The following is a 54896-nucleotide window of genomic DNA, read 5'->3' on the forward strand; positions in this document are numbered from 1 at the left end:
CTGGTGATCCTGCCCTTCTGGACCTCATTCCTGATCCGCGTCTATGCCTGGATGGGTATCCTGTCGAACGAAGGCTATCTGAACCAGTTCCTGCTGTGGACGGGGATTATCTCAACCCCGCTGACCATTCTGAACACACCCACGGCGGTTTATATCGGGATCATCTATACCTATCTGCCATTTATGATCCTGCCGATCTATTCGGCGCTGGAACGCATGGACGAGTCGCTGATCGAAGCGGCCGAAGACCTTGGTTGTTCGCGCCTGCAGGCGTTCTGGCTGGTGACAATCCCGCTGTCGCGCCCCGGCATCATCGCGGGATGCTTCCTTGTGATGATCCCGGTGATTGGTGAGTTCGTGATCCCCTCGCTGCTGGGTGGCTCAGGCACGCTGATGATCGGTAAAGTGCTATGGGAGGAGTTCTTCTCGAACCGCGACTGGCCGGTGGCCAGCGCCGTGGCTGTGGTGCTGCTGCTGATCCTCGTGATCCCGATCGTGCTGTTCCAGCGCAACCAGCAGAAACAAACGGAGGCCGAGCGATGAACAGGCTAAGCTGGTTCAACACGGTGTCGCTGACGCTGGGGTTCGCGTTTCTCTACATCCCGATGGTCATCCTGATCCTGTATTCGTTTAACGAAAGCAAACTCGTCACCGTCTGGGCCGGGTTCTCGACCAAATGGTACGGCGAGTTGATGCAGAACGAAGGGTTTCTGGATGCGGCCTGGGTGACAATCCGTGTGGCCGTATTCTCATCGACATTGGCGACGATTCTGGGGACCGCTGCGGCCTATGTTCTGGTGCGGGGCGGGCGGTTCTTTGGCCGCACCCTGTTTTCCGGGATGATCTATGCGCCGCTGGTGATGCCCGAGGTGATCACCGGCCTGTCGCTGCTATTGCTGTTCATCGGAATCGGGCTGGACCGAGGCATTCTGACCATCGTTCTGGCCCATACGACCTTTTCGATGTGCTTTGTTTCGGTCGTCGTCTCGTCGCGTCTTGTGACTTTCGACAAGTCGCTGGAAGAGGCCGCGCTCGACCTTGGCTGCTCACCCGCGCAGGCGTTCCGGCTGGTGACCCTACCGATTATCGCGCCCGCCGTGATTTCGGGCTGGTTGCTGGCTTTTACCCTGTCTCTGGATGATCTGGTGATCGCGTCCTTTACCTCGGGGCCGTCGGCGACAACCTTGCCGATCAAGATTTTCTCGGCGGTCAGGTTGGGTGTCAGCCCTGAGATCAACGCCTTGTCCACCCTGATGATTGCGGTTGTGACGGTGGGCGTCATCACCGCATCCCTGGTGACCAAACGCGCAATGATGCGGCAAAAACAGGACGAAATGGCCGCCGCGCGCGCCGAATGAGACGGATTTTCCCTGACTATACCTATGGGGACGGGCCGCGCTCGGGTTGCTGGTGGGATGACACGGCAGACAGCCCGGACTGGCCTGTCCTGCATGGCGATCTGACCACAGATGTGGTGATTGTTGGGGGTGGGTTCACGGGGCTGGCCGCCGCTTTGCATCTGGTTGAATCCGGCGCGTCGGTTGCTGTGCTTGAGGCCGAGACACCGGGCTGGGGTGCATCTGGGCGCAATGGCGGGTTTTGCTGTCTGGGCGGTTCGAAACTAAGCCCCGCTGCGATGACCCGTCGGTTCGGGGACGAGGCAACCCGCCACTATGAACAGGCCGAGGAAGAGGCCGTGCACCTTGTCGCGGACTTGCTCTCGGCCCACGGGATCAAGGCGGATACGCATTCGAAGGGTGAGACGCAGCTGGCCCATACCCCACGCGCGATGGAGCGGCTGCGGCGTCAGGCCGGACCTGCGGGCACGCTTCACGAAGCGGGTGATTTGCCCGGTCTGGGCTTTGGGGCCGGGTTTTATGGCGGGTACACAAATCCGGTTGGCTTTGCTCTGAACCCCCGAAAATACCTGTTTGGTCTGGCCCATGCAGTGCAATCGCGCGGTGACGGCCTGTTTCAGAAGACACCGGCGCAGTCTATCACCAAAAACCGCTCTGGGTTCGAGATTCAGACAGGATCGGGCGCGATCCGGGCGACCAATGTGCTGATCTGCACCAACGGATACTCCAGCGAGGATGTCCCTGATTGGATGTCCGGGCGCTACATGCCCACGCAATCCACGGTTCTTGTGACGCGCCCGATGTCACAAGATGAGTTGCAGGCGCAGGGCTGGACCACGGGACAGATGTCCTACGATACCCGCAACCTGCTGCATTATTTCCGCCTGATGCCCGACGGCAGATTTCTGTTTGGCACGCGTGGTGGTTTGCTATCCTCAGCCCGGGCCGAGGCCGCCATTCGGCGCAAAGCCCTAAAGGATTTCAGGCGCATGTTCCCGCATTGGGCAGGCGTTGAGGTCACGCATATGTGGTCAGGCATGGTGTGCCTGTCGCGCGCGCTGACGCCGTATGCCGGGCCCGTGCCCGATCAGCCGGGCCTGTTCGCGGGGTTTGCCTATCACGGGAACGGGGTGGCGATGGGCACCTATTGCGGGCGGGCGCTGGCCCGGATGGTCCTGGGTCAGGACGCGAACCTGCCCGAGCCGATCGCACAGCCGCCGGGGCGATTCCCGCTTGGCCGCTGGCGGCGCGCTTTGAAGCCGCCTGCCTATGCCGCGATGACATTTACGGATTTCTAGCGGTCAGAGCGTCGCAAGCTCCAACTCTAACCCCGCCGCGTAATCTGCAGCCCCGTTTTCGACGCGCCACAGGCAATAGGCGGCCATTCGCCACGCATACCATTGGCGCAAGGCGACGTACCGGGTCACGATCTGCGCATCGCCATAAGCGGACAGGAAGTGTTTCTCTTCCGTCTGGGTCAGGGCCTTGCCGCGATACACATGCTGCATTGCGGGTGACAGGAACAACGCAATATCCTCGCAGGGATCACCCTGCGCCGGGCATTGCCAGTCGATCAGGGTCAGTCCCGACGGGGCCGACAGGATGTTGCCGGGGACCGGATCGCCGTGGATCAAACAGGTGCGGTCGGTGGGCGGCACATCATCCTTCGGCCTAAGCTGTTCCAACCGTCCGCGTGTGTGCGTTGCGCATCGGTCAAGAATGCTATGCCCATGCGCAGCAAGATCCGCGCTGCCGTTGCACCCCGATGGGGCCTTCACGGAAACCGACAGGCCATGCAGCTTGCGCAGCAATTCCCCCACCGGCGCAGTCCCTTCACGCCAGGTCGATCCCGGAGCGTGATCGTAAAACACCCATTGGCCGGTTTCATGCTGCCCTGCTGCGCGCAAACGCGGCACGAATCCCGTGTGCTCCAGCGCCGTCAGGCATTGCGCCTCTAGCGCGGCGTCATTGCGAAACAGTGGATTGCGCAGGCCGGATCGGTACAGTTTCAAAACCTTGCCGCCGTTTTCCCCAACCACTTTCCATACCTGATTGGTGCGCCCGCCATACAGGGTCTGAAACTGCGTTTCCTGCGCAATCAATCTTCGGTCGCGCAGGTCTTCAACTAGGTCCACAGGAGGCGTCGGGTCAGGCAGAGGGATCACCGGTACAATAAGCGAGTCGCAGGTTGCACAGGTGTGGCCCGTCCTGCCGGGCAGATCAAGCTCCGGTTCGGACCGCTGTTACCAATGCCACGGGTACAACCTCGCCGCTTTCCAGGGTCAGCATCACCGTGTCATCGCCAACCTGCGCCTCAACCACCTGATTATAGCTTGAGACCGGTTGGCTCGATAGCAGCTCCTCTCCGTCATAGCTTTCGAGGCTGGCCGAATATGTGCCTGCGGGCAAAGGGCTGCCATCACCTGCGGTCCCGGCCCAGACAAATTCCGTTTGATCGATTGGGACGGAAATGCGTTCGATTTCGGTGCCTTTGCTGTCGCGGATCACCATGACAGCACCGTCAGCCGTCGGCGCAGCCTGGGCAAACAGATTCACAGGCTCACCGTCAAACCGAAACGGCGCAGTTGTTCGCACATCCATGCCAACCCAGTTGGCTAATTCTTCGAGTTTTATGCCGCCCAGTGACGCCACCAGCTCGACCAGCGATTCGTTGGTCTGAACTTGCTGCTCGACCATCGAGAACTGCGCCAATTGCGAGGCATATTCGCTGGAATCCATCGGCTCCAACGGGTCCTGATTCTGGGCCTGGGTCGTCATCAACAGCAGAAACGTGTCGAAATCTGAGGCTACAGTCGCAGCCTGTGATCGCGACGCTGTCTGCGCTGTTGTGCTGGCCTGCGTGGCTGATTGAGTGGGGTTAATCATGGTCAAAGCCTCATATCGATGCGCCCATCCGGGCCGATGCGTGGGTATGTGGGGGCCGTGTCGGTAAGCGGTTCGGCTTGCACGGCTGTGAATTCAGCCTCTTCACCGCTGTCCGATGCGTCTTGTTGTGTATCCGCCGAGGTGCCGAGGTCAAAGGACAGATCACCCAGCCCGAAATTCTTGAATTCGGCCTCGAGCACCGACAGATGGCGGCGCATCATGTCCAGAGTTTCTGGGCGTTCGGCGCTGATCGTCAGGTGCAAGCCGTCGTCCCGACCATTCAGAACGATTGAGACCCGCCCGAGCTCCTCAGGGTTCAGCGCAACTTCGATCGCGCCGGGCTGGGATCGCACGTTGACCGCGGTGGCCATCTGATTCGCAATGGCCCGCGCCGTTTCCGCGCGCGCGGTAGCTGTCATCGCCTGAATGCCGGGGGCCGTGTCGCGGGTTGCCGCAAGCGTCGGGGCCTCGCGCGCGGGCTGGATGTCATCAACCTCGGCCCCCTGTGTGGTATCTGCCTGAACGGTGACCGGGTCCGAGGCCAAAAGCTGTATCTGCGCAAAACTTGTTGCGCGTTCCGGCCCTTTTGGTGCTTGCGCCTTGGGGGCGATCGGTGTCTGGACCGGCGCCTCTGGTAGCGCCGCAGTAAACGAAGTGCGCGTCATGTCTTGTGGTCCGCCGCCCATCGGTTGCGGAGTCACAGGGTGCATCTTGGGCGGGATGGCCGTCTCTGGTTTTCGAGACTGGCGCTCAGCGCCCAGCATAAGTGCCGTAAACGCTGAGGAGACAAGCTGTTGTGCCGGATGCTCGGTTTGGGGCGCTGTCTCGGGGTTTGGGGCATCGGGCTGGGGTTGCTTTATCGCGGTCTCAGCCACTTGGGGAGACGAAGAAGCAGCCTCGGGCGGGGTAACTGAATCTGATTCCGGCGGCAGAACATCGACGGCAGGGCGGGCTTTATCGGGCTGTTGACCTTCAACCGGCACGGGCAGTTCGGTACCTTCGACCTCGGTTGTGGACCCCTCTAGCTCGGCAGCTTCATCAGGCGTTTGCACCAACAGGTCCGTCAATTCTGCTTCGCCCGAATCCGGGTTGGTTTCCTGATCCATGACCGATTGAAACGATGCAGCCTCGCCGGTTTTTGGGGGGGCAGCATCGGGTTTGGCGGTCGCGGTTGGTGAGGAGATCACCGCTGTAAGAGGGTTGGGCATTTTGCTCCGACTCCGGTTGTGTCGCCATAAATCTGCCCGCAGGAAGTTACGTTTATTTTAACTGCTTTCGCCTTTGATCAAGAAAGTTCGATGCAAATTTCGGAGAACCCGATGAAGATTTCCGCTCCCCTTCCCACCGCCCAACCCCCAACGACAAACCAAAAACTAAAGGCCGCTGCCGTCGAGTTGGAGGCTGCATTTCTGGCCGAAATGCTCAAGTCTTCGGGTCTGGGTAAAACCAGCCAGTCCTTTGGCGGCGGCGCGGGTGAGGATCAGTTCGCCTCGTTCCTTGTGCAGCATCAGGCGCGGGCGCTGGCCGAGTCCGGCGGCGTCGGGCTGTCCGAAATTCTGTTTCAGTCCATGATGGAGAAAACCAATGCCGACGAAACCTGAAACCGATCTGATCACGTCTTTGGAAGAGGTGCTGGACCTTGAGAGGGCCGCGCTTGTCGATGGCGATCTGGATCGGTTGAATCACATGGCGCCGGAAAAGGAAAAGCTGATCGGTGCGATCAATGAGCTGCAGGTGCTGGACAGTGCCGAATTGATTCGCCTGCAACAAAAGGTCGAGCGGAATCAGGCGCTGTTGAACAGTGCGGCCGAAGGGATTCGCGCCGTGGCCAGCCGCATGGCCGAATTGCGTCGTGTACGGCAGGAATTCAGTACCTATGGGGCGAATGGTCAGCGCAACGGATACACCATGCGCCACCATGCCAAGCTGGAGAAACGGGCTTAGCGTCGGGTTTGATTCAAATCCTAAGTTTCTGATTGGGGCGCTTTAGCACTCCGTTAGGGGATCAGGGTCAAAGGTGGTCGGGCACCTGAAACAGCAGGTGGCGCGAACAGCCGGACGGCGGATCGCAGTGATCAGAAAGACGTTAAAGCCCGCAGATGGTGCGGGGTTAGCACGGGCGCAAAGGGCCCATACGTAAAAAGGAAGAAGCTATGTCCAGCATTCTGACCAACAATGGCGCAATGGTTGCGCTGCAGACCCTGAAATCGGTCAACAAGAACCTGGCAATGACCCAGAACGCGATCTCGACCGGTAAGGACGTCGCGACTGCCAAAGACAACTCGGCCGTCTGGGCGATCTCGAAAGTGATGGAATCCGACGTCAAAGGCTTCAATGCGATCAAGGACAGCCTGGCGCTGGGTGAATCGACCGTTGCGGTGGCGCGGAACGCGTCGGAGACCGTGACCGATCTGCTGAACCAGATGAAAGGCAAGATCGTCGCGGCGCAAGAAGACAACGTGGACCGCGGCAAGATCAACGCAGACGTGAGCGCGCTGAAGGATCAGATCGAATCCGTCGTTGGTGCGGCGCAGTTCAACGGTCTGAATCTGGTCAACGGGTCCTCGGGTCCGGCATCGATTCTGTCGTCGCTGGATCGTGATGCCGGCGGTAATGTCTCGGCTTCATCGATCAGCGTTGCCGCGCAGGATCTGTCGGTGGGTGGCTACACGGCCAAGGGTGTTCTGGCGGGGTCGGATAACGTGACCACCGACAATGACACTGCCGGTTTCACCATGGATAAGACCGGTGGTACTGGTGACATCGTGATCGACAGCTCGACCGACAACTTCGAGGCGGGTGACAAGGTCTCGATTGCGGTGGGTGATCAGGTTGCGACCTACACCATCCAAGCCTCCGATCTGGATCCGTCGGGCACCTATGATGCGGCCTATACCGATGCCGTTGTTGCCGTGGGTCTGAAAAACAAGATCGACTCTCTGGGTGTCACCGGTGTCGCGATTGACTACGACTCGGGCGACCCTGGGCGTTTGACATTCGTGACCGGTACCGCAACTGCGGGCGCTGATGCGGATCGTGATGTGACCGTTGCGGCACAGTTCACCAACGCCGGTGCTGGTGGTCTTGGTGCCCTGGATTCGATCGACGTTTCCACGGATGCGGGTGCATTGGCTGCTTTGGGTACCATCGAAACGCTGATCGACACGGCCATTGATGCCTCAGCCGCCTTCGGCTCGGCGCAGGGTCGGATCGAGACGCAGAAAGAGTTCATCTCGAACCTGTCGGACTCGTTCAAATCCGGCATCGGCTCTTTGGTTGACGCCGACATGGAAGAGACCTCGGCCCGTCTGCAGGCCCTGCAGGTGCAGCAGCAGCTGGCGACACAGTCGCTGTCGATTGCCAACCAGGCACCGCAGTCGATCCTGTCTCTGTTCCGTTAATCTTTGGAACCTGGTCGGGGCGTGGAAACGCGCCCCGACACTGACCGGCAAAAGACGGCTTATTGGAAGGATTTCAAGTGACACCGCACTCTCTTGCACAGCGAGCCTATGCGCAGACCGCCGCGCCCACCCGCACCCCGCGCGACACCGAATACGAGGCAATCTCAAAGATCACGCATCGGCTCAAGGCCGCTGCCGCCCGACAAAAGACAGATTTTGGCGGATTCGTTCAGGCCCTGCACGAAAATCGCCGCCTTTGGAGTGTGCTGGCCAGTGGCGTCACCGATTCCGACAATGGATTGCCCAATGAGCTGCGGGCGCGGATTTTCTATCTGGCCGAGTTTACCGAACAGCACAGCAGTCAGGTTTTGGGCAATAAGGCCACTGTTGAACCATTGTTGGAGATCAACATGGCCGTTCTGCGGGGTCTTCGGCAGATGAGGGCCACCTGATGGGCGGGTTGGTTCTGAAACTGGCACCGAAAGAAAGGGTGCTGATCAACGGTGTTGTTGTCGAAAACGGGGACCGGCGCAGCCGGTTCTCTATCATGACGCCAGAGGCGAATGTTCTGCGTCTGCGGGATGCCATTCACCCTGATGAGGTGAACACCCCGGTCCGGCGCGTATGTTATGCGACGCAGCTTGTTCTGTCGGGCGATATGGCCCCCGAACAGGCCCGCCAGCAATTGCTGCGGCGGGTCGAAGAACTGAGCCAGGTCTTCACCGATGCGGACAGCCGCCGTGTTCTGTCCGAGGCGACCGAGGCACTGTTGGCCGAGCAGTATTACAAGTGTCTGAAATCCTTGCGCGCCCTGTTGCCGCGCGAAGAGCGTTTGATGGCGTATCAGCAATGACCTTTCAACCTGTCATCCCCACAGGCGGTATCGTCGGCTGGCGGTTTCTGCAGCGCACCTATGACGCGCAGCTGGACAGCTTTTCGTCCTCCTCCGTCAATGAGAGGGAGACGCAGTATTTTCTGGACAATATCGGTAAGGTTGAAACGGCCGAGGATCTGGTCTCGGACCGGCGACTGTTGCAGGTGGCACTGGGGGCTTTTGGGTTGGAGGAGGATATCAACAACCGCTATTTCATCCAGAAAATCCTGTCCGATGGCACCAGCGCCGAAGACGCCCTTTCGAACCGCTTGTCCGATGGGCGGTATCGGGAATTTGCCGAGGCTTTCGGTCTGGGCCCTGGTGAGATACGGAGGACAGGTCTTGTGACCTTCATGGAGGACATTGTCCGTAACAATGTCGTCTCGCGTTTTGAAGTGGCGGTGGGCCAATCTGATGAAACCATGCGGATTGCCCTTTACGCGCAGCATGCGCTTGCTGATCTGGCGTCAGAGAGCAGCAGCAAGGATACCAAGTGGTTTGATTTGATGGGCCTGCCACCGCTGCGCAACATGATGGAAACGGCGCTTGGGCTGCCATCGAGTTTTGCCCAGCTGGACCTCGACCGTCAGCTTGAGGTTTTCAAAGGCCGGCTTTCGGGGCTGACGGGATCGGATGATCTGGCGCAATTCACGGATGAAGACGCCGTGGCGCAGCTCACCGACCGCTTTCTGGCCCGCAGCCAGATCGCGCAGTTGCAAAGCACGATGTCACCTGCGCAAACGGCCCTGATCTTGCTGGGCGGCTAGGACCGGGCTGCACAATACAGTCCCAGAGGGTCAGGAGACCGTCACGCGTCCAGAACTGCGTCCGCGGCTGTACGTAGCGCAAAGGATGTCACCGGCTGGGACACGTTGTGCAGTTTGACCTCGCCCAGCGGAACCGCATTTGCGCAGGCGGGCTGAATATCGGCTGACACAACGATCCGGTGGCCGAGCTTTTTGCCATATTCGCCAAGCCGCGCTGCCACGTTCGCCGCCTGCCCGATAACGGTGAAATCCAGCCGCTCTCGCGACCCTATATTGCCATAGGTCACACGCCCATAGGCGACGCCGATCGAGCAATCGCAATGGGTGTCAGACCCGGATTGGCGCAGCTCACCCAGTTTTTCGACGATTTCGGTTGCGGATTTCTGGGCGTTGCCACGCGCCGCATCCGGGTCGTCGCCTGCGGGGAACACGGCCAATACCGCGTCTCCGATGAACTTCAGCACTTCGCCGCCATTGTCATGCACAATACCCGACACGGTTTCGAAGAAATCGTTCAGCAGGTTGATATAGGCGGCGCGGCAAAGGCGTTCTTCCAGACTGGTTGAGTTGCGCAGGTCGCAGAACATGATGGCGGCGTCGATCTCATCGCCATCGCCACGCCGTATCTCACCCCCCAACACCCGCGCGCCCGAGCGTTTGCCGACATAGGTCTCTAGCAGCACCTGCGCATTCTCGCGCTGCATGAAGACCTCATAGTACCGGGCAATCACGGCAGAACATTCAAACACCAGCCCAAGATTTTCGGTGGTAAAGCCATCGGGGTGGTCGCAGGTCAGGGTCAGAACATTGGTTCGCCCGTCCGAGAACGGCAGCGGCATGGCAACATAGTCGGTGGCCCCTTTGGCGCGCAAATCCTCCATGATCGGAAAGCTGTTATGCGGGTTTTCGTCGTTCAGCCGCTGACGCACGCCGCCCAACCCGTTCGACACATGGCGCAGGGGACTGTTGATATAGGCTGGGTGGTCATGGATTTCATAGGTGGGCACGTTGGTCGAAATCTCTGCCTCACCCTTTTCCCAGATGTAGTGTTTGCCCGCGATCAGGGGATGCAGCGACCATGCCAGAATACTGAGGCGCTGAATCGCGAGACCATGGTCCAGCATCTTTTCGGCCAGCGCCTTGGTGAATGCCTCGGGCGTCTGGTTTTCAGATGCGCCGCGCATCAGCCAGTCGATCAGAGGGCCGCTGATATTGCCGTCTTCGGGCTCGTGCAGTTGATTTTCACCCAGATCGATCCGCGTATAAGCATCGGGCATGAAACCGATATGGCCCTGAATGCTGGTGCTTTCGGGCAGGGCGTCCTCATAGGCCCAAACGGAATTCGCAAGACGCTGCCCCGCGACGACGATGTCGTGATAGGTCGCTGTGCCTTTGAACGGGCAAAAGGTCTGAAGCTCGGTCTCTTCGCCCAGGTCGATGCACACATCCTGGCGCGGAATATAGACCGTGGCGGGCAGCCGGGTCTCATACATGACTTTGGCGTTGTGGCTTTCGGCCAGCAGGATGTCATCCCGGTAGATCGCAATCCGGCCGCTCAGGTCCTGAACCGAGATGCCATAGCCTTTGGTCTTTGGGGTGGTGTGGATGTTCATCATCAGACTCCCTGACGCGAGTCCTTATAGGATGGGCCTTTCCGCACCGCTTTCCAAGGGGGTCGGGCTGGTTTTGCCACACAGGCCCTGTGCGCGGTGGCAGGTTCAGACCATCTGGATCACATCTTTTTCGATGGACAGCATATAGCCCTTTTTGGCGATATTCTTGACCAACAGCTCACTGACCATCTGATTGCCCAAGGCATCCCGCAGTCGCTTGATGCGGGTGGCACCGGCGGCCTCATCGCAATCGGCAGCGTCCCGGCCCGAGATTACGGATTCAATCTGGGCACCGGACAGGACCTCATCATCCAAACGCGATTCAGCCAGTACCGACAGGGTTTCCATCGCGGCGGGGGTCAGTTTGAAATCCATGTTGTTGAGGTAGACGGTGTTTTCCTCGCGGCTGATCAGCAGGGATGTGACCTGAATGCCATTGCGTTCGATCTGCGCCATGCGACGGTTCAGGAAGACCAGCATCACCAGAAACACCAGGGCCGAGATCAGCATCGCGCTGGCAAAGACCAGCAGCACAAAGATCACCATGCGATAGCTGGACAGCGTGTCGGCAAAGGCGGTGCCGGACTGGGCCAGAATCTCCAACAATCGGATTTCGGTTTGCGAGGTCAGGTCGCTTTCGATGAACAGCCGTTCAACCCGAGCGTTAAAGGCGTTGGCGTCGGGCAGGGTCCAGAACAGGAACACCGCCGCCGTTACCAGAATCAAAACGATCGCCGCGATGCCCGCGCCGACCAGCCTGACACCGGACCGGCGGGCCTCAGTAACGGAGATAGAATTGTCCGGCATTGGCCTTCCTCTTATCCAACCCTTCCGGTCCGAAAACGGACATGACGTTCAGCAGGGTCCAGCCCGACCTTTGCAGGCGCTGGGCGACTTCGCGTTTTGCCTGGCCTTTGTCGCAGGCAGACACCTGCATGACACCGTAATGCAGGCGCAGCGGGTTGTCCTGTTTGGCCTTGTAATCGGCATAGCAATCGGCCGCCGCAGCGGCAGAGCCAAGCGATAGCAGGGCAATCAGGACCAGAGAAGAGAGGATCTGTTTCATAGGCCGCATCCTGCGCATGGGTTGGCGGGATATTCAATAACCTAAGGGGGTTCGGGGACCTGATATCGAATAACATCCCCGCGTTATTGCTTGTCTGAAGGGCGCAGGCCCAGTGTCGGGTCATCGAGCACACGGCCCGTCACCCGGGCTTTCCAAGACGACTGAAGGACACACACCATGCATAAGAAATTCATCGCCCTGATCATAGCTTCGGCTGTTGCCATCACCGGGGTGTCTGCCTCGCAGGCGCGGGCCGCAGATGCCGAGGACATTATCGGTGGTCTTGCGGCGCTGGCGCTGTTGGGCGTCGCGGTCAAGCACTTTAACGACGAGCGCAAACAGAACACCGTGACGCACAACTACAACCACGTCTATCAGCTGCCCAAGCAGCCAGCCTACACCAAGCCCAAGCCGAAACCGCATCATGTCCGCCCGCTGCCCAAACATGTGGCCCGCTATAACCTGCCGCAGCGCTGCCTGCGGACCTTCAAGGCTTATTCACACAACAAACGCCTGTTGGGGCAGACTTGTCTGAAAAATCACTACAAATACGCCAAAAGCCTGCCGCACCAGTGCAAGGTGAAGTTCTGGAATGGCAAAAAGACCAAGCGGGCATATCACCCCGGCTGTCTGCGCCAGAACGGTTACCGGATCAGTTACAAGTAACGTGTTTCGAGCAGGAGCGGCGCCACAGAAGCGCCGCGCAGAGAGGGGGTGGTGCAAGCTGCCCTCTCTTTTTTTGGCTTGCGATGCTGTGTGAAACGCTGTTTTCCGGGGGTATGACGCAACCGGATTACGAAATTGAAAAGGCCGCCCATGCGCAGGGCTATCTGCGCATCGCGGGCGTGGACGAGGTCGGGCGCGGGCCATTGGCCGGGCCGGTGGTGGCCGCTGCAGTGGTTCTGAACCCGGCAGATATCCCCGAAGGGCTGAATGATTCCAAGAAACTGACGGCTAAGCGCCGTGCCACGCTTGAGGCCGCCCTGCGCGAATGTGCAGAAGTTGCAATTGCCGAGGCATCGGTGGCCGAGATCGACGAACACAACATCTTGCGCGCCTCGCATCTGGCGATGGAACGCGCGGTGGCGGCGCTGGATCCGCCGCCCGACTATCTGCTGATCGATGGAAACATGATTCCGCGCGGGCTGACGATTCCGGCGCAGGCCGTGGTGCAAGGCGACGCGCATTCGGTGTCGATTGCGGCGGCCTCGATCGTTGCAAAAAACTGGCGCGATCAACTGATGGTGGATTTGGCGCAACAGCATCCGGGCTACGGGTGGGAAACAAATGCAGGTTATCCGTCAAAACAACACAGGGACGCGCTGCGAAATCTTGGTGTAACCCCACACCATAGACGTTCGTTCAAACCGGTCCACAATATCTTGTATCAAGAGTAAATTGTAAGTCTCTGATTCAAAAAAGAAATTGACGGCGAATCGTCTTTGACTCATCCTTGTCTCAACCAAATGAGCGCAAAAGCGCCGTGGACACTTGAGGCAGTGATATGACTACGACCACCAAAAAGGGCGCAAAAGCGCTCCCTTTAAACACGATTCTATCCGGGGACTGCATCGATGTGATGAACAGTCTGCCCGAGGCATCTGTTGATTTGATTTTCGCAGATCCGCCCTATAACTTGCAGCTCAAAGGCCAGTTGCATCGCCCGGATAACTCTCAGGTGGATGCGGTTGACGATCACTGGGATCAGTTTTCCAGCTTTGGGGCTTATGACCAGTTCACGCGCGAATGGCTGAAGGCGGCGCATCGGTTGCTGAAGCCCAACGGGGCGATTTGGGTGATCGGGTCTTATCACAACATTTTCCGCGTTGGTTCGGCCCTGCAGGATGCGGGCTATTGGATTTTGAATGACGTCGTGTGGCGCAAGTCGAATCCGATGCCGAACTTCCGTGGCAAGCGGTTCACCAATGCGCATGAAACAATGATCTGGGCGTCCAAGCAGGAAGGCGCAAAGTACACGTTCAATTACGAGGCGTTGAAGGCGCTGAATGAAGGCGTGCAGATGCGCAGCGATTGGGTGCTGCCGATCTGCACCGGGCACGAGCGTCTCAAGGATGAAAACGGTGACAAGGCGCATCCGACGCAAAAACCGGAATCGCTGTTGCACCGCGTTCTGGTCGGCTCGACCAATCCCGGCGATGTGATTTTGGACCCCTTCTTTGGCACCGGCACGACCGGTGCGGTGGCCAAGATGCTGGGGCGCGAATTCATCGGCATCGAGCGCGAGGAAAGCTATCGCAAAGTGGCCGAAAAGCGCATCTCCAAGGTTCGTAAATTCGACCGCGAGGCGCTGGAGGTCAGCGCCAGCAAACGCGCCGAGCCGCGCGTGCCCTTTGGCCAGCTGGTCGAACGCGGCATGCTGCGCCCGGGCGAAGAGCTTTACTCCATGAACCAGCGCCACAAGGCCAAGGTGCGCGCCGATGGCACGCTGGTCGGCGACAACGTCAAGGGCTCGATCCACCAAGTGGGCGCGCATCTGGAAAACGCGCCGTCATGCAACGGTTGGACCTACTGGTGCTTTAAGCGCGACGGCAAAACGGTGCCGATTGACGTGCTGCGTCAGCAGATCCGCGCGGAGCTGCACAACTGATTTCACGAATACCGCCGGTGCCTGTGGCCTGACACAAGGCACTACGCCTTGCCCCGCCGTTCTCGGCGGGGTCTTTTGTTTTCTTCACATTCTTGTTTCTGTATGAGTTCCTTAAAGCCCGCAGCGCAGCGAGGGAGCCTCAGCAATGTCGGATACCACAGTCGGCGAGTCCCGTTTTGGTCGGTTTTTTGTAACCCAGCCCGAAACATACGATCTGGACAACAAATACACCGAGGCCGCTTTGGAACGGCACAAGCGCGAAGGGTTGGAGCTGGCCGTCCGAGCCCGCTGGATTGCGATGGGGCTGACCGGGGTGTTGCTGGTCTTTCTCAACCCTGCTTGGGACGTGATGTGGTATCATTTCATCCTGCTTTTGATCTGCGCGAATGGCTGGCTGATCCGGCGGGCGGGTCGTGTTGGGCAGTCTCGGGTCGAGCTGCTGCTGATTTTCGTCGATCTGCTGATCATGACCCTGGGTATGATCGTTCCGAACCCGTTCAGTGATGATGTGCGCCCGCTGGCGATGCAGTACCGGTTCGACAACTTTCAGTATTTCTTCATCATTCTGGCTGCGGGGACACTGGCCTATTCCTGGCGCACGGTGATTGCGCTTGGATCCTGGACCGCAGGCATATGGACGGCGGGATGGATCATCGCGTGGTGGGTGGCGACCCCGATGCCCGACCTCAGCGAACGGGTGGCCGGGGCTTTGGCCGGGTTCCCTGATGTGGCCGAGTTGCTGGACCCCAACAGCTTTGATCCATCGCTGCGCATACAGCAGGTGATTGTCTTCATGATGGTTGCGGTGACTTTGGGCGTGTCGATGCGGCGGCTCAACCGGTTGCTGATGACCAATGCGGGGTTGGAGAGGGAGCGGGCGAACCTGTCGCGGTATTTCTCACCCAATGTGGTCGAGGAGCTGAGCCAGAATGACGAGCCGCTCAAGCAGGTGCGCAAAGAGAATATCGCCGTGCTGTTTGTCGATATCGTCGGGTTCACAAAATACGCTGCCGGGCGCGATCCCTATGAGGTGATCGAGGTTTTGCGGGGGTTTCATGCACGGATGGAAACCGAAGTATTTCGCCACCACGGGACGCTGGACAAGTATCTGGGCGATGGGTTGATGGCGACCTTTGGAACGCCGGTTCCCACACCTTTGGATGCCAGTAACGCATTGGCCTGCGCCCGTGCGATGGTCGAGGTGATGAACCGTTGGAACACCGAGCGCCGTCGGGCAGGCGAGCCCGAGATACATGTGGGGATCGGGGTGCACTACGGGGCCGTTGTTCTGGGTGACATCGGAGCCAACCGATTGGAGTTTGCAGTGATCGGGGATGCGGTGAACGTGGCCGCCAAGTTAGAGGCGCTGACCCGCGAGTTGCAGGCCCGGGTGGTGATCAGTGACGCGGTGCGGGACCAGTTGCGAAACGAAGGCAACAGCGCGCCGGAACTGATGACAGGCTTTGACAGGCGCGCAAACTATGCCGTTCGGGGGGTCGTCGCGCCGATGGACGTGTGGGAACTGAAGGGTTAGGGGCTCCCGCCCGTTGCCCCTGCATCAAAGATGCAAGGCCACCCGTTGGGCCCGGCAGCGCGCTGGCGCGCGCTGCGGTCAGGCCCGTGGGTGCGGGTTTTCTGCGCGATTATAGAGCGTCCAATCTGTAACCTCGGGGTAGTATTGGCGCCGCCAAGCGCGGACGCGGGGGTTCATGACGCGCCGCCACAGCGGTGGGATCATGGCCGCGACGGTCATCACCGGGTAGCCATAGGGCAGTTGTGGGGCTGCGTCTTCGGAATGGTGTTGCAGCAGGGGAAAGCGGCGGTTGGGCTTGTAATGGTGGTCGGAATGGCGCTGCAGGTTGATCAGCAGCCAGTTCGACGCTTTTTGCGAGGCATTCCACGAATGGCGCGGCTGGATGTGTTCGTATTTTCCGTCGCCCAGATGTTTGCGGGTCAGGCCGTAATGTTCGACATAGTTGACCAGTTCGAGCTGCCAGATGGCCGTGCCCGCCTGAATCAGGAACAGGGCGAGGCCGGGCAGTCCTCCGATCAGCAGCGCCAGAGCCAGCATCGCGCCTTGCAGCGCCCAGTAGCGCCAGAACGGGTTTGCTGCGTCTGTCCAGGGGCGATCTTTGCGGGCGAGTTTTTCGCGTTCGGCCCGGAAGGCCGAGGTCAGGCAGGCGATCAGGACGCGTGGGTAAAAACGGTGGAACCCTTCGTTATAGCGCGCGGTCACCGGATCGCGCGGCGTTCCGACATAGCGGTGATGGACCAGCAGGTGCTCGGACCGGAAATGCGAATAAAGCACCATCGCCAGAAGGATATCCCCCAGCCAGCGTTCGAACCGGCCTTTCTGGTGCATCAGCTCGTGGCTGTAATTGATGCCGATCGTGCCCGAGATCACACCCATGCCAAAAAACAGCCCGATCTTGGCCGGTGTGGACAGATGGTCGGTATGGGTGGCGTACCAGATCAGCCCATAGAGGGTGAGGAACTGCACCGGCACCCATAGTTTGGTCAGCAGAATGTACCAGCGCAGGACCGTGTCGGGCGTGTCGGGGTCAGCGTTACCCAGTTCCAGCCCGGTCAGCCGGTCCAGCACAGCAAAGGCCCACCAGGTCGACAGAGGGACCAGCAAGACCCACCAGCCGCCCGCGACCGCCGCGAACCAGATCAGAGGGATCAGCAGGAATGAGACCCAGAACGGCAGGGCCGATTGCCAGCGGGACAAAGTGGCTGATGCGATCATTCTTGACCTCCGAACACCTGGGGTGAGCCTAGCCCCAGCCTGATATATAGTACAATGGTGACCGGGCGTTACGGATTGCGCCAGAGGTCATGGGCCTTGCGCATCACGGTCGGCAGGTCGCTGGGTCGAAAATCATGTTTGCCGATCAGGATCAGACCGTCTGGGATTGGTTCCGACAGGGTGGCCGACCAGACGCGCAGGATCAAATGAAAATGGGTGAAGGTATGGCGCACCTCGCCCGCAAGCATTTGCCACTGCGCTGCAAAAGGTGGGGCCTCGGCGGGGTTTTCCGACCAGTCTGAGCCGGGCCAGCCCAGCATACCGCCCAGCAGGCCCTTGTCGGGGCGGCGTTCAAGCAACAGGGCGCCATCGGCGTCTTGAGCGATGTAGATATGGCCGTAGCGCGTGGGTTTGGGCTTTTTCGGGGTTTTGCGCGGCAGGTCAGGCTGCGTGCCGGCAACACGGGCCTGACACGGGTCGCGCAGCGGGCAGATGCCACAGGCCGGGGATTTCGGTGTGCAAATCGTCGCGCCCAGATCCATCACCGCCTGCGCATAATCGCCGGGGCGCGTGTCGGGCGTCAACGCGCTTGCCTTGTCCTTTAGCAGGGGTTTTGAGCCGGGCAGCGGGTCGTGGATGTCGTAAAGGCGCGCCATGACGCGTTCGACATTGCCGTCCAGAACGGTTTCAGGCCGGTCAAAGGCAATGGCCGAAATGGCGGCAGCGGTATAGGGGCCGATGCCGGGCAACTTCAGCAAGGCGTCATAAGTGTCGGGGAATTTGCCACCATGGTCCTGCGCAACCACGCGGGCGCATTTCAACAGGTTGCGGGCGCGGGCGTAATAGCCCAGCCCGGCCCACTCTCCCATGACCTGGTCATCGGGGGCCGCTGCCAGCGCCTCAACCGTCGGCCAACGCGTTGTAAAGCGGGTGAAATAGTCACGAACGGCGGCCACGGTTGTCTGTTGCAGCATCACCTCGGACAGCCATACGCGATAGGGGTCCGGCACGACGCCCGCCGCCCGATCCGCCGGGCCAACACGCCACGGCATCTCGCGGGCGTGGCGATCGTACCAGTCCAGCAGGGCAAGGCTCAGGTCAAAGTCACCGGTGTCACGCAATTTTTAACTATCTCCCTGTCGGGTTTCGCTGGCGCCTGTAGCTGTGCCCTTTACAATAGCGGCGCAGGAGTTGGAAACCAGATGCAGCGCAGACGTTCTTCGACCCGCGGGTTCAAACGCACCGCGACATTGCTGAACGGCCAGATTCGGCGGGCCGGTGAAAGCCGGGGCTTTGCCGTATCGCGCCTGCTGACCCATTGGGCCGAGATCGTCGGTCAGGATCTGGCCGCCATCGCGCGCCCGGTCAAGGTAGGCTATGGCCGCGAAGGAATGGGGGCGACGCTGACGGTGCTGACGACAGGCCCGCAGGCCCCGATGCTGGAAATGCAAAAGGAATCCCTGCGCGGCAAGGTGAATGCGGTTTACGGCTATAACGCCATCAGCCGGGTGCGCATCACTCAGACCGCTCCGACCGGATTTGCCGAGGGGCAGGCCAGTTTCGATCACAAGCCGAAATCGATCAAACCCAGGATCGACCCAGAAATTGCCGCCGAGGCCGACCGGGCCGCAGGTGACGTTCACGACAATGATCTGCGTGCAGCCCTTGAACGTCTGGGCCGTAACGTTTTATCCAAGCAAAAACGCTGAGAAAGGGCTGAGAGATGAGCCGTATTGCAACCGGAATCTGCGCGGCTGTTGCCGTGGCCGCAGGCGGCTATTGGCTGTCGCTGTCGAATTCCACCACTTCCTATCCGCTGATCAGCAGCGCCGAGGCACAAGAGGCCGAGCTGGACACCTCGACCATTGTCGAGATGACGCTGGGGGCCGAGGACGCACCGGTCGAGATCATCGAGTACGCCTCGTACACCTGCCCGCATTGCGCGAATTTCCACAATGGCGCGTTCAAGCAGCTGAAAGAGGATTTCATCGACACCGGCAAGGTCAAATTCATCTACCGTGAGGTGTATTTTGACCGCTATGGCCTGTGGGCCTCGATGGTGGCGCGGTGTGACGGCCCTGAAAAGTTCTTTGGCATCTCGGATCTGATCTATGAAGGCCAGTCCGAATGGACGCGCGCGGGTGGCCCGGCCGAGATCGTCGACGAATTGCGCAAGATCGGGCGTCTGGCCGGGATCGACAATGATCAGCTTGAGGCCTGTCTGCAGGACGGTACCAACGCGCAGACGCTGGTCGCGTGGTATCAGGAAAATGCCGAACGTGATGGCGTGCAGGCCACACCGTCCTTTGTTGTGAACGGCAAGAAGGTCGACAACCAGTCGTATTCTGAATTCAAACAGCTGATCGAAGACGAACTGGGCAGCTAAGTACCTGACGCGACCGGCCTGTAACTGGCCGGTCGCCCTAGGGTGACGGTGCGATCTGCAACAGCATCTGCCGCACCTTGTCCCCCTCATCCACCTGCAAACGCACCGGGAGTGTCAGGACCTTGCTGCGGAAGGCAGTGGGCAGGCGCACGGCGTCTTTTTCGGTGGTCACCATCTGTGCACCCAGCAGGCGTGCCTCGTTTTCCAGCCGAGTCATCAGGGCAGGTGTCAGGGGTTGGTGATCATCCAGCGCTTCGGACCGCAGCAATTTTGCGCCCTGTTGGCGCAAAGTGCGAAAGAACTTCTCGGGGTGCCCGATCCCGGCAAAGGCCAGAACCGGCGTATCCGTCCAGTCCATGCCCGTCTGTAGCGGAGCGACTTCTCCGGTCGCGTGCGGCACTGTCAGGGCGCTGCTCCAGCGATCTGCGAACTGGCTTTGGGCCTCGGCATCCCCCAGTGACAGCACCAGATCGGCCCGTTGCAGGCCGACATCCACCGGCTCACGCAGGGGGCCTGCGGGCAGGCACAGGCCGTTTCCGAACCCGCGTGCCGCATCCACAACAATGACCGAGAAATCCTTGGCGACCGAGGGGTTCTGAAACCCGTCATCCAGCAGGATCACGGTCGCCCCGGCCTTTGCGGCAGCTTGTGCCCCTGCGGCGCGATCCTTGGCCACCCACACTTCGGCAAAGGCGGCCAGCAGCAGCGGCTCGTCCCCCACCTGTGCGGCGGTGTGTTTGGCAGGGTCCACGCGTACGGGCCCCTCCAGCGATCCGCCATGGCCGCGAGTGACCACGTGGGTCGTGTGCCATGCGTCGCGCAATTGCTCGATCATCCAGATCACGGTGGGGGTTTTGCCGGTGCCGCCTGCATTCAGGTTGCCGATACAGATCACCGGGACCCCCGGTTTCACACCGGCCTCAGACTTCACCCGACGTGCTGTGGCCGCCGCATAGATCCGCCCCAGAGGGGCCAGCAGTCTGGCGCGGAAATCCAGTTGCCCGGGCGCGGTATTCCAGAAATCAGGTGCGCGCATCATCTGTCCCCCGCCGATCCAGATAGTCCTGTACCATATCAATCAGGCGATCCGTTTGCGGCGCACCCTCAGACACGATCTGCCAGCCGGCCAATGCCATGTCTGCGGCGCGATCCGGCGAAAGCAACTCGACCACGGCGTTGCCCAGTTCGGTCGCGGTTTTCACCATACGCGCCGCGCCGCCGCGATCCAACTGATCATAGGTCTGCTGATGGCGGTGCACAAACGGTCCATGCACGACCGACGACCCCAGCGCGACTGCGACAAGGGGATCATGCCCTCCGGCCCCGCGCTCCAGCGAATTGCCCATGAACGTGACCGGCGACACCCGGTGCCACAGGCCAAGATCATCGCGTTCTGCGGATAGAATGACCTGCGAGGTATCCTCGATCTGCCCGGTTGCATCCCAGTTGGAGCAGCGCAGGTCCATATTTTCGAGGCGGCGACGCAGCGGCTCGGCTTCGGCCGTATCGGCCACATGCAGAACCAGTGTCAGCCGCGGCAACATGCGCATCGCCTGACGATGGGCGCTGAGGACCGAGATGAATTCTTTGTTGCCGACGCAGGCGGCAAGCCAGACCGGGCGACCGGCGAGGGCGTGATTGGTCTCGATTAGTTCATCTTCGGGCCATGGCTTTGGATTCGGGCTGACTTGCAGCGGGGGCGATTCATTGACCTTGTTCGACGCGATCCCCAACCTGCGGATCGTCCGGCTGGTTTCCGAGGTTGTGGTCAGGATCGTCCTGAAACAATCCAGAGTATAACGCGTGATATCCGGCAGCCATCGTGCGCCACGTGCGGTTCGGATGTCGATCTGCGCTTCGATCAGGATCAGAGGGATGCCGCGTTCCTCGGCACGGGTGATCACGTTGGGCATCAGCCCGCCCCCGACCCAAAGCCCCAGATCGGGCTGCCAATGGTCCAGAAAGGCCCGTGCTGCGCCGGTCTGTTCCAGCGGCAGGTTGATCAGCAGGTAGTCATCCAGATCCCACTGCCGCACATCCGCATCGGGCGGGGCGGTCAGCAGGATGTTCAGTGTGGGTCGGATCTGCTGCAGCCGTTGGCAGAAATCCACCACGGCCCGTTGCCTGTGTTGGGCGTCGATATGCACCCAGATCAACTCGCCCTCGGGGCGCGGCGTGCCGGTGTGACTGGCCGCGTCAGACACGCCCCAGGACAGCACCCGATAGGCCGCCAGGCTGAGAGAGCGCGGCTTGCTCATGACCCGATACCGCTGCTGTTGGGGTCAAGCTGCGCGTGCAGGGCGTTATGCACGAAACGGCCTGCGGCGACGACGCCGTTCAGGCGCGGATGCGCATTGTTGAACCGCAACGGATGATTCAGCCGGTCCGAACACAGACCGCCCGCCTCGCGAATGATCAGATCCCCGGCGGCGATGTCCCATTCCCAACTGGGTCTGAGTGTCAGCATCCCGTCAAACCGCCCTTGCCCTACCAAAGCCATGCGGTAGGCCAGTGACGGGCGATAGGCCCGTTGAAACGCGGGGACCTGACCGTCTTGCCAATGGCGTGGGTCCATGTTGGGCTTGGCGGCCAAAAGTTCGGCCGTTTTCAGGTCCGTGATGCCAGAGGTGTGGATCGCGTGCCCGTTCAACGTCGCGCCCTCATCCTTGGCCGCCGCATACAGCAGATCGCGTTGCGGCAGGTAAATCACGGCGGCCACGACCTCACCCTGTTCGGCGACGGCCAGCGAATGTGCCCATGTGCGGGAGCCTTCGGCAAAGCTGCGGGTGCCGTCGATCGGGTCGATGATGAACACGCGGTCGCGCGTCAGGCGATCGGTGGAATCCTCAGTCTCTTCGCTTAGCCAGCCATAGCCCGGGCGGGCGGCTGGCAGGCGCTGTTCCAGCATAGCGTTGACGGCCAGATCGGCCTCGGTCACGGGGCCTGCGCCGTCCGGTTTGTCCCACCGTTGCGCCGTTGTGCCCGTATATCGCGTGGCAATCTTTCCCGCCTCGCGGGCGGCGTCGATCAACAGATGCAGGTCAGCTGCCGGCAAGTGTCATTCCTTCGATCAGCACCGACGGCACCACCCGCGACAGATGCGGCCGCGCATCATTGGCCGGGATGATCCGTTTCAGCATATCGCGCAGGTTGCCCGCGATGGTGCATTCATTGACCGGGTGCGTGATCTCACCGTTTTCAACCCAAAACCCTGACGCGCCGCGCGAATAGTCACCGGTGTTGGGGTTGATGGTCGATCCGATCATCGACGTGACCAAAAGGCCGGTGCCCATGTCACGCAACAGGTCTGCACGGCTGTGACTGCCCGGCGTCAGGCTCACGTTCCAGCTGCTGGGCGAAGGGGGGCCGGATACGCCACGCGCGGCGTTCCCCGTTGATGCCATATCCAGCTTGCGCCCGCTGGACAGGTCCAGCGTCCAGCCGGTCAGAATGCCGTTTTCGACAATGGCACGCCGCTGGGTCGCCAGCCCCTCGGCATCGAAAGGGCGCGAGCCCGAGATGCGTGGCCGGTGCGGGTTTTCGATCAGCGACAGATGTGCGGGCAGGACCTGTTCGCCAAGGCAATCCTTGAGCCATGAGGCCCCTCGCGCGATCGCCGCCCCGTTGCTGGCCCCCAGCAGATGTCCGATCAGCGAAGACGAAATACGTTCGTCAAACAGCACCGGGAAACTGCCGGTCGCGGGCTTTTGGGCCCCAACCATGGCCACAACGCGCTCACCTGCCGTGCGCCCGATTTCAGAGGGGCTGCGCAGGTCGCATTGAAAGGTGCGGCTGTCGCCGTCATAGTCGCGCTCCATCCCGGTGCCTTCGCCGGAAATGGCCACGCACGAGGTGGATCGGCTGCTGCGGGAATAGCCGCCAGAAAACCCGTTGGTGGCCGCCAGGTGGACGCGATGCGTGCCATAGCTTGCAGCGGCATCCGAGACTTGGGTGACACCTTCAACAGCCAGCGCTGCGGCTTCGGCCTCAAGCGCATCTTGCAGCAGGGCCTCTGAGGCCGGCTCAGGGGTGGGGTCAAACAGTTCCAGCGCGGCCAGGTCCCAACCTGTCGTCAGCTGGTCCGGTGCGGCCAGCCCGGTAAAGGGATCTTCGGGTGCCTCGCGCGCCATGGCTACCGCGCGCTCGGCCATCGTGGTCAAGGTCTCGGGGCGGCTGTCGGAACTGGACACGATGGCCTGCCGCCGACCCAGAAAGACACGCAACCCCAGATCGGTGCCTTCTGACCGTTCCGCATGTTCCAGCGCCCCGCCGCGCACCTCGACCGAAATCGATGACCCATCCAGCACAATGGCATCCGCCGCCTCGGCCCCGGCTTTGCGGGCGGCGTCCAACAGGGCCTGGCTGATCTCTTCGGGTGTACGTGTCATGCGACCTCCGGTTGTCATGCATTGGACCTAGCCTTGGACTGTCCGTCCCGCAAGACCTCTGGACGGATTGATCCCTTGTTAAACCTTGTTCGCTATGCGTGAAATCAATTGGAATGGCCGAAGGGTTTACATTTCAGGTGAAACTTCCATTAGTTGGGGCAACTAAATGATTTGCAGAACTGCAATCACAACAGGTTGAAACCTTCGTCCGTTTGGGTGGCGGTATACAGGAGTGCTTGGTTTGGCCCAGTTTTTTGTTGTCAAATTTAACGAACCCCATGTCATTGCTGTCGGCAAGGGGTCGAAGAATGTCATCAACCACTTCACGAAATCGCTGAACAACCTGAAGGTCAATGCCGAGGTTTTGACGTTTGAAGAATTGATGGCGCGCGGGCCAACCACTGATCCCAAAAGCTATGTTCTGTTGCATTACAACGAGCTTTTCGTGGTCCAGCACGACAAGGTCGATTGGCTGCGCGCGCGCGAGGCAGAGCTTACAGCCCTGGGTTACAAGATGGTTCACTCCATTGAGCAGGGCCGCGTCGTTGGTCACAAGGTACGACAGAACAAAGTTCTGACAGCCGCTGAGGTGCCCATGCCGCAACTGATTGAGGCCGGGGATCAATTTGACACGGTATTCTCAAACCAGGTGTCGAATGCGCATGTTCCGGTTCAATTGCTCAAAGAGGCCGATGAATTGGATCCAGAACGGTATAACACCGAATATGTCGATTGCCGGCATGAATTCCGTGGTGAGACCTGGAATGTCTGCATCCGGGCGCAAGCTATTGGTGAGCAGGTCCTGTTTTCCTGGATTCGCGCCGGTAAAGGACCCAGTGTGCATACCAAAGATACGCCCGTGGATGTTGAGCTGGTTCACCATTTCCACAAGAAACTCATTACGCCCAATAAAGACCAGATCAATGAGATCGCCAAAGGTGTCAAAAAGGCCCTGGGTGTCGGTCTGTATGCGCATGACATACTCCCCTGTGCCAAGACCGGGCGATTGTTTTTGTGCGAAACGAATTTCAAGTTTTATGATGGCAACCACCGGTTCCACATGGTGTCGATTGCGGACAGGCACCCCAACCCTGCAATGTTTCACGGTACAAAGGTCGGTCGCCGCATAGCGCGCGCTCTGGTGCAGGAACTTGAATTGAACCCCTAAAGCGTCTCGGGTTCAACTTGAGACACGAAAACCCTGCCATGCCTGCGGCGTACTCGGGACATTCGTGTCGCAGAGTGATTCAGGTAAAACCCGAAGCGCTTTAAAGGGGTCAGGGGCGAAGCTTGGGTAAGCTTCGCCCGGCAAGCATCACTTGATGCGCTGACCGTTGGCCAGGATGTGGCCTTCATCGGTGAATTCGATCTTGGAGTTCAGTGTGTCGGGTTCTTCGCCCGGCACCGCCATCAGACCCATCATCATGCGCGCACCCAACGCATCGCTTTCCTGCAACAGACCCATGCCGATCAGTTTGTCGATCAGCGCATTGGCCCCGACCAGTTCCAGGTTGGCGACACCTTCCGGTGCGGGCAGGCCGTCGAACTCTTCGGTATTGGTGTTGTCAAAGGTGAAATCCGCGTCGCCCGTCAGCTTTGCCCCCACCAGCGAAACCAGCAATTTGTTGATCTTCAACGAATTCAGTTCGCCCGGTGCCTCGTCCAGATTCTCCAGCGCTTCGGGGTCGAAGAAATCGGTCAGGATTTTCGCGGTTCCTGTCGTGTCCAGCGCGATGGTCGCCGGGTCGCGGGGCAGCGTACCTGCAGGGTCAAAGATGCTCCACAACACGTCCGACATGGTAAAGTCGGTCAGGTTGATGGCAAAGCCAAAGGGCTGCTCTTCTTCCGATTTCTGAACCGGGAACTCAAAGCTCAGCCCGGTTTTGGCCATCGCCATTTCGATCGGGAAGGGTAGGTCGGCAGTGGTAACGGCCAGTTTGGTGCTGTTTTGTTCAATGTCATACGCCAGGCGCTGTTCATCGAGGCTGGCGCCGAACCGGCCGCCCTCGGATTCGCTGCCCATCGAAAAGGGCTGCCCCTCGCTCGTGCCGGCAATCGCCGTCTGTCCCGCGCCATAGGTGAACAGGCCCGAAAACGCAGTGTTGCCCTTGAAGAAAGATGTCGGATCAGAGGCATCGAAATCCGAGGGGATCACGCTGATGCCTTCGAAGGTCAGATCGCTCATCGAGCCGTCGATCTTGCCGTTGCCTTCCCCCTCGGGATCGGTAAAGGCCAGATCATAGGTCAGACCCTTGGCGGTGAATTTCTGATCCATGTCGCGGTTCTCGCCGATTTTCATCTGCGAGCTGCCTTCAACCTCGGTCAGTTTGACATCAACGGCCAGGGCATCTGCGGGGATTGCCTCTCCGTCGACGGTCAGGTTGCTGAGCTTAATGCCGACGGACGGGGCTGTGTAGTCATAGGTCACGTCGTCGGGATCACCCGAGACGACCGTTTCAAGCCCGTCATGGTAGTATTCGATACCGGCCGAGAATGAGCTGTCCTCGGCACCGCCTGATATGGTCAGAGGGAAGCTTTCGGGAAAGTCGATGTTCACGGTGCCGTTGCCATTTTCCGTCAGCGTCATCTGCGGAAGGGACATCTGCATATCGCCCTCGCCGTCGAGGCCATCAACTGACATGACCAAATTGGTGATCGTGGTTACATTGCCGGAAACGGATTGTTCGGCGGTGACCGTATAGCCCATCTGGGTCAGATAGGCCTGCCAGTCCTCCCAGACCTGTTGTGCGGTGACATCGGCCAGCGCACCCTGCGTGACAACGGAGTAAGCCAAAACTGCGCCGCCGCAGCGGCGAAGGAAAACGGACATCAGAGAACCCTTCTTGATCAATTTTGCCGGCATCGTCGTGCTTGCAGCGTCGGGCGTCAAGGGGCAAGGACTGGACCCTTTCCCCGTCGGCGGGTTAGAGATTCACACAATCTCAAGCCAACGGAGGTACAGCGGTCAAATGCAGGGCAAAACCGTACTGATAACAGGGGCAAGTCGCGGCATCGGGGCCGAGGCAGGGCGCGTATTTGCCGCAGCGGGTGCAAATGTCGCGCTGGTCGCGCGCAATCGTGAACAGATCGATGCGCTGGCTGAGGCGCTGGGCGAGAACGCGATCGCCCTGCAATGCGATGTCAGCGATTTCGCGCAGGTCGAACAGGCCGTTGCCGACTGCGTCAACCGGTTTGGCGGGCTGGACGTTCTGATCGGTAATGCAGGTGTAATCGATCCGATCTTTCACCTCTCCAACGCCGATGTTGCCGCCTGGGGCGCGGCCATCGACATCAACCTCAAAGGGGTTTTCCACGGCATGCGTGCGGCCTTGCCGGTGATGCGCGCGGCAGGGGGCGGCACGGTGATCACGGTGTCATCGGGCGCAGCCTCGAACCCGATTGAGGCGTGGAGCCATTATTGCGCCTCGAAAGCCGGGGCCAAGATGCTGACCGAATGCCTGCATCTTGAGGAATCGATCCACGGTATTCGCGCGATGGGCCTGTCGCCGGGCACTGTGGCCACCGATATGCAGCGGGTGATCAAGGCCAGCGGGATCAACGCCGTCAGCCAGTTGGACTGGAGCGATCACATTCCAGCCGACTGGCCCGCGCAGGCGCTGCTGTGGATGTGCTCGGCGGACGCGGATGAGTTTCTGGGCGGCGAAATCTCATTGCGGCGCGAGGATATTCGCCAACGGGTTGGCCTGACGTGATTGATCTGACCAAATCTGACGGGCTGTGGACAGTCACGCTCAACAACCCGGACAAGGCCAACGCGCTGACGGGCGCGATGCTGACCGAACTGGCCGAGATTGCCGAGGGTGCGGGCGAGGCCCGCGCCCTGATCCTGACGGGTGCCGGTAAGGTGTTCAGCGCCGGGGCCGATCTGGATGAGGCCCGCGCGGGGCTTGCCACGTCGGACCTGTGGGAAAGGCTGTCAGGGGCGATTGCGGCGCTGCCTTGCCTGACGATTGCCGCGCTGAACGGAACGCTGGCGGGCGGCGCAAACGGGATGGCTTTGGCCTGTGACATTCGCATTGCGGTGCCGCAGGCGAAAGTCTTTTACCCGGTGATGAGGCTGGGCTTTCTGCCGCAACCGTCTGATCCGGTGCGTATGGCGGCCCTGATCGGGCCTGCGCGCACCAAGATGATCCTGATGGGCGGGCAGAAAATCACGGCGGCTGAGGCTTTTGCCTATGGTCTGGTGGATCGGGTGGTGGCCCCGGACGAACTGTTGCCCACCGCACATGCACTTGTGGCCGACAGCTTGGCCGCCGACCCCGAAATTGCCGCTGGTATTGCAAGGATGTGCCAATGAGGATGTCAGCCGTTTTGCTGCGCGTTGCCGACCCCGACGCTTTGGCCAGGTTCTACACGGACATGCTGGGCATGCGCGCGCAGGCACAGGGCCCGAACCGCCGCGTGGGGTATGCGGGGCAGGATGCTGACCTGCTGTTGATGCCCGGTGGCGGTGGCTACACCCATGACGGCGGGCAACGTTATTGGAAGATCGGGATCACCGTGCCGGATGTGGACCTTGCCGCCGCATATCTGCGCCGGAACGGGGTTGAGGTGTCGAATCCGAAACAGTTCCTCGACATCGGATACATGTGCCATCTGAAAGACCCCGAGGGCTTTGTGATCGAGTTGTTGCAGCATGATTTCCAAGGCAACCGCCCGGAAAATGCCGGTGATCCGGCCGATCCGTTTGCCAAAGCCTGCATCGGCCAGATCACCTTGCGCACCGGGGATATTGCGGCCGAGGATGCGTTTTGCCGCGCGCAGGGCATGCGATTGCTTTCGGTGCAGGATGTGGCCCAATACGGGTTCGACCTGCATTTCTATGCCTTCACGGATGAGGTTCCGCCAAATTCCGATCTCTGGTCCGTAGACAACCGCGAATGGCTGTGGAAACGCCCCTATACCACGTTGGAGTTTCAGCATCTGGCAGGCGCGCAATTCGCGCCCGCCCCGGATTATCGCGGGTTGGAGGTTCAGGGGCTGGAGGCGTCCATCCGGGATGCCTTTGGTGATCCTGTGCGCCCCGGCTGATCACCGCCCGCGCCGCTTGCCCGGTACTTTGGATCGAAATCCGGGCGGACGCTTGCGGACCCAGTTCAGGAATTTCTCCAGCCTTGGATGGGTGCGCAGTGCCTCAACCGTGTTGAAGCTGCGCGCCAGTTCGGCCTCGGACAGGGTGGCGTGCACCTCTTTGTGGCAGATGATGTGCAGCAAAACCGTGGGTCCACCCTTGCCCCCTTTGAGTTTTGGGATCAGATGGTGCAGGCTGCCGCCCCCATCCGGAATGGGGCGGTCACAAAGCGGGCAGATCGGTTCGCTGGTCGACATATCACGGACAAACTTGCGCCGGATGGCGTCAAAGGCAAGGGGACAGCAATGGCACAGGCAGTGGTAATCGGGGCCGGACCCGCCGGTCTGATGGCCGCCGAGGAACTGGCCGCCGCTGGCCACGACGTACTGGTGGCCGAGGCCAAGCCATCGGTCGCGCGTAAATTTCTGATGGCGGGCAAGTCTGGCTTGAATCTGGCCAAGGATGAGCCGTTTGACGTTTTGATGCAGGCTTATGGTGACGCCGCAGACTGGTTGCGCCCGATGATTGCCGATTGTGATGCTGCCCATGTGCAACGCTGGGCGCAGGATCTTGGGCAGGAGATATTCACAGGCTCGACCGGACGTGTGTTTCCCACGGCGATGAAAGCCTCACCGCTATTGCGGGCGTGGTTGGGGCATCTGGATGCAGCGGGCGTGCGGGTTGAGACGCGGTGGCGGTGGCTGGGCTGGGACGGCGATACATTGTTGTTTGACACGACCCAAGGCACGCGACGCGTTACGCCCGATGTCACCGTGCTGGCGCTGGGCGGGGCCAGTTGGGCGCGGTTGGGCTCAGACGGGCACTGGGCCGACACCCTGCGGGAAAAAGGCGTCGATCTCGCGCCCTTCGCCCCGTCAAATTCTGCGCTTTCGGTGGGTTGGAGCACCCATATGCAGCCGCACTTTGGTGCTGCGCTGAAATCGGTGCGCTGGATGGCCGGAGAGTTGGGCAGCCGGGGGGAGGCCACGATCTCAGCAACCGGGTTGGAGGGCGGCGGTCTGTATTCCCTGACCCCGGCTGTGCGAATGGGTTCGGATTTGTGCGTCGATCTGCTGCCTGATCTGGGCATTGAGACGTTGCAGGCGCGATTTGCGGCCAAGAGCCCAAAAACCACATTCACCCAATGGCTGAAGAAATCGCTGAAACTGCCCGCGCAGAAGGTTGCGCTGTTCCATGAGATGTCCAAGAAAATGGCCTTGCCCAAGGGGCAGGAGGTTGCGGCGCTCAAACAGCTTCCGATCTTTGGCGCGCAGCTGCGTCCGATGGATGAGGCGATCTCGACGGCGGGTGGCGTCAGGCGCGCGGCCCTGAACGACGGGCTGATGCTGACAGCATTGCCGGGCGTGTTCTGCGCCGGTGAGATGCTGGATTGGGAGGCCCCGACCGGGGGCTATCTGCTGACGGCCTGCTTTGCCACGGGGCGCTGGGCCGGGCGGTCTGCGGCTGAATGGCTGGCCCGCTCAGCGTGACCGCGCCAGCATCGCCAATCGGATCATGGCCCGTTCCACCAGCGCCATCGCCGGTGCGGTTTGCCCCGCGGATCGCAGTGACAGGTCGGTATCGGTCAGCACGGTCAAAGCGGTCTGCAATTTCGGCGCACCCCATCCCTGCGCCTGCCGCAGAATACGGTCGCGGCGTTTTCCGTAAACCGGCGGACGCAGCTTGCCGATGCCCTGCGCCGCGCCGCCCGGGTCGGACGCGCAGGCATAAAGCGTTCGGAAATGCCGGGTCGCCCCGATGCAGAGGCTGACCGCGTTGGTGCCCTGCGATTGCAGGCGACGGATCAGCGGGCCGATTTCACCGGCGCGGCCCTCGGCCACCACGTTCAACACATCATCCAGCGCGGCCTCGGTCGAGCGGGGCGCGCAGGCTTCGATATCCTCAATGGTCAGTTCCGACGCGTCGCCACGTTTGTAAAGCGACATCTTTTCAATGGTTTGCGTGAAATCACCCGGACTGATCCCTGTGGCAAGTTCAGCCAGGGCCGACATCGAATCGCGGGGGATGTTCTGTAGACCCGCCTCGGACAGTATCCGCTCAATCTCACTGCGTGAGGGCGGATCGTCATAGATGCCAACCGCATAGGCGGCAGGGTGCGATTCGAACGCTTTGCGGATTTTCGAGCTGGGTTTCAGCTGGCCTGCGGTCACGATGATCTGGGCATCGCCGGGGGCCCAATCCTCGAACGCGGCGATGATCGCGGGGGCGGCCACATCGGTGGCGTCTTCGACAAAGACGGCGCGGGGGCCCGGGAAAAACCCCACCGCTTTGACTGCATCCAGCAACAAGGCAGGGTCACCGCGCAGATCGCCGCCCGGCATGCGGGTCAGGCGCATCTCTTCTTCGGCGTTTGCACCGAGCAGCGCGGCCAGAACTTGCTGACGTTTCAGCGCCACGCGCATCGCATCTGCGCCATAGATCAGCAACCCGGCCTTGTCGGCGTCTGGCCGTGCAAAATATCCCTCAGCCTCGCGCGGGCTAAGCTTCATGAGCCAAGGCCCGGCGCGGCATAAAGTTCGTTCACGATCTGATCCGCCAGAATCACCATCAGCCTTGCACGGGCGTCACGTTCATCGGCCAGCGTGGATACTGTTGATCCGGCGGCGGAATAGCCAACAAAGTTGTTGACCCTGCCCGAGGCTATGATCTGGCCGGTGGTGTTCGAGGTCAGGGCGTAGTTCGCGGTGCCTTCGATGGTCAGACGGTTGATCTCATTGGTGGTTGTGATTGCCGCCGATCGGATCGCCGTGGTGACGCTGACATCCAGCTCATAGGCATTGCCCGAAGTTGCGCTGCGCCCCAGCCTTTGTTCCAGATTCTGGACCAGCAAAAAGCTGTTGGTCGAGTTCGGGGCCGATACCGCGACCTGACCGTCCAGTGCGGCCCCCGCGCCGCCGGGGGCGTAGACCGGTTCAAAGCCGCAGGCAGCAAGTGCCAGCGGCATCATCAACAGGGTTCTGCGATCAAACAACGACATTCACGATCCGGCCCGGCACAACAATCACCTTCTTGGGCGCATTGCCTTCCAGCGCCTTTTGCACAGCTTCGGTGCTGAGCGCGATTTTTTCAACCTCATCCTTAGGCATATCTTTGGCCACGCTGATTTCTGCGCGGCGCTTGCCGTTGATCTGAATGGGCAGCGTAACAGTGTCGTCGACCAGCATCGCCTCATCCGCGACGGGCCAAGGGGCGGTGGCGACCAACCCTTCGCCGCCCAGAAGTTGCCACAGTTCTTCGGACAGGTGCGGGGTCATGGGGGACATCAACTGCGCCAGTGTCTTGGCCGCCTGACGTTTGGCATCGCTGCCCGCCTTGGATTTCGCCAGCGTGTTGGTGAACGCATAGAGCTTGGCGATGGACGCGTTGAACCCAAAGGATTCAACGCCGCCGGACACATCATGGATCGCCTTGTGCATTTCGCGCAGCAAGGTTTCGTCTTCACCATTGGCCGGAACGTCCGACTCGGCGATTTCCGAGGCGATGCGGTGCACACGGCTCAGGTGCTTGAACGCAGCCTCGGCCCCGGATGCGGTCCATTCCACGTCGCGTTCAGGCGGCGAATCGGACAGGACGAACCAGCGCGCAGTGTCGGCACCGAAGGCCGAGATGATGCTGACCGGGTCCACCACGTTTTTCTTGGATTTCGACATTTTGGCCGAGGGGATGATCTCAACCTCGGTGCCGTCGGCCAGTTTGCCGTCGGTCACGTCTTCGGGCAGGTGATAAATCGGGCGGCCATTGGCGTCACGGGTCTGGTAAATTTCATGCGTGACCATGCCCTGCGTGAACAGCGCATTGAACGGTTCAATGGCTTTTTTCGGCAGGTGTCCGGTGATCTGCATCGCCCGTGCGAAAAAGCGCGAGTAGAGCAGGTGAAGAATCGCATGCTCAATCCCGCCGATATACTGGTCTACGTTCATCCAGTATTCGGCCTCGGCCAGATCGGTCGGCGTTTCTGCGCGCGGGGCGGTGAAACGAGCGAAATACCAAGACGAATCAACGAATGTGTCCATCGTGTCGGTTTCGCGTTTCGCTGGTGCACCACATTTCGGGCAGGCGCAATCACGCCATGTCGGGTGACGATCCAGCGGGTTGCCCGGTTTGTCAAAGGTGACATCGTCAGGCAGCTGAACGGGCAGGTTCTCTTTCTTTTCAGGCACCACGCCGCAGGTGTCGCAATGCACCACGGGAATCGGGCAACCCCAATAGCGCTGACGGCTCAGGCCCCAGTCTCGCAGGCGATACTTGGTGACACCTTCACCCCAACCGGCCTTTTCGGCGAAATCGACGGTGGCGTTGATCGCCTCATCGCCTGTTGCCTCGGTCAGGCCCGCGAAATGGTTCACCCAGCGCACTTTCTCGGTTTTGGGCGGGACGAAGGCGGTTTTGTCGACCGGCGTGTCATCGTCCAGTGCAAAGAACGTATCGACCACGGGCAGATCGTATTTGCGGCAAAAGTCCAGATCTCGCTGATCATGCGCCGGGCAGGCAAAAATCGCGCCGGTGCCATAATCCATCAGGATAAAGTTGGCGATCCAGACCGGCAGTTCCCAATTCGGGTCCAGCGGGTGTTTGACGGTGATGCCAGTGTCATAGCCCAGTTTTTCGGCGGTTTCGATAGCCTCTTCGGTGGTGCCACCTTTGCGACATTCGGCCACGAATTCAGCAACTTCTGGGTTCTCGGCCTCAAGTTTTTTGGCAATCGGGTGGTCCGGAGAAATGCCGACAAAAGATGCGCCCAGCAGCGTATCGGGCCGCGTCGTGTAGACGGTAATCGGGTCCTCGCCATCGGTGCGGTCAAACGAGAATTGCAGACCGCGCGACTTGCCGATCCAGTTTTCCTGCATCAGGCGCACTTTGGCCGGCCAGTTTTCCAGTGTGTCCAGCGCGTCCAGCAATTCCTCGGAATAGTCCGAGATTTTGAAGAACCATTGTGTCAGCTCGCGCCGTTCCACCAAAGCGCCCGAGCGCCAACCGCGCCCATTTTCCACCTGCTCGTTGGCCAGAACGGTCATGTCAACCGGGTCCCAGTTCACCACGGCGTTCTTGCGATAGACCAGCCCGGCCTCAAGCATATCGAGAAACAGTGCCTGCTGCTGGCCGTAATATTCCGGGTCGCAGGTGGCGAATTCGCGCGACCAGTCGATCGACAGACCCAGCGGCTTCATCTGCCCGCGCATGTCGGCGATATTGCCGTAGGTCCAGTCCTTGGGATGGCCACCGATGGCCATTGCGGCGTTTTCGGCAGGCATTCCAAAGGCATCCCATCCCATCGGGTGCAGTACATTGTGGCCGGTGGCCAGCTTGTGCCGCGCGATAACGTCGCCCATCGTATAGTTGCGCACATGCCCCATATGGATTCGGCCGGACGGGTAGGGGAACATCTCAAGCACATAGTATTTCGGCTTGTCCGCCTTGTGGTTGGCGGTAAAGATCCCGGCCTTGTCCCAGGCCTCTTGCCATTTTGCTTCGATTTCGGTGGCCGAATAGCGCGACATCGTGCGGTCCTTCGTGAATGAAAACGCCGGGCGTGAACCCGGCGTGGTAATATTGTGATTTTCAGCGGGTGGCTAGAGCTTGTTGTCCGCAATACGCAGCTGACGGGCCCGCGACAGGATCGCATCCTCAATCGCGCGGGATGTGGCCGCACTGACCGGAGCGCCGCCGCTGGTCTGCAGTGAGACCGACAGGGACCGGGCTGCAAGCGCCGGATCGCTGATATGCACGGTTGCGCGATACTGACGTCCACCGCCCGGAGGAGTGCCATAACCCGTTACGATCACACCCGTAAACGGGTCGACCTCTTGCACGGGCAGGAAATTCAGCACGTCCAGAGACGCGGCCCAGAGATAACGGTTCACATTTGTGACTTGCTCGGCATTTCCGTTGTTGAACAGATCCCAAATGGTCGAGCGATTCGGATCATTGAATTCCTGCTCGTCCGAATTGCCGCCCGTTGCCAGCACATTCGGATTGGGATCGGCCCCCCGATTCAGTCCGCAGGCCGACACGGCAGCAGTCATTATGATCAAACCGAAAATCGTCTGCAGGCGCATTGTCGACTGGTCCTGTTCACTATGGTCCTATTGTTACGGACTACTCCTAGACAAGGACCCGTTTCGCAACAACCCTATTATTGTCACTAAAGGGTGGGGCCGGGACGTATCTGGGCCGAAATCCGACTGTGGCATCCTTGCACCAATTTTGTGGCAATGCGCCCGGATCATTTATGCCAAGCTTGCGTGACAGGGGCAAAAAGAGCGAAACGGTTCCCGTGCTGAGACATGTGCTTAGGCATGTGTCGAGTAGATAAACTTTTTGAAACCGAGGGAAACAAGATGAAAAAAGTTCTCTTCGCATCGACCGCTCTGATCGCGACCGCCGGTATGGCAGCCGCAGAGTCCGGTGTTAACTTCAGCGGTTACGGCCGTTTTGGTATTGGCTACGTTGAAGATCGTACCGGTACTGTTCCGAACTTCACCTCTGCAGGTGCTGCAGCTGGCACAGCTACCGTCGACACCGATGACGCGATCCTGATCTCGCGTTTCCGTCTGAACATCGACGGCTTCACCGAAACCGACGGTGGTGTTCGCTTTGAAGGTCGTGTTCGTCTGCAAGCCGACGAAAACAGCGGCAACGGCGAAGCCAACACTGCTGGCCTGAACGGCGCACGCTTCTCGGTCATCTACGGTGGTCTGCGTGTTGACGCGGGCAACGTTGCCGGCGCGTTCGACAACCTGGCAAACTACTACGGTAACGAAGTTGGTCTGGAACTGTTCGCAGGTCAGTACTCGGGCGTTAACTACAACTTCCTGGCCTACAGCTCGACCGGCGCAGGTTCGAACGCTGTGTTCTTCCAATACGCAGTTGGCGACTTCGCTTTCGGCGCATCGTATGACCAAGCGACCATCGGCATCAACGGCGCGTCCGACGATGCAGACCGCTGGGACATTAGCGCGACCTACACCTTCAACAACATCACCGCAGCTGTTGCTTACGGTCAGACCGACAACCCGTTCGCGGGCGGCGACGATCCGAGCCTGGCAGTCCTGACACTGGGTGCTGAATTCGGCGACTTCTCGGGTACTTTGTTCCTGGCGGACGATAACACCGAGATCGACGCAACTGACGGCACCGCATGGGGTCTGTCGGCTGCTTACAACCTGGGCGCAGCAACCACCCTGCTGTTCACCTATGGTGACGGTAACGCAGACGCCGACCTGCAGCAGATCGCTCTGGGTGCCATTTACGACCTGGGTGGCGGTGCATCGCTGCGCGGTGGTATCGGCCGCAACGACTCCGACGCTGGCGACGACTCGATCGTTGCTGACTTCGGTGCGCAGTTCAACTTCTAAGTTGATCTGAACCGCAAGGTTTAAGGGCAGGTCTTCGGACCTGCCCTTTTCTTTTGTGCCGACATGGTGTTTCTCTGCGGGCAAAGCAGATTGAGGAACCCTATGTCGCTGCAGGAAATCACCGCTCGTATCGCCAAAGCCGAAACCGCTGCCGGGCGGGAGGCCGGGTCTGTCAAACTGATCGCGGTGTCCAAAGTGCAACCAAATGACCGCGTTCAGGCCGTTCTGGAACAAGGTCATCGTTGTTTCGGCGAAAATCGGGTGCAAGAAGCCGCAGGCAAATGGCCTGACTTCAAGACCACGTATCCGGATGTCGACCTGCATCTGATTGGTCCGCTGCAATCCAACAAGGTCCGGCAAGCGATGGAGTTGTTCGACGTGATTCATTCCGTTGACCGGCCCAAACTGGCCAATACCCTGGCCCGACTGGCGCAAGAGATCGGTGCATGCCCCGATCTGTTCATTCAGGTCAATACCGGTGAAGAAGACCAAAAGGCGGGTATCTTGCCGTGCGAAGCAGACGCTTTTGTTGCCGAATGTCGCGCTCTGGATCTTCCGGTTCAGGGGCTGATGTGCCTTCCGCCGGTTGATGAAGAACCCGCGCTGCACTTTGCCCTTTTGGCCAAGATCGCGGCGCGCAACGGGCTTGACGGCCTTTCAATGGGCATGAGCGGCGATTTCGAAAGCGCGATTGCATTGGGCGCAACGCATGTGCGCGTCGGCTCCGCCATCTTTGGCGAGCGTGTCAAACCGCAGGTATAATGACCCGCGTGCCCAAGGTCACGTGTTCCGCAATCCAGCGCAGGTGATCGCGGCGAAAGGCAAGGCAGCCCTCGGTCGGATAGCCGGGGCGGCGCCATTGGTGGATAAAAATGGCCGAGCCGCGCCCGGGTACGGCATTGGGCCAATTCCAGTCGGTGATCATCACAAGATCATACAAAGGATCTGCGCGGCGCAGCTTTTCGTGGCTATGGGCATAGGGCGCAGTGACAAGGTGGTTATAGCCAGCGTCCTGCACTTCATCCGACCACAGATCACGTGGCCCGATGGGAATCGCCCAGTCCACCGGCTGTGCAATCCGGTCCGGTCGGTACAACATGCCTACGATGTGATGCGTACCTGTTGGGGTGGCGCCATCCCCCTCGTGTTTCGCATTGCTGAGGCCCCCTTTGCCGATCGAACAGGGAAAGAGACGACCGGCGAAGCGTACCCCGCGCGGCGTCAGAACCAGATCGGCAGGGGTCACAGCAGGTGCCCGGACTTGGCGGCTTTGGTGGCCAGATACCCTTGGTTATGGGCTGTTTCGCCGACTTTCAGCGGCACGCGTTCGGTCACGGCGATTCCGGTTTTCTCCATCATCGCGATCTTTGCCGGGTTATTGGTCAGCAGACGGACCGAGTTAAAGCCCAGAGATTTCAGTATGTCCGAGCCCAACCGGAAATCGCGCTCGTCATCCTCAAACCCAAGGCGATGGTTGGCCTCAACCGTGTCAAAGCCCTGATCCTGCAGGAAATAGGCGCGCATCTTGTTGGCCAGGCCGATGCCGCGGCCCTCCTGATTGAGGTACAGCAGAACACCGGCCCCTTCGGCCCCCATCTGCGCCAGCGCCCCCCGCAGCTGCGGCCCGCAATCGCATTTCAGGCTGCCCATCAGGTCGCCGGTAAAACAGGCCGAGTGCAACCGGGCCAGAACCGGTTTGTCACGGTCGGGGCGGCCGATTTCGACCGCGTAGTGCTCTTCGCCGCCATCCTCGGGACGGAAAACATGCAACCGCCCGGCCTCAGAGACTTCCATGGGCAGGCGAGCAGCTACCACTTCATTCAGCGCGCTGCGATTCGCCAGATAGGGCGCGGCACGAGTGTGATCGATGCAGGTCAGACCGTTTGCGGCGGCAAATTCGCGGCCATCCTCAACCGGAACGACAACAGCGGCGGGCAGCAGACGCGCGGATTTGGTCAGGGCGATGGCGATGCGGTGCAGATTGGTATTGCCCTGACGCTCGGTCATCAGGGGGCCCTTCATGGGAGTATTCAGATCGTCCGACGGGTCGGCTACGGCCTGAACCCACGCAATGTCGGCATCGGCGGGGATGATGACGCGCGCCAGATCGCCATCGTAGGCCCGCGCCTTCAAGGTCTCGGCCCGGCGGCCGGTTATGGCGACCACCGGCTCGGGCCCAAGACCGCGCAGATCGGCCAGCCTTTGGGCGCTGAGCGTTTCAGCCGCAACGGCCAGCACGCTGAAACCGCTGGCATCCGTCAGCACAACGGCCACCCCCATGCGCAAATCGGCGCGGGCCCGCGCCAGCAATTCTGAAATATCCGGGATCAGACTCATCTATGTTACCCTGTAACGCTCTGGCCTTCCTGTAGCCTGATAAGACGGAAATGTGAAACAATTCCTCCCCGTCAGACACGAGGGCGTGAAAGTATTGCAGCAAACCTTGTTGATTGCATTCAATATACGCAAGTGGTGGAAAAGCTTAGGAGGACCGGGAATGGCACAGCTTAAGAAAATCCTGCTGGTGGATGATGACGAAGACCTGCGCGAAGCGCTGAGCGAGCAACTTGTGATGACCGAAGACTTTGACGTGTTCGAAGCGTCAGACGGGTCGTCCGCGATGGAGCGTGCGCGCGAAGCGATTTACGACCTGGTCATTCTGGACGTCGGTCTGCCGGACACGGACGGTCGTGAACTGTGCCGCCTGATGCGCAAGCAAGGCGTCAAAAGCCCGATCCTGATGCTGACCGGTCATGACAGCGATGCCGATACCATCCTGGGCCTAGACGCTGGTGCCAATGACTATGTCTCTAAGCCATTCAAATTCCCGGTTCTCCTGGCCCGCATCCGCGCCCAGCTGCGCCAGCACGAACAATCCGAGGACGCCGTTTTTGTTCTGGGGCCGTACACGTTCAAGCCCTCGATGAAGATGCTGATCACCGAAGAGGATCGCAAAATCCGGCTGACCGAGAAAGAGACAAACATCCTCAAGTTCCTGTACCGGTCCACCGATGGTGTTGTCGCCCGCGATGTGCTGCTGCACGAGGTCTGGGGCTATAACGCCGGTGTCACCACCCACACGCTGGAAACCCACATCTATCGCCTGCGCCAGAAGATCGAGCCCGATCCCTCGAATGCACGCCTTTTGGTCACAGAATCGGGCGGATATCGACTGGTCTCTTAACTCGTTGTGGATTGACGTAGATCAAAGTGATACTCTGGATGCGTAATTAGGTTACTCCCATCCCGCACATGTCCGGGTTATGACATGTACCTCCCTGTTGGACTGCCGGGCCTTTGGCCCGGCTTTTTTTGCCCCAAGCGAATTTCTACGGCTCGTGACGCATCCATTCTTGACGGCCTTGATGCTGGCCTAGAGTGTGTCGGTTGTTTGGGATTCATATCTAAGTTGAAGGGGTGACAACTTTTGGCGGGAACAAATACGAAGCCACTACCGGCTCTGGAAAAAGGGATGTCATGGTGGGTAGTTGAAAGTAAGCGTCTCAATCTAAGTACCAAAACTACGTTTCGGGTTTTCGAAGCGGTAATTGCAAATTCCAAAGAACAAGCGATCCATCACGCGAATATTTCGGATTCGCAACTTAACACTGCATTGATGAACGCAGCGATACGTAGAGGTGACATCAAAGGCCAATATGATTGGCAACCGATCAGTCAACTGGTTGAACGCCTGGCGATTTTGCCAGTTCTTACTCAAGAAGAAATAGCCGCACTAGACCCGGTGTTGCTTGGTATGCTGCTTGAGCATGAATTCTTCATTGACGAGTTTTCTGAAGACCCTGAAATGGCAGTTGGGGGGGGAATATATGACTATGAGCCACTAAATTAGGTCGCTCATACACTCTATTTCCGATGGCCCATCCTCTCTGACCACGCTAACCTCCGTCCAACCCGTGACAGAGGAATCCCCCATGCCCTTTACCCTTGCCACCTGGAACATCAACTCGGTCCGTCTGCGTGAGCCTATCGTGCTGAAATTGCTGCAGGAAGAGGCCCCCGATGTTCTGTGTCTGCAAGAGTGTAAATCTCCGGTTGAGAAAATCCCGACCGAAGGCTTTGCCGAGCTGGGCTACACCCACATGGCGGCGCGCGGGCAGAAGGGGTATAACGGCGTCGCCATCCTGTCGCGCATCCCGATGGAGGAGGTGGGCGACAAGGATTTCGCCGGTCTCGGCCATGCCCGCCACATCGCGGCGCGGCTGGAAAATGGGGTGACCATCCAGAATTTCTATGTCCCCGCCGGTGGCGACGTGCCGGATCGTGAGGTGAATGAGAAGTTCGGCCAGAAACTCGACTACCTCTCTGATATGCGCGACTGGTTCCGCGCCGAAAAACCCGAGAAATCGATCTTGGTGGGCGATCTGAATATAGCTCCGCGTGAGGATGATGTGTGGTCGCACAAGCAACTGCTCAAGGTCGTCTCACACACTCCGATCGAGGTTGAGGCACTGGCCGAGACGCAGGAAGCCGGCGGTTGGGTCGATGTCACGCGGCAGGATATTCCCGAGGGGCAGCTTTATAGCTGGTGGTCTTACCGGGCGCGCGATTGGGATGCGGCGGATAAGGGGCGGCGGCTGGATCACGTCTGGGCGACGCCCGACATTTCGAATGCGGGTCATTCCAGCCGCGTTCTGCGGGACGCGCGCGGGTGGGAAAAACCCAGCGACCACGCCCCTGTTTTCGCCACATTCGACCTGTAATTGCGCAAATCTGCCCTTGGTTTCCGCCGCGCGCGGCTGCATATAAGGCGCAAATTCGAACCGGAGACCTATAGCCATGGACCTTTTGAACACTGCCACCGGCCCCGCAGCGAGTGACCTGATCAAGGACGGATCTGAGGCCACCTTTATGGCCGATGTTGTCGAAGCCTCTCAGGAGGTCCCGGTCATTGTCGATTTCTGGGCGCCCTGGTGTGGTCCCTGCAAAACGCTGGGCCCGATGCTGGAAGAGGCCGTGACCGCCGCCAAAGGCGCGGTGAAGATGGTCAAGATCAATGTGGATGAGGCGCAGATGATCGCGGGTCAATTGCGCATCCAGTCGATCCCGACGGTTTATGCCTTTTTCAAGGGCCAGCCCGTGGATGGTTTTCAGGGCGCGGTTCCAGGGTCCGAGATCAAGGCATTTATCGACCGCGTGATCGAAGCGGCAGGCGGTGAAAGCCCCGGTGGGCAGTTGGATGATGCCGTCGCAGCAGCCGAGGAAATGCTGGCTGAGGGTGCGGCCACGGATGCGGCACAGACCTTTGCCGCCATTCTGGGTGAAGACCCCAACCACGCCGGTGCTTATGGCGGGCTGGTGCGCGCCCACATCGCGGCGGATGATCTGGAGCAGGCCGAAGCGATCCTGAACGGCGCCCCGGCCGAAATTTCTGCCTCGCCCGAGCTGGAAGCCGCGCATGCGCAGCTGGAACTGGCCAAGCAGGCCGCCGATGCGGGCCCTGTGGCGGAACTGACGGCGACGGTTGAGGCCGAGCCCGACAACCATCAGGCCCGCTTTGATCTGGCGCAGGCGCTGCATGCCAATGGTCAGGTCGAAGAAGCCGTGGCGCAATTGCTGGAACTGTTCCGCCGGGATCGCGAGTGGAATGAGGGTGCAGCCAAGGCACAGTTGTTCACGATCTTCGACGCGCTCAAGCCCAATGACCCGATTGTTCTGAACGGGCGGCGCAAGCTCAGCTCGATGATATTTGCCTAATCTCTGATCAGAGCTACACTCGGGTCTATGATGCATCCTGCCGACTTGCCGGAAACGGTATCCGTGTTTCCATTGCCCGGGGCGCTTCTGTTGCCCCGATCGCGCCTGCCCCTGCATATTTTTGAACCGCGTTACCTGCAGATGCTGGATGACGCGCTGAAAACACAGGAACGGCTGATTGCGATGGTGCAGCCCAACCCCAGCAAAAGCGATGAGAACCGCTTGCACCGGATCGGGTGTGCCGGTCGGGTGACGCAGTTTTCGGAAACCGAAGATGGCCGCTATCTGATCACGCTGACGGGAATTTCGCGTTTCCGTATCCAGTCCGAGCTGGACGCCTTTACACCTTACCGGCGCTGCGCCGTGTCCTGGGACGGGTTTGAACGCGATCTGGGCAAGACCGAGCATGACAGCGGGTTCAACCGCGCCGGATTTCTGAACCTGCTGGAACGGTATTTTTCGTCCCGCAATCTGTCGACCGATTGGGAAACGCTCAAGGATGCGGATAATGAATTGCTGGTCAATTCGCTGTCGATGCTGCTGGAGTTCGACCCCGAAGAAAAGCAGGCCCTGCTTGAGGCACCTTGCCTCAGCACCCGGCGCGAGACATTGGTGACACTGATCGAATTCGCCATGCGCGGCGGATCGAATGAGGAAAAACTGCAATGAGCGACGCTGAACACCCCTTTGACCGTCATATGCTTGAGGCGCTGATCTGCCCGCAGACGCATACCACGTTGCAATATGACGCCGACCAGCAGGAACTGGTGTCGAAAGCCGCCGGTCTGGCTTTTCCCATTCGCAACGGCATACCGGTCATGCTGGTCGATGAGGCGCGGCAGCTGGATTAAATTGCCCGACCTTGCAGCAATTTCGGCAGGTCTCCGGTCAGGCCCGCGGCCTCACGCACGAAGTTGCGGCGCAGGCCCGGCATTGATCCGACAATCCCCATGCCGATGTCCCGCCCGATGCGCAGCAGCGGATTGTCGTTGGAAAACAGCTTGTTGAACACATCCGTCGCCATCGCCAGCGATGCCGTGTCGAACCGCCGCCATTCCTGATAACGCTCTAACACCAGAACGGATCCAAAGTCTTCGCCCCGGCGTCCGGCCAGGGTCAGCACTTCGGCCAGCGCACCCACATCGCGCAAACCCGCGTTCAGCCCCTGACCTGCGATGGGGTGCATGCCGTGGGCCGCATCCCCCACCAGCGCCAACCGATCCCCGATAAAGGAATTGGCGATGGTCAGGTTCAGCGGATAGGTGAACCGATCTCCGGCCAGCCGGATATCGCCCAGAAAATCGCCGAAACGGGGGCGCAGAACCTGCAGATACTCGGCCTCATGCAGGGCGTTTATGCGCTGCGCTGTCTCGGTCCGTTCGCTCCAGACAATGGAACTGCGATTGCCGGTCAGCGGCAGGATCGCCAGCGGACCGGGCGGCATAAAGAACTGATGCGCGATGCCGTTGTGGGGCAGGTCATGTTCAATCGCGCAGACCAGCGCGGTTTGACCGTAATCCCAGCCGGTGCGTTTGATGCCAGCGCGCGCGGCGGTTCCGCTGCGGCGACCGTCACAACCAACCAACAGGCCACCGTGCAGGGTCGCGCCGTCGTCCAGCGTTACGGTCACGCCGGTTGCTCCGGCCTCTTGTGCAACCACGGTCCGGCCACTGATCTGCGTGATCCGGGTTTCCCCGTCCATCGCGTCCAGAAACGCGCGGCGCAGGTGGCGGTCCTCGACCATATAGCCCATCGGGCCTTCTTCGATCTCGGCATGGTCGAAATGCATGAAAAACGGCGAGGGGCCCGCGCCCGCATGGCCGTCCGTGACCTTGATTTCCAGCATCGGCTGGGCGTGGTCTGCGACGCGCTCCCACACGCCCACCGCGTCCAGTAACCGTTGCGAGGCCAGCGCCAGCGCATAGGCGCGTCCGTCAAACGCTGCGTCTTTGCGCACGGTTTCGTCCAGCGCGTCAATCACGGTGACGGAATGCCCCGTCTGTGCCAGAGCCAGTGCCAGCGCCGGGCCGTTCAACCCTCCGCCTACGATCACGATGTCGGTCTTGTGTTCCATGCCCCGCAATATGCGCCCCGTTTCGGGATTGTCCATGTGCGGTCCTGTCGCTACCGTCCTGTCAAGACGATTTTCCAAGGGGGCAGGGATGCAGGACTGGTTGACCATGACGGCATGTGATCTGGGGCGCGGCATCGGCATGGGTCGGATCGACCCGGTGGACCTGACCGAGACCTATCTGGCCGCCATCGACGCCCATCCGCACCGCGACCGCATCTATGCCCGCGTGACACATGACCGCGCGCGAGCCGAGGCTAAGGCCGCGCAGGAACGGGCGGGCTTGGGCCTGCGCCGATCTCTGCTGGATGGCGTGCCGATCAGTTGGAAGGACCTGTTCGACACAGCGGGCACCGCGACCGAGGCCGGATCGGCCCTGTTGAAAGGCCGCGTGCCGGACGCCGATGCGGTTGTTCTGTGCAATGCCACTGCCATGGGGTCGGTTTGTCTTGGCAAAACCCATATGAGCGAGCTGGCCTTTTCCGGCCTTGGCCTGAACCCGATCACCGACACGCCGCCTTGCATCGACAATGAGGATGCGGTGCCCGGCGGGTCATCTTCGGGCGCGGGGGCGTCGGTGGCCTGGGGGCTGGCGGCGGGCGGCATCGGCTCAGACACGGGCGGATCGGTGCGCATTCCGGCGGCGTGGAACAATCTGGTGGGGCTGAAAACCACCGCCGGACGTGTCAGTCTTGAGGGGACGGTGCCGTTGTGCCTGCGGTTTGACACTGTTGGCCCGCTGGCCCGCTCGGTCGAGGACGCCGCACATCTGCTGGCCTTGCTAGAGGGCGGCACGCCTGCCGATCTGCGCGGCGTCAGCCTGAAAGGCCGCCGTTTTGCCGAATTGCGGACCGTTGCGCAGGACGATCTGCGCGACGCACCGCGACAGGCGTTTGAAGACTCGCTGGCCCGATTGCGCGACGCCGGGGCCGAGATCGTGCCGCTGGAAGTTCCTGAACTGACCGACACGATGGGCCTGTCCGGGGTCCTCTATACGACCGAAGCCTACGGGCTGTGGCGCGATGTGATCGAGGCCAACCCGGACGCGATGTATCCCGAGATTCTCGAACGATTCCGTGCGGGCAAGACCGTCTCGGGCCCCGATTACGTCGCAGCTTGGTCCAGGTTAAAGGCCAGCCGGGCCGCCTGGGATGCGGCCACGTCGGGCTTTGACGCGGTTCTGGCCCCGACGGCCCCCATCCTGCCGCCGAATTTGAACCGGCTGATGACCGACCATGATTATTACATCGCCGAAAACCTGCTGGCCCTGCGCAATACACGGATCGGCAACCTGATGGGGCTGGCGGCGCTGACATTGCCCACCGGAACGCCCGGCTGCGGGTTGATGATGATGGGCTATCCGGGGTCCGAAGAGGCGCTGCTGCGGCTTGGAACAGCCGCCGAGGCCGCATTGGCCTGAATGCCACAATCCCCTGATTCGACGTCTCTTTGGCTGGACGAAGCGGGGTGTGATCTGTAACCTGCCAGAAAACGGGGCGGTATGATCCCGATATTGAGGCAGTAGATATGAAGTTCCCCGAGCGGTTTTCGAACCTACCGGAATACGCATTTCCGCGTCTGCGCACCCTGTTGGACCACCACCAGCCGGGCGGTGACGTGATTCACATGACCATTGGCGCGCCGATGCACGATTTTCCGGCCTGGGTGACCGATGTCATCACCGAGAATGCGGCAGGGTTTCAGGGCTACCCGCCCAATGAAGGCTCACCCGAACTGCGGGGTGCCATCACCGACTGGATCGCGCGCCGCTACGGTGTGACGATGGACCCGGACACTAACGTGATGGCCCTGAATGGCACGCGCGAGGGGCTGTACAACGCCGCGATGGCACTGCTGCCGGAACAGAAGAACGGGAAAAACCCGGTCGTTCTGTGCCCGAACCCGTTTTATCAGGTCTATATGGTCGCCTCGATCTCGGTCCGGGCCGAGCCGGTTTTTGTGCCGGCCACAGCCGCGACCGGCCATCTGCCGGACTACGCAAGCCTGCCCGAGGACGTTCTGAACCGCACTGTTGCGGCCTATATCTGCTCGCCCGCCAACCCGCAGGGGGCCGTTGCCTCGCGCGCCTATTGGGCCGAATTGATCGGGCTGGCCGAGAAATACGATTTCCGTATTTTCGCTGACGAATGCTACTCCGAGATTTATCGCGACGAGGCTCCGGTTGGCGCCCTTACCGTTGCGCAGGAACTGGGTGCTAATCCCGAACGGGTTACGCTGTTCAACTCACTGTCGAAACGGTCCAATCTGGCGGGCCTGCGATCGGGTCTGATTGCCGGTGGGCCCGAGACGATCAAACAGGTCAAACAGCTGCGCAATTATGCGGGTGCACCGCTGCCGCTGCCGTTGCAGGCCGCTGCGGCCCGTGTCTGGGCTGATGAAGAACACGTCGCCGAGAACCGCGCGCTGTATCAGGAGAAATACGCGATTGCCGATGAGGTTTTCGCGGGTCTTCAGGGCTATATGTCGCCCGAGGCCGGGTTTTTCCTGTGGCTGCCGGTCGAAAACGGCGAAGAGACCGCATTGAAGCTGTGGCAGCAGACCGGAGTCCGCGTGCTGCCGGGCGCATATCTTTCCCAAGGCGACCCGGGGCAAAACCCGGGCGAGCAATTTATCCGGGCCGCTTTGGTGGCTCCAAAAAATGAGATGCAGCAGGGGCTGATCAAGCTGCGTGACTGCATCTATTCGTGAGGTACGAGGGCAAAATGGCATCATTGAACGCGCGCAACCGTGATCCATTACTGGACAGCACCACTCAGGCCGCGATTGAGCGGCGCAGCAAGGAACTGATCGGGATCGCCCTGATCCTTCTGGGGTTGGCCGCTGCCGCGATGATCTGGTCTTACACGCCGGAGGACCCGAATTGGATGGTGTCAACAGATGCGCCGGTGCAGAACTGGATGGGCCGGATTGGCGCGTCCATTGCCGCGCCCTTGTTCATGATCGTTGGCTGGGGCAGCTGGAGCATTGCCATGGTTCTGATCGGCTGGGGCGTGCGCTTTGCCGGTCACTTTGGTGAAGATCGTGCCATTTCCCGCCTGATCTTTGCGCCGATCTGGATTGCCGTTGTCTCGGTCTATGCTGCCACCTTGGTGCCCGATGAGGCATGGCGCGCGACCCATAGCTTTGGTCTGGGTGGCCTGTTTGGTGATACCGTCATGGGGGCATTGCTGACCCTGTTGCCGATTTCCTCGCATTTCATGGTCAAACTGATGTCGCTGGCGATGGCTGTCGGCATGCTGGCGCTGGGCGTGTTTGTTCTGGGCTTCACCCGGGCCGATGTGCGCAAGGGGTTCCGTGCCTTCCTGCTGGGACTTGTGATGTCCTATGATATGCTGATGAACCTGCTGGGCCGGGGGGCGTCGGCCACGGCTCAGGTGGCACGTGACCGTCGTGCGCAATGGGAAGACCGCAAGGCCGCGCGGGTCGAGCCTGCGTTCGACGACGATCTGGCCTATGCCGACCCGATGTTTGAAGAGTTCGAGGTTGAGGAGGAAGAACCCGCCAAGCCCGGCCTTCTGGCCCGGATGCCCAGCCTGATCCGCCGTCCTGAACCGATGCCAGAACCCGAGTTGATTGACCGTGAACCGGTTGCAGATTTCGACGAAATGCCGGGCGAAGACCGCATTCGCTCGAAAATCTCGGCTGCCGTGCGCAATCGCAAGGTCGCGGCAGGTGAGATGGCGCCCGCGCATGATCCGAACCTGCCCTTGACCAAAGGCCGTGGTCGTGGCCCGGACCCGCTGATCCTGAACCCCCGAGGAACAGAAGAGCTGCCGCCCGAACCGCCCGTAACCTCTGCCGGTTTGCCACCCGAGCCGATGCTGACCTCAGACCCTGAACCAGAATGGCAGCAGGAACCCCTGCATCAGGATTTCGTGCCGGAACCGGAGTTCGAGGACGAGGCTGTGTTCGAGGATGAGCCGATGCCCGAACCCGTCCCGCAAGCGCGCCCTGCGATGAAAATTCCGGTGGCCGAACCGCGCAAGCCGGTGGTTGCACAGCCCGTGCGCCGTACCCCCCCGCCATCGCGTCGGGCGCAGGCCGAAGCACAGCCGGCGTTGTCCTTCGAGGACAAACATGCGGATTTCGAACTGCCCCCGCTGGGTTTGTTGTCGAACCCCGCCGCGATTCAGCGCCATCACCTCAGCGATGAGGCGCTGGAAGAAAACGCGCGGATGTTGGAGAACGTGCTGGATGACTATGGCGTCAAAGGTGAGATCGTCAGCGTCCGCCCCGGCCCAGTTGTCACCATGTATGAATTGGAGCCCGCGCCCGGTCTGAAAGCAAGCCGCGTGATCGGTCTGGCTGACGATATTGCACGGTCGATGTCGGCGCTGTCTGCGCGGGTGTCGACCCTGCCGGGCCGCTCGGTCATCGGGATCGAACTGCCCAATGAAAACCGCGAGATGGTGGTGCTGCGCGAAATTCTGGCCAGCCGTGATTTTGGCGACGGCAATCACGCGCTGCCGCTGGCACTGGGTAAGGATATCGGCGGCGAATCTGTCGTGGCGAACCTTGCGAAGATGCCTCACCTGCTGATCGCTGGGACCACGGGCTCGGGTAAATCGGTGGCAATCAACACGATGATTCTGTCGCTGTTGTACAAGCTGACGCCGGACGAATGCCGCCTGATCATGATCGACCCCAAGATGCTGGAATTGTCCGTTTATGATGGCATCCCGCATCTGCTCTCGCCCGTTGTGACCGACCCGAAAAAGGCTGTTGTCGCCCTGAAATGGGTCGTGGGCGAGATGGAGGATCGTTATCGCAAGATGTCCAAAATGGGCGTGCGCAACATTGCCGGTTACAATGGCCGCGTAAAAGACGCTCTGGCCAAGGGCGAGATGTTCAGCCGCACGGTCCAAACCGGCTTTGACGATGAAACCGGCGAACCAATGTTCGAGACGGAAGAATTCGCGCCCGAAGCGATGCCCTATATCGTCGTCATCGTTGATGAGATGGCCGATCTGATGATGGTCGCGGGCAAAGAGATCGAAGCCTGCATCCAGCGTCTGGCACAGATGGCGCGGGCCTCGGGTATCCACCTGATCATGGCGACGCAGCGCCCCTCGGTCGATGTGATCACCGGCACGATCAAGGCGAACTTCCCCACGCGGATCTCGTTCCAGGTGACGTCGAAAGTCGACAGCCGCACCATTCTGGGCGAAATGGGGGCTGAGCAACTGCTGGGGCAGGGCGATATGCTGTATATGGCCGGCGGAGCCAAGATCACCCGTTGCCACGGGCCCTTTGTTTCGGACGAAGAGGTTGAGGAAATCGTCAACCACCTGAAACAGTTCGGCCCGCCCGACTACATGAGCGGCGTGGTCGATGGCCCTGCCGAGGAAAAGGCAGACAATATCGACGCCGTTCTGGGCCTGAATACCGGCGGCAACACGAACGGAGAGGATGCCTTGTACGATCAGGCGGTGGCGATTGTGATCAAAGATCGCAAATGCTCGACCTCATACATCCAGCGGAAACTTGCCATCGGCTACAACAAAGCCGCGCGGCTGGTTGAGCAGATGGAGGACGAAGGCGTTGTTTCGGCGGCAAATCACGTCGGTAAGCGGGAAATCCTCGTCCCCGAGCAATAGGATATTTAATAACAAGGGCGGAACGCCTATCTGTGAGCCATGAAACAGATTGCTTTTGCCCTTGCCCTGACCCTGGCCGCCCCGGCGGCCTGGGCGGCTGATAAACTGCCCTTGTCGCAGATTTCCAACTATCTGAACGATTTGAAAACCGTTCAGACGACGTTCACTCAGGTCAATGATGATGGCACGCTCAGCACGGGTAAGCTGTGGATGCAGCGGCCCGGCAAGATGCGGTTCGAATATGATCCGCCTAGCAGCGCTGTGGTTCTGGCCAATACGGGCACCGTGCAGATCTTTGACCCGAAATCAAACCAACCGCCCGAGCAATACCCGTTGCGGCGCACACCCCTGTCACTGGTGCTGGCGCGGAATGTGAATCTGGGGCAGGCGAATATGGTAGTGGGCCATACGTTCGACGGAACGGCCACGGTTGTGACTGCTCAGGACCCCAAAAACCCCGAATCCGGCCGGATTGAGCTGATGTTCACCGATAATCCGATTGAGCTGCGCAAATGGGTGATCCATGACAACGCGGGGACCCAAACAACCGTGTTGCTGGGGCAGTTGGATACAGATGCCGACCTGAGCCGCGATTTGTTCTCAAAAGCAAAAAGAACCGGGTCAGCCAACCGCTGACCCGTATCCCGTTTTAATAGCGGCAGCCTGACAGCTGCGCCTGATACAGCTTGGCCCGTGCATCCACGTCATTGGCGACGTTCAGCAGCCATGTCTTGCTGTAGTGGCTGCCGCGGGCATAGCCGGTATGGCCTTCGTGATAGGCCAAATACTGGTTGCGCGTGTCGCTGGGGTGGATGCCGTTACGCTCATAGCTTTTGTTCATGTACCAGCCGATGAAATCCGACGCATCGCGGATGCGGTCGCGCTTGGCGCGGCGCTTGCCGGTTTCGCGCTGGTATTCCTCCCATGTGCCGTCCAGCGCCTGACTAAAGCCATAGGCGCTGCTTTGACGGCCCATCGGGATCACGCCCAGAACATATTGATGCGGCGTGCGCGCGTCATGCTTATAGCGGCTTTCCTGATAGATCGTCGCCATCTGAACGTGAACGGGAACACCCCATTTCCGTTCCGTGCTTTTGAACGCCTTGATGAATTCGGGCCGCTCGCGCGCAATACTGCACGCGTCATTCAGCTTGCTGGGTGGCTGTTTCGAGCCACCCCCACAGGATGCCAAAAGCAGCACCCCGAAGAGTACGAAAAGAATTCTGCTCATGTGCCTCATGCCTTTTTCTTTTATTCTAGCGCAGATTGAGCTTTTTGGAAATCACAATCGTTACAAAACAATAGCTAGAATTAAGGGCAATGCGCCCACAGACAGGATGGTTGAGATCATGACCATCCCCGCAACCGCATCCGCATCCGCGTTGAACCGCGCCGCCAGCAGGTAGGATGTCACCGCGACCGGGGTGCACATCTGCAGAACCATCACCCCAAATCCGACCGTATCCAGACGGAACAGAACCGCCAAAACCCAGCCCAGCACAAAACACACAATCAGCTTGAGCACAGACAGCCAGATCGCCTGTCCGATCTTTTGCGTGGTCAGCCGCGCGATGGCGACGCCCACCGTGATCAGCATCATGGGAATGGCCATCTGGCCCAAAAGCTCAAGCGTGTTGGTCAGGAAAACCGGGGTCTGCCAGCCACGCCACAGGAACAGGGCCCCCAACAGAGTGGCCCAGACCATAGGCTCGCGCACCGCTTTGCCAAAGCCGCCTTTGCCCGCCACGACATAAAGCCCGTAGGTGAAAGACAGCAACGCGGTGACGGCCAGGAAAATGACCGCATAGCCCAACCCCGCCTGACCAAAGGCGAAAATGCACAGGGGCAGGCCCAGATTGCCGGAGTTGCCGAATACCAGAGGCGACAGATAGGTCCTGCGATCCAGACCGCGCAGGCGTACGAATGCCTCAAACACGAGGGCCAGCCCGACATGCCCGGCAATGGCTGCCAGCGTAAAGCGCGTCAGCTCTCCGGCCGGGATTTCGGTCTGCATGAGGGCCACAAAGATCAGGCTTGGCACCGCCAGCGTGACGCCCAGACGGGTCACGAACTCCAACCGGTATTCGAAGCCCAGCTTGACCCAGGCAAAGCCCACCGCCGCCAAAAGAAAGACCGGAGCGGCGATTTCGAACACTGTCAGCAAGAGGTTCACAGACTGTTTCCCTTAATTTCAGATCAATGATTGGCTTTTCGGCCCGGAAAGAGGTAGTAAGACCTCTGGGGGCATAAACAATGCTGAAGACACATGCCAAGTACGGGTTGGGCCAGGTTGTCCGCCACAAAAAACATCCCTTCCGAGGGGTGGTTTTTGATGTGGATCCAGAGTTTTCGAACACCGAAGAATGGTATCAGGCCATCCCTGAAGACAGCCGCCCGATCAAGGATCAGCCGTTTTATCACCTGCTGGCCGAGAACGACCAATCCTTCTATGTGGCTTATGTTTCTGAACAAAACCTGATCGAAGACCAGTCGGGTGAGCCGGTTGAGCATCCCGACATCCCCGACATGTTTGGTCCCTTCGAAAACGGTGCCTACCCGCTGCACTTTCATTTGAACTGACGGCTCAGTAGCCAAGGGCACACCCGTCTTTTCGCGGATCGCTTGCGCCTTTCAACACACCGGTGTCGCAGATTCGAATGGCTTGCGCGCCACCCAGCGGTGTTTCCGGAACATCGACGTTGTGCCCCATTTCCGACAATTGTTGGGCGACCTTAGGCGAAATTCCGCGTTCCAGCTTGAGAACACCCTTGTCGGCAAAGGCGCGCGGGGCATCGATGCTGGCTTGCAGCCCCAACCCGTGATCCGTCATGTTCGACAGGAACCGCGCGTGGCCGGTTGGCTGATAGGCCCCGCCCATCACGCCAAAGGGCATCAAGACCTTGCCATCTTGTTTCAGCGCGCCGGGAATAATCGTGTGCATGGGGCGCTTGCCGCCGCCCAGTTCGTTGGGATGGCCCGCCTGCAGGGTAAAGCCCGCCCCCCGGTTTTGCAGCAGAATGCCATATTTCTCTGATGCGATACCCGAGCCAAAGCTGTGAAAGATCGAATAGATCAGCGAGACCGCCATCCTGTCCCGATCCACCACGGTGATGTAAACTGTGTCTTTGTGGATGGCCTCGGTCAGCGGGGCTGCTGCTGGCATTGCGCGTCTTGGGTCGATCAGAGCGGCCAGCTTATCTGCCACACCCTGATCCAAAAACCGATCCGCATGCGTTGTGTGATCCGGGTCTGCAATGAACCGATTGCGCGCATCATAGGCGAGTTTCGAGGCTTCGGCCTCAAGATGCAGCCGTTCCGCGCCAAACGGGTCCATGCCGGACAGGTCGAAATTCTTGAGTATATTCAACAGCAAAATCGCCGTTGCACCCTGGCCGTTGGGCGGATGTTCAACCAGCTCTATCCCGTTATACATCCCGCTGACGGACTGAGTGTCCGTGCAGGCAGTGGTCAGAAAATCATCTGCCGTGTGGGTGCCGCCAAGTTTGGTGAGGGTCGAGATCATGTCCTCGGCAATCTCGCCTGAATAAAAGGCGTCGCGCCCGTTTCGGGCGATCTGGCGCAGAACTTCGGCCTGACCGGGTGCGCGGAACACCTGACCCAGTTCTGGCGGTTGGTCGTCGAACAGGTAATGCGCCCGCGCCGCGCCTTGCAGTGCCTCAGCCCCGGATTGCCAATCCTGCGCGACCCTCTGGGCAACCGGGACGCCTGTGTCGGCATAGTGAATGGCTGGCTGCAGAATGGCGTCCAGCCCCAGCTTGCCCTCGGTCTCGGCCAGATGGCAGAACGCATCGACAGCCCCCGGAACAGTCACCGCATCGGGCGAATTCAGCGGGACCGAGGCCAGACCTTGCGCGCGCAACCGTTCAGCATCCGCCGCGGCGGGCGCACGGCCCGAACCGTTCAGCGCGCGGATTTCATCCTCGCCCGCCCGGTTGTAGAGGACAAAGCAATCGCCGCCCAAACCGGTCATCTGCGGCTCGCAAATTCCCAGCAGAACGGCCCCGGCAATGGCGGCGTCCATCGCGTTGCCACCTTGCTGCAGGATATCCACCGCAACTTTCGCGGCCAGAGGGTGCGACGTGGCACACATCCCCTCGGTTGCCAGAACTTCGGACCGGCCCGGAGTGTGAAAATCCCGCATGGTGTACTTCCCCGATTTGAACGCGCCGAAGGTACCGCGCGGTCGGAACTTGTCCAGTAAAATCAGTGGGAAGATCCTCGGCGCCGTTCACTGGGTGGGGGCTGTGACACATGGCGCCGAGGGAAGCTATCTGAGCTACAGGTACAGTTTTGCCTATTGTTTGCGGCGCCACAATGGTTCGATCTGGGCCTTATTGTGACGTTTTTGCGCCGTCAGGCCGGTTCGGGAAAATCAAACCGCAGCGACAGGCGATTGCAGCCCTTGCTGCGTTCATACCGGATATCATTGGTCAATTCGTGGATCAGGAACCAGCCGAACCCGCCCTCTGGCAACTCATCCACACAAGACCCAAGCGGCGCTGGAACGCCATCGGGCACCCGAAATCCTGGCAACGGATTGCCTGTGTCCGAAATCAGAATATCCAGCCAGTCCCGGTGCAGATGACACCGCACCTGCACCTTTGCCGGGGTCACATCCGCATAGGCGTGTTCGACAACATTGTTGATCGCCTCGGCCAGCGCGATCTTTACATCTGCGGCCTTGTGCATTGGCAAACCTTTGGCGGCAAGGCACCGGCTGAGCTGCGCAATGCCGCTACTGGCTTCGGCCTCGGTTGCCGCAAAAGTCAGATTTACACACTTGCCGTCACACATAGGGGGTGGCCTGCTCAGAAGATCGGAAAATCAATCAGCGGTGGCCGAAAGGGCGTCATCCAATGTCGGGAACAGCTTAAAGACCGTATCCATGCGGGTCAGCCGAAAGACCT

59 protein-coding genes (2 of these 59 running past the window's edge) are annotated in these 54896 nt (G+C 60.1%); 33 read left to right on the forward strand and 26 right to left on the reverse strand.

The features are described from left to right. The 3 genes in view from ACRZ94_RS12140 to ACRZ94_RS12150 are tightly spaced (each overlapping or abutting the next) and all read left to right on the forward strand, a layout consistent with a single transcriptional unit that may run on beyond the window. Positions 1-543 carry the 3' portion of an ABC transporter permease subunit gene (locus ACRZ94_RS12140; protein ID WP_480797450.1) on the forward strand. The gene continues 348 nt to the left of window position 1, outside the view, so 543 of the gene's 891 nt are visible here — the last part of the coding sequence; its start codon lies off the left edge, out of view; it ends in the stop codon at positions 541-543. Next, positions 540-1358 carry an ABC transporter permease gene (locus tag ACRZ94_RS12145; RefSeq protein ID WP_480653641.1) on the forward strand — a complete coding sequence of 273 codons (819 nt, stop codon included), beginning with the start codon at positions 540-542 and terminating at the stop codon, positions 1356-1358. Before ACRZ94_RS12140 ends, ACRZ94_RS12145 begins: the two co-directional genes overlap by 4 nt. Continuing rightward, on the forward strand, positions 1355-2656 hold the full coding sequence (locus ACRZ94_RS12150; protein WP_480797451.1) for an NAD(P)/FAD-dependent oxidoreductase: 1302 nt from the start codon (positions 1355-1357) through the stop codon (positions 2654-2656). The genes ACRZ94_RS12145 and ACRZ94_RS12150 overlap by 4 nt, the downstream gene beginning before the upstream one ends. 3 nt (positions 2657-2659) lie before the next feature. Here ACRZ94_RS12150 and ACRZ94_RS12155 read toward each other — a convergent pair whose 3' ends face one another. The 3 genes from ACRZ94_RS12155 to ACRZ94_RS12165 form a co-directional block, all read right to left on the reverse strand. Then, the gene (locus tag ACRZ94_RS12155) at positions 2660-3493 is read right to left on the reverse strand and encodes a phosphotransferase family protein (RefSeq protein WP_480653645.1); all 834 of its coding nucleotides are present in this window, start codon (positions 3491-3493) and stop codon (positions 2660-2662) included. A gap of 85 nt (positions 3494-3578) precedes the next feature. Further along, on the reverse strand, positions 3579-4244 hold the full coding sequence (locus ACRZ94_RS12160; RefSeq protein ID WP_480653647.1) for a flagellar hook capping FlgD N-terminal domain-containing protein: 666 nt from the start codon (positions 4242-4244) through the stop codon (positions 3579-3581). Between the two features lie 2 nt (positions 4245-4246). After that, on the reverse strand, positions 4247-5452 hold the full coding sequence (locus ACRZ94_RS12165; protein ID WP_480797452.1) for a flagellar hook-length control protein FliK: 1206 nt from the start codon (positions 5450-5452) through the stop codon (positions 4247-4249). Between the two features lie 111 nt (positions 5453-5563). Between ACRZ94_RS12165 and ACRZ94_RS12170 the strand changes: the two genes are divergently transcribed. From ACRZ94_RS12170 to ACRZ94_RS12195, 6 genes are all read left to right on the forward strand, one after another. Continuing rightward, positions 5564-5845, forward strand: coding sequence for a rod-binding protein (locus ACRZ94_RS12170; RefSeq protein WP_480797453.1), 282 nt, complete (start codon positions 5564-5566; stop codon positions 5843-5845). Beyond that, positions 5829-6188, forward strand: a complete 360-nt coding sequence (locus ACRZ94_RS12175) for a flagellar biosynthesis protein FlgN (RefSeq protein WP_480797454.1) — start codon at positions 5829-5831, stop codon at positions 6186-6188. The genes ACRZ94_RS12170 and ACRZ94_RS12175 overlap by 17 nt, the downstream gene beginning before the upstream one ends. A 209-nt stretch (positions 6189-6397) precedes the next feature. Continuing rightward, on the forward strand, positions 6398-7645 hold the full coding sequence (locus tag ACRZ94_RS12180; protein ID WP_480653655.1) for a flagellin N-terminal helical domain-containing protein: 1248 nt from the start codon (positions 6398-6400) through the stop codon (positions 7643-7645). A 77-nt stretch (positions 7646-7722) separates the two neighbouring features. Beyond that, a complete protein-coding gene (flaF, locus tag ACRZ94_RS12185; RefSeq protein ID WP_480653657.1) occupies positions 7723-8097 on the forward strand; it encodes a flagellar biosynthesis regulator FlaF in 375 nt (124 codons plus the stop codon). After that, the gene (gene flbT / locus ACRZ94_RS12190; RefSeq protein WP_480653659.1) at positions 8097-8498 is read left to right on the forward strand and encodes a flagellar biosynthesis repressor FlbT; all 402 of its coding nucleotides are present in this window, start codon (positions 8097-8099) and stop codon (positions 8496-8498) included. The genes flaF and flbT overlap by 1 nt, the downstream gene beginning before the upstream one ends. Further along, positions 8495-9286 carry a DUF1217 domain-containing protein gene (locus ACRZ94_RS12195; RefSeq protein ID WP_480653661.1) on the forward strand — a complete coding sequence of 264 codons (792 nt, stop codon included), beginning with the start codon at positions 8495-8497 and terminating at the stop codon, positions 9284-9286. Before flbT ends, ACRZ94_RS12195 begins: the two co-directional genes overlap by 4 nt. Before the next feature lie 41 nt (positions 9287-9327). Here the strand turns inward: ACRZ94_RS12195 and ACRZ94_RS12200 are convergent, their stop codons facing one another. The 3 genes from ACRZ94_RS12200 to ACRZ94_RS12210 form a co-directional block, all read right to left on the reverse strand. Continuing rightward, a complete protein-coding gene (locus tag ACRZ94_RS12200; RefSeq protein WP_480797511.1) occupies positions 9328-10899 on the reverse strand; it encodes a DUF427 domain-containing protein in 1572 nt (523 codons plus the stop codon). A gap of 105 nt (positions 10900-11004) precedes the next feature. Further along, on the reverse strand, positions 11005-11706 hold the full coding sequence (locus tag ACRZ94_RS12205) for a winged helix-turn-helix domain-containing protein (protein WP_480797455.1): 702 nt from the start codon (positions 11704-11706) through the stop codon (positions 11005-11007). Beyond that, positions 11678-11965 carry a hypothetical protein gene (locus tag ACRZ94_RS12210; RefSeq protein WP_480797456.1) on the reverse strand — a complete coding sequence of 96 codons (288 nt, stop codon included), beginning with the start codon at positions 11963-11965 and terminating at the stop codon, positions 11678-11680. The genes ACRZ94_RS12205 and ACRZ94_RS12210 overlap by 29 nt, the downstream gene beginning before the upstream one ends. 177 nt (positions 11966-12142) lie before the next feature. On the opposite strand from ACRZ94_RS12210, the gene ACRZ94_RS12215 reads away from it, so the two are divergent. The 4 genes from ACRZ94_RS12215 to ACRZ94_RS12230 all read left to right on the forward strand — a co-directional run bounded on the left by ACRZ94_RS12215 (position 12143) and on the right by ACRZ94_RS12230 (position 16107). Then, positions 12143-12631: a hypothetical protein gene (locus ACRZ94_RS12215; RefSeq protein ID WP_480653669.1), complete on the forward strand. Its 489-nt coding sequence runs from the start codon at positions 12143-12145 to the stop codon at positions 12629-12631. Between the two features lie 113 nt (positions 12632-12744). Beyond that, complete coding sequence (locus ACRZ94_RS12220) at positions 12745-13362, forward strand: ribonuclease HII (RefSeq protein WP_480797457.1); 618 nt, start codon at positions 12745-12747, stop codon at positions 13360-13362. 107 nt (positions 13363-13469) lie between these two features. After that, on the forward strand, positions 13470-14573 hold the full coding sequence (locus ACRZ94_RS12225; protein WP_480797458.1) for a DNA methyltransferase: 1104 nt from the start codon (positions 13470-13472) through the stop codon (positions 14571-14573). Between the two features lie 145 nt (positions 14574-14718). Beyond that, positions 14719-16107, forward strand: coding sequence for an adenylate/guanylate cyclase domain-containing protein (locus tag ACRZ94_RS12230; RefSeq protein ID WP_480653675.1), 1389 nt, complete (start codon positions 14719-14721; stop codon positions 16105-16107). Positions 16108-16185: 78 nt separating this feature from the next. Here the strand turns inward: ACRZ94_RS12230 and ACRZ94_RS12235 are convergent, their stop codons facing one another. Together ACRZ94_RS12235 and mutY are read right to left on the reverse strand one after the other, a co-directional pair. Next, positions 16186-17322, reverse strand: a complete 1137-nt coding sequence (locus ACRZ94_RS12235; protein ID WP_480653677.1) for an alkane 1-monooxygenase — start codon at positions 17320-17322, stop codon at positions 16186-16188. Between the two features lie 68 nt (positions 17323-17390). Next, positions 17391-18443 (reverse strand): A/G-specific adenine glycosylase, encoded by a 1053-nt coding sequence (gene mutY / locus ACRZ94_RS12240; protein WP_480653679.1) that lies wholly within the window; start codon positions 18441-18443, stop codon positions 17391-17393. Between the two features lie 81 nt (positions 18444-18524). Between mutY and ACRZ94_RS12245 the strand changes: the two genes are divergently transcribed. Together ACRZ94_RS12245 and ACRZ94_RS12250 are read left to right on the forward strand one after the other, a co-directional pair. After that, a complete protein-coding gene (locus ACRZ94_RS12245) occupies positions 18525-19031 on the forward strand; it encodes a DUF721 domain-containing protein (protein WP_480653681.1) in 507 nt (168 codons plus the stop codon). Between the two features lie 14 nt (positions 19032-19045). Continuing rightward, complete coding sequence (locus tag ACRZ94_RS12250) at positions 19046-19708, forward strand: DsbA family protein (protein ID WP_480653683.1); 663 nt, start codon at positions 19046-19048, stop codon at positions 19706-19708. A 37-nt stretch (positions 19709-19745) separates the two neighbouring features. On the opposite strand, the gene lpxK is transcribed toward ACRZ94_RS12250, so the two are convergent. Genes lpxK through ACRZ94_RS12270 form a run of 4 tightly spaced genes read right to left on the reverse strand, consistent with a single transcriptional unit; the run spans position 19746 to position 24096 of the window. Beyond that, complete coding sequence (gene lpxK / locus ACRZ94_RS12255) at positions 19746-20744, reverse strand: tetraacyldisaccharide 4'-kinase (protein ID WP_480653933.1); 999 nt, start codon at positions 20742-20744, stop codon at positions 19746-19748. Continuing rightward, positions 20731-21966 carry a 3-deoxy-D-manno-octulosonic acid transferase gene (locus tag ACRZ94_RS12260; protein WP_480653685.1) on the reverse strand — a complete coding sequence of 412 codons (1236 nt, stop codon included), beginning with the start codon at positions 21964-21966 and terminating at the stop codon, positions 20731-20733. The genes lpxK and ACRZ94_RS12260 overlap by 14 nt, the downstream gene beginning before the upstream one ends. After that, positions 21963-22763 (reverse strand): inositol monophosphatase family protein, encoded by an 801-nt coding sequence (locus ACRZ94_RS12265; protein WP_480653687.1) that lies wholly within the window; start codon positions 22761-22763, stop codon positions 21963-21965. The genes ACRZ94_RS12260 and ACRZ94_RS12265 overlap by 4 nt, the downstream gene beginning before the upstream one ends. After that, positions 22750-24096: a TldD/PmbA family protein gene (locus tag ACRZ94_RS12270; protein WP_480653689.1), complete on the reverse strand. Its 1347-nt coding sequence runs from the start codon at positions 24094-24096 to the stop codon at positions 22750-22752. The genes ACRZ94_RS12265 and ACRZ94_RS12270 overlap by 14 nt, the downstream gene beginning before the upstream one ends. A 241-nt stretch (positions 24097-24337) precedes the next feature. Between ACRZ94_RS12270 and ACRZ94_RS12275 the strand changes: the two genes are divergently transcribed. After that, positions 24338-25264, forward strand: a complete 927-nt coding sequence (locus ACRZ94_RS12275; protein ID WP_480653691.1) for a hypothetical protein — start codon at positions 24338-24340, stop codon at positions 25262-25264. Between the two features lie 147 nt (positions 25265-25411). Here the strand turns inward: ACRZ94_RS12275 and ACRZ94_RS12280 are convergent, their stop codons facing one another. Next, positions 25412-26926, reverse strand: coding sequence for a DUF2125 domain-containing protein (locus tag ACRZ94_RS12280; protein ID WP_480653693.1), 1515 nt, complete (start codon positions 26924-26926; stop codon positions 25412-25414). Positions 26927-27065: 139 nt separating this feature from the next. Here ACRZ94_RS12280 and ACRZ94_RS12285 point away from each other — a divergent pair, with 139 nt between their 5' ends. Genes ACRZ94_RS12285 through ACRZ94_RS12295 form a run of 3 tightly spaced genes read left to right on the forward strand, consistent with a single transcriptional unit; the run spans position 27066 to position 29148 of the window. After that, complete coding sequence (locus ACRZ94_RS12285) at positions 27066-27809, forward strand: SDR family oxidoreductase (RefSeq protein WP_480653934.1); 744 nt, start codon at positions 27066-27068, stop codon at positions 27807-27809. Continuing rightward, complete coding sequence (locus ACRZ94_RS12290) at positions 27806-28414, forward strand: enoyl-CoA hydratase/isomerase family protein (RefSeq protein ID WP_480653695.1); 609 nt, start codon at positions 27806-27808, stop codon at positions 28412-28414. The genes ACRZ94_RS12285 and ACRZ94_RS12290 overlap by 4 nt, the downstream gene beginning before the upstream one ends. Next, positions 28411-29148, forward strand: coding sequence for a VOC family protein (locus ACRZ94_RS12295; protein ID WP_480653697.1), 738 nt, complete (start codon positions 28411-28413; stop codon positions 29146-29148). Before ACRZ94_RS12290 ends, ACRZ94_RS12295 begins: the two co-directional genes overlap by 4 nt. Here the strand turns inward: ACRZ94_RS12295 and ACRZ94_RS12300 are convergent, their stop codons facing one another. Continuing rightward, on the reverse strand, positions 29149-29445 hold the full coding sequence (locus tag ACRZ94_RS12300) for an HNH endonuclease (RefSeq protein ID WP_480653699.1): 297 nt from the start codon (positions 29443-29445) through the stop codon (positions 29149-29151). A 48-nt stretch (positions 29446-29493) separates the two neighbouring features. On the opposite strand from ACRZ94_RS12300, the gene ACRZ94_RS12305 reads away from it, so the two are divergent. Then, the gene (locus ACRZ94_RS12305; RefSeq protein ID WP_480797459.1) at positions 29494-30678 is read left to right on the forward strand and encodes a TIGR03862 family flavoprotein; all 1185 of its coding nucleotides are present in this window, start codon (positions 29494-29496) and stop codon (positions 30676-30678) included. Here ACRZ94_RS12305 and holA read toward each other — a convergent pair. The 4 genes from holA to ACRZ94_RS12325 form a co-directional block, all read right to left on the reverse strand. Then, positions 30670-31698: a DNA polymerase III subunit delta gene (holA, locus tag ACRZ94_RS12310; RefSeq protein ID WP_480797460.1), complete on the reverse strand. Its 1029-nt coding sequence runs from the start codon at positions 31696-31698 to the stop codon at positions 30670-30672. The genes ACRZ94_RS12305 and holA overlap by 9 nt on opposite strands. Continuing rightward, positions 31695-32186, reverse strand: a complete 492-nt coding sequence (lptE, locus tag ACRZ94_RS12315; protein WP_480797461.1) for an LPS assembly lipoprotein LptE — start codon at positions 32184-32186, stop codon at positions 31695-31697. The genes holA and lptE overlap by 4 nt, the downstream gene beginning before the upstream one ends. Next, positions 32173-34707: a leucine--tRNA ligase gene (gene leuS, locus ACRZ94_RS12320; RefSeq protein WP_480797462.1), complete on the reverse strand. Its 2535-nt coding sequence runs from the start codon at positions 34705-34707 to the stop codon at positions 32173-32175. The genes lptE and leuS overlap by 14 nt, the downstream gene beginning before the upstream one ends. 72 nt (positions 34708-34779) lie before the next feature. Then, positions 34780-35265 (reverse strand): DUF3576 domain-containing protein, encoded by a 486-nt coding sequence (locus tag ACRZ94_RS12325; RefSeq protein ID WP_480653709.1) that lies wholly within the window; start codon positions 35263-35265, stop codon positions 34780-34782. A gap of 282 nt (positions 35266-35547) precedes the next feature. Here ACRZ94_RS12325 and ACRZ94_RS12330 point away from each other — a divergent pair, with 282 nt between their 5' ends. Then, positions 35548-36564, forward strand: coding sequence for a porin (locus ACRZ94_RS12330; protein ID WP_480653711.1), 1017 nt, complete (start codon positions 35548-35550; stop codon positions 36562-36564). Between the two features lie 102 nt (positions 36565-36666). Beyond that, positions 36667-37326, forward strand: coding sequence for a YggS family pyridoxal phosphate-dependent enzyme (locus ACRZ94_RS12335; RefSeq protein ID WP_480797463.1), 660 nt, complete (start codon positions 36667-36669; stop codon positions 37324-37326). Here the strand turns inward: ACRZ94_RS12335 and ACRZ94_RS12340 are convergent. Together ACRZ94_RS12340 and ribA are read right to left on the reverse strand one after the other, a co-directional pair. Beyond that, positions 37310-37810, reverse strand: a complete 501-nt coding sequence (locus ACRZ94_RS12340; RefSeq protein ID WP_480797464.1) for a L,D-transpeptidase family protein — start codon at positions 37808-37810, stop codon at positions 37310-37312. The two genes, ACRZ94_RS12335 and ACRZ94_RS12340, sit on opposite strands and share 17 nt — an antisense overlap. Beyond that, positions 37807-38901, reverse strand: coding sequence for a GTP cyclohydrolase II (gene ribA / locus ACRZ94_RS12345; RefSeq protein ID WP_480797465.1), 1095 nt, complete (start codon positions 38899-38901; stop codon positions 37807-37809). Before ribA ends, ACRZ94_RS12340 begins: the two co-directional genes overlap by 4 nt. Positions 38902-39061: 160 nt before the next feature. Here ribA and ACRZ94_RS12350 point away from each other — a divergent pair, with 160 nt between their 5' ends. The 6 genes from ACRZ94_RS12350 to ACRZ94_RS12375 all read left to right on the forward strand — a co-directional run bounded on the left by ACRZ94_RS12350 (position 39062) and on the right by ACRZ94_RS12375 (position 43130). Next, positions 39062-39748, forward strand: a complete 687-nt coding sequence (locus ACRZ94_RS12350) for a response regulator transcription factor (RefSeq protein WP_480653719.1) — start codon at positions 39062-39064, stop codon at positions 39746-39748. 288 nt (positions 39749-40036) lie between these two features. After that, on the forward strand, positions 40037-40414 hold the full coding sequence (locus ACRZ94_RS12355) for a hypothetical protein (RefSeq protein WP_480797466.1): 378 nt from the start codon (positions 40037-40039) through the stop codon (positions 40412-40414). A gap of 82 nt (positions 40415-40496) precedes the next feature. Continuing rightward, positions 40497-41285, forward strand: a complete 789-nt coding sequence (locus ACRZ94_RS12360) for an exodeoxyribonuclease III (RefSeq protein WP_480797467.1) — start codon at positions 40497-40499, stop codon at positions 41283-41285. A 76-nt stretch (positions 41286-41361) separates the two neighbouring features. Then, positions 41362-42279 carry a thioredoxin gene (gene trxA / locus ACRZ94_RS12365; protein ID WP_480653725.1) on the forward strand — a complete coding sequence of 306 codons (918 nt, stop codon included), beginning with the start codon at positions 41362-41364 and terminating at the stop codon, positions 42277-42279. 27 nt (positions 42280-42306) lie between these two features. After that, complete coding sequence (locus ACRZ94_RS12370; protein WP_480653727.1) at positions 42307-42948, forward strand: LON peptidase substrate-binding domain-containing protein; 642 nt, start codon at positions 42307-42309, stop codon at positions 42946-42948. After that, positions 42945-43130 carry a Trm112 family protein gene (locus tag ACRZ94_RS12375; RefSeq protein ID WP_480653729.1) on the forward strand — a complete coding sequence of 62 codons (186 nt, stop codon included), beginning with the start codon at positions 42945-42947 and terminating at the stop codon, positions 43128-43130. The genes ACRZ94_RS12370 and ACRZ94_RS12375 overlap by 4 nt, the downstream gene beginning before the upstream one ends. Here ACRZ94_RS12375 and ACRZ94_RS12380 read toward each other — a convergent pair. Continuing rightward, the gene (locus tag ACRZ94_RS12380) at positions 43127-44389 is read right to left on the reverse strand and encodes an FAD-dependent monooxygenase (protein WP_480653731.1); all 1263 of its coding nucleotides are present in this window, start codon (positions 44387-44389) and stop codon (positions 43127-43129) included. The genes ACRZ94_RS12375 and ACRZ94_RS12380 overlap by 4 nt on opposite strands. A 52-nt stretch (positions 44390-44441) precedes the next feature. Between ACRZ94_RS12380 and ACRZ94_RS12385 the strand changes: the two genes are divergently transcribed. The 4 genes from ACRZ94_RS12385 to ACRZ94_RS12400 all read left to right on the forward strand — a co-directional run bounded on the left by ACRZ94_RS12385 (position 44442) and on the right by ACRZ94_RS12400 (position 50604). After that, positions 44442-45770, forward strand: a complete 1329-nt coding sequence (locus tag ACRZ94_RS12385; protein ID WP_480653733.1) for an amidase — start codon at positions 44442-44444, stop codon at positions 45768-45770. Positions 45771-45877: 107 nt separating this feature from the next. Continuing rightward, positions 45878-47059 (forward strand): aminotransferase class I/II-fold pyridoxal phosphate-dependent enzyme, encoded by a 1182-nt coding sequence (locus ACRZ94_RS12390; protein WP_480797468.1) that lies wholly within the window; start codon positions 45878-45880, stop codon positions 47057-47059. A gap of 14 nt (positions 47060-47073) precedes the next feature. Continuing rightward, complete coding sequence (locus ACRZ94_RS12395; protein ID WP_480797469.1) at positions 47074-49968, forward strand: DNA translocase FtsK; 2895 nt, start codon at positions 47074-47076, stop codon at positions 49966-49968. A gap of 39 nt (positions 49969-50007) precedes the next feature. Further along, the gene (locus ACRZ94_RS12400) at positions 50008-50604 is read left to right on the forward strand and encodes a LolA family protein (RefSeq protein WP_480653738.1); all 597 of its coding nucleotides are present in this window, start codon (positions 50008-50010) and stop codon (positions 50602-50604) included. A gap of 13 nt (positions 50605-50617) precedes the next feature. Here the strand turns inward: ACRZ94_RS12400 and ACRZ94_RS12405 are convergent, their stop codons facing one another. Both ACRZ94_RS12405 and ACRZ94_RS12410 read right to left on the reverse strand, forming a co-directional pair. Further along, on the reverse strand, positions 50618-51199 hold the full coding sequence (locus ACRZ94_RS12405; protein ID WP_480653740.1) for a transglycosylase SLT domain-containing protein: 582 nt from the start codon (positions 51197-51199) through the stop codon (positions 50618-50620). Positions 51200-51259: 60 nt separating this feature from the next. After that, entirely contained in the window at positions 51260-52141 is an 882-nt protein-coding gene (locus ACRZ94_RS12410; protein WP_480797470.1) for an AEC family transporter, read from the reverse strand. 80 nt (positions 52142-52221) lie between these two features. On the opposite strand from ACRZ94_RS12410, the gene hspQ reads away from it, so the two are divergent. Further along, on the forward strand, positions 52222-52548 hold the full coding sequence (gene hspQ, locus ACRZ94_RS12415; protein WP_480797471.1) for a heat shock protein HspQ: 327 nt from the start codon (positions 52222-52224) through the stop codon (positions 52546-52548). A gap of 4 nt (positions 52549-52552) precedes the next feature. Here hspQ and ACRZ94_RS12420 read toward each other — a convergent pair whose 3' ends face one another. From ACRZ94_RS12420 to ACRZ94_RS12430, 3 genes are all read right to left on the reverse strand, one after another. Further along, positions 52553-54130, reverse strand: a complete 1578-nt coding sequence (locus ACRZ94_RS12420; RefSeq protein WP_480797472.1) for a gamma-glutamyltransferase family protein — start codon at positions 54128-54130, stop codon at positions 52553-52555. 212 nt (positions 54131-54342) lie between these two features. Then, the gene (locus ACRZ94_RS12425) at positions 54343-54783 is read right to left on the reverse strand and encodes an ATP-binding protein (protein ID WP_480797473.1); all 441 of its coding nucleotides are present in this window, start codon (positions 54781-54783) and stop codon (positions 54343-54345) included. Positions 54784-54813: 30 nt separating this feature from the next. Beyond that, positions 54814-54896, reverse strand: partial view of an STAS domain-containing protein gene (locus ACRZ94_RS12430; protein WP_480653748.1) — the 3' portion only. Its footprint extends 256 nt past the window's final position; 83 of the gene's 339 nt are visible here — the last part of the coding sequence; the start codon falls outside the window, past its right edge — the gene reads right to left on this strand; its stop codon occupies positions 54814-54816.

The organism is Ruegeria sp. CH10, assembly GCF_056537125.1.

Coding starts and splice junctions, on each gene's coding strand:
- ACRZ94_RS12145 (WP_480653641.1), top strand. CDS start 540: ATGAACAGGCTAAGCTGGTTCAACACGGTGTCGCTGACGCTGGGGTTC.
- ACRZ94_RS12150 (WP_480797451.1), top strand. CDS start 1,355: ATGAGACGGATTTTCCCTGACTATACCTATGGGGACGGGCCGCGCTCG.
- ACRZ94_RS12160 (WP_480653647.1), bottom strand. CDS start 4,244: ATGATTAACCCCACTCAATCAGCCACGCAGGCCAGCACAACAGCGCAG.
- ACRZ94_RS12165 (WP_480797452.1), bottom strand. CDS start 5,452: ATGCCCAACCCTCTTACAGCGGTGATCTCCTCACCAACCGCGACCGCC.
- ACRZ94_RS12170 (WP_480797453.1), top strand. CDS start 5,564: ATGAAGATTTCCGCTCCCCTTCCCACCGCCCAACCCCCAACGACAAAC.
- ACRZ94_RS12175 (WP_480797454.1), top strand. CDS start 5,829: ATGCCGACGAAACCTGAAACCGATCTGATCACGTCTTTGGAAGAGGTG.
- ACRZ94_RS12180 (WP_480653655.1), top strand. CDS start 6,398: ATGTCCAGCATTCTGACCAACAATGGCGCAATGGTTGCGCTGCAGACC.
- flbT (WP_480653659.1), top strand. CDS start 8,097: ATGGGCGGGTTGGTTCTGAAACTGGCACCGAAAGAAAGGGTGCTGATC.
- ACRZ94_RS12195 (WP_480653661.1), top strand. CDS start 8,495: ATGACCTTTCAACCTGTCATCCCCACAGGCGGTATCGTCGGCTGGCGG.
- ACRZ94_RS12200 (WP_480797511.1), bottom strand. CDS start 10,899: ATGAACATCCACACCACCCCAAAGACCAAAGGCTATGGCATCTCGGTT.
- ACRZ94_RS12205 (WP_480797455.1), bottom strand. CDS start 11,706: ATGCCGGACAATTCTATCTCCGTTACTGAGGCCCGCCGGTCCGGTGTC.
- ACRZ94_RS12210 (WP_480797456.1), bottom strand. CDS start 11,965: ATGAAACAGATCCTCTCTTCTCTGGTCCTGATTGCCCTGCTATCGCTT.
- ACRZ94_RS12215 (WP_480653669.1), top strand. CDS start 12,143: ATGCATAAGAAATTCATCGCCCTGATCATAGCTTCGGCTGTTGCCATC.
- ACRZ94_RS12220 (WP_480797457.1), top strand. CDS start 12,745: ATGACGCAACCGGATTACGAAATTGAAAAGGCCGCCCATGCGCAGGGC.
- ACRZ94_RS12225 (WP_480797458.1), top strand. CDS start 13,470: ATGACTACGACCACCAAAAAGGGCGCAAAAGCGCTCCCTTTAAACACG.
- ACRZ94_RS12230 (WP_480653675.1), top strand. CDS start 14,719: ATGTCGGATACCACAGTCGGCGAGTCCCGTTTTGGTCGGTTTTTTGTA.
- ACRZ94_RS12235 (WP_480653677.1), bottom strand. CDS start 17,322: ATGATCGCATCAGCCACTTTGTCCCGCTGGCAATCGGCCCTGCCGTTC.
- ACRZ94_RS12245 (WP_480653681.1), top strand. CDS start 18,525: ATGCAGCGCAGACGTTCTTCGACCCGCGGGTTCAAACGCACCGCGACA.
- ACRZ94_RS12250 (WP_480653683.1), top strand. CDS start 19,046: ATGAGCCGTATTGCAACCGGAATCTGCGCGGCTGTTGCCGTGGCCGCA.
- lpxK (WP_480653933.1), bottom strand. CDS start 20,744: ATGCGCGCACCTGATTTCTGGAATACCGCGCCCGGGCAACTGGATTTC.
- ACRZ94_RS12260 (WP_480653685.1), bottom strand. CDS start 21,966: ATGAGCAAGCCGCGCTCTCTCAGCCTGGCGGCCTATCGGGTGCTGTCC.
- ACRZ94_RS12270 (WP_480653689.1), bottom strand. CDS start 24,096: ATGACACGTACACCCGAAGAGATCAGCCAGGCCCTGTTGGACGCCGCC.
- ACRZ94_RS12280 (WP_480653693.1), bottom strand. CDS start 26,926: ATGTCCGTTTTCCTTCGCCGCTGCGGCGGCGCAGTTTTGGCTTACTCC.
- ACRZ94_RS12285 (WP_480653934.1), top strand. CDS start 27,066: ATGCAGGGCAAAACCGTACTGATAACAGGGGCAAGTCGCGGCATCGGG.
- ACRZ94_RS12295 (WP_480653697.1), top strand. CDS start 28,411: ATGAGGATGTCAGCCGTTTTGCTGCGCGTTGCCGACCCCGACGCTTTG.
- ACRZ94_RS12300 (WP_480653699.1), bottom strand. CDS start 29,445: ATGTCGACCAGCGAACCGATCTGCCCGCTTTGTGACCGCCCCATTCCG.
- ACRZ94_RS12305 (WP_480797459.1), top strand. CDS start 29,494: ATGGCACAGGCAGTGGTAATCGGGGCCGGACCCGCCGGTCTGATGGCC.
- holA (WP_480797460.1), bottom strand. CDS start 31,698: ATGAAGCTTAGCCCGCGCGAGGCTGAGGGATATTTTGCACGGCCAGAC.
- lptE (WP_480797461.1), bottom strand. CDS start 32,186: ATGTCGTTGTTTGATCGCAGAACCCTGTTGATGATGCCGCTGGCACTT.
- leuS (WP_480797462.1), bottom strand. CDS start 34,707: ATGTCGCGCTATTCGGCCACCGAAATCGAAGCAAAATGGCAAGAGGCC.
- ACRZ94_RS12325 (WP_480653709.1), bottom strand. CDS start 35,265: ATGCGCCTGCAGACGATTTTCGGTTTGATCATAATGACTGCTGCCGTG.
- ACRZ94_RS12330 (WP_480653711.1), top strand. CDS start 35,548: ATGAAAAAAGTTCTCTTCGCATCGACCGCTCTGATCGCGACCGCCGGT.
- ACRZ94_RS12335 (WP_480797463.1), top strand. CDS start 36,667: ATGTCGCTGCAGGAAATCACCGCTCGTATCGCCAAAGCCGAAACCGCT.
- ribA (WP_480797465.1), bottom strand. CDS start 38,901: ATGAGTCTGATCCCGGATATTTCAGAATTGCTGGCGCGGGCCCGCGCC.
- ACRZ94_RS12350 (WP_480653719.1), top strand. CDS start 39,062: ATGGCACAGCTTAAGAAAATCCTGCTGGTGGATGATGACGAAGACCTG.
- ACRZ94_RS12355 (WP_480797466.1), top strand. CDS start 40,037: ATGTCATGGTGGGTAGTTGAAAGTAAGCGTCTCAATCTAAGTACCAAA.
- ACRZ94_RS12360 (WP_480797467.1), top strand. CDS start 40,497: ATGCCCTTTACCCTTGCCACCTGGAACATCAACTCGGTCCGTCTGCGT.
- trxA (WP_480653725.1), top strand. CDS start 41,362: ATGGACCTTTTGAACACTGCCACCGGCCCCGCAGCGAGTGACCTGATC.
- ACRZ94_RS12370 (WP_480653727.1), top strand. CDS start 42,307: ATGATGCATCCTGCCGACTTGCCGGAAACGGTATCCGTGTTTCCATTG.
- ACRZ94_RS12375 (WP_480653729.1), top strand. CDS start 42,945: ATGAGCGACGCTGAACACCCCTTTGACCGTCATATGCTTGAGGCGCTG.
- ACRZ94_RS12380 (WP_480653731.1), bottom strand. CDS start 44,389: ATGGACAATCCCGAAACGGGGCGCATATTGCGGGGCATGGAACACAAG.
- ACRZ94_RS12385 (WP_480653733.1), top strand. CDS start 44,442: ATGCAGGACTGGTTGACCATGACGGCATGTGATCTGGGGCGCGGCATC.
- ACRZ94_RS12390 (WP_480797468.1), top strand. CDS start 45,878: ATGAAGTTCCCCGAGCGGTTTTCGAACCTACCGGAATACGCATTTCCG.
- ACRZ94_RS12395 (WP_480797469.1), top strand. CDS start 47,074: ATGGCATCATTGAACGCGCGCAACCGTGATCCATTACTGGACAGCACC.
- ACRZ94_RS12400 (WP_480653738.1), top strand. CDS start 50,008: ATGAAACAGATTGCTTTTGCCCTTGCCCTGACCCTGGCCGCCCCGGCG.
- ACRZ94_RS12405 (WP_480653740.1), bottom strand. CDS start 51,199: ATGAGCAGAATTCTTTTCGTACTCTTCGGGGTGCTGCTTTTGGCATCC.
- hspQ (WP_480797471.1), top strand. CDS start 52,222: ATGCTGAAGACACATGCCAAGTACGGGTTGGGCCAGGTTGTCCGCCAC.
- ACRZ94_RS12420 (WP_480797472.1), bottom strand. CDS start 54,130: ATGCGGGATTTTCACACTCCGGGCCGGTCCGAAGTTCTGGCAACCGAG.
- ACRZ94_RS12425 (WP_480797473.1), bottom strand. CDS start 54,783: ATGTGTGACGGCAAGTGTGTAAATCTGACTTTTGCGGCAACCGAGGCC.